The following is a 57671-nucleotide window of genomic DNA, read 5'->3' on the forward strand; positions in this document are numbered from 1 at the left end:
GGCAGCGCGGCGACCTCAGCGGCCAGTGCGTCAAGCTCTGCAAGCGGAATACCTGACTTACTGTTCTCATCGCTGATATTAATCTGAATCAACACATTGAGCGGCGGCAGTTCCGCCGGGCGCTGTTCGCTCAGACGGGCAGCGATACGCAGACGATCAATCGTATGGCACCAGTCAAAATGTTCAGCTACCAGACGACTTTTGTTCGACTGCAGCGGGCCGATAAAGTGCCACTGCAGATCGTTAACGCCTTTTTCCTGAAAGTAGCGGATCTTATCCACCCCTTCCTGGACATAGTTTTCACCGAAGGCACGCTGCCCTGCGGTCATGGCTTCTTCGATGGCGCTCGCAGGTTTGGTTTTGCTGACTGCAAGCAACATAACTTCTTCTGAAGACCGCCCGCAACGCGTCGCGGCGGCTGAGATTTTGTCCCGGACATGTGCCAGGTTATGCGCGATATCGTTCATTTTCCGAGGATGTTCATATGAATATGGAAGAAATAGTGGCCCTTAGTGTAAAGCATAACGTGTCGGATCTACACCTGTGCAATGCATGGCCTGCGCGCTGGCGCATAGGTGGAAAAGTCGAAACCGCACCATTTACTACGCCTGGTAAGGCTGCAGATAGGCTGAGTATAAAAATGTGAGTCTGTAGGAGGACGTAAACAGATTTAACTGACAGGATTTCAATTCGTTTTATTCAGCTCCAGTTTGCCCCAGTGTAAATATTCTACAGTTATAAAATTTGGGATGATATTTATTTCTAATAAAGCAAAAAATTAGATATTTGGTAAGGTAAATATTATAACCTCATTTGTTATTAAGCGGAAATACACATCGGAAATACAGCTTGCGGGCATATTTGTGATGTCAATAAATAGAGTTGGAAGCATTTAATGTTCAAGGTGATGGTTCGCTTTGTGATATTTCATACTCTTCGTTTATAAATGAGGTTTTGCAAATGTGGAATAAAGAAGCCGCTATAAATTTTGTTAGGAATAATGCTCATGCGCACGCTACAGGTTATTGTGCCAGGGCAGTAACAGCAGCAATCGAACATGGTGTGTATCCCGGACCTGGTTATCGTAAAAATCAGCCCTCGTATAAACTCTATAGGCATAACTGATGAAACGATTGATATTATTTACTTTTCTATTCTCATCGTTTGCTATGGCAGGAATAATACCTGCTGATACTCAGGCATTAAAATTCAATGCCTGGTATATCAAGCAGATTGCTCATAATATCATCCCAGTTGCAGATGAACCGACGGCATTAGAGCCTTATGTTATTATTGATACATTGAATAAATTAAAGCAAGCTTATAGAAGCAATGAGCTTGAAGAGGATTATTTTCTAAAAGTTCAGGATTTTGCCGATAAAGACTGGAGTAAGCATATTAGTATTGATCTAATTATAGCTGATCCTATTTGTACCAATGTCTATTTGACATTTGGAACAGGTGAGTCATCTCAAAAAGTTATTGACTGCATGGTAGAAGAAAAAGGTGTATGGAAAATCAAGAGCGTGACTACTCGCTATTAGTCGTTGTTTTCACCAATTGAAAATAATCCTGCGACGATGGCTTCTTCGATGGCGCTCGCAGGTTTGGTTTTGCTGACTGCAAGCAATATCACTTCTTCTGAAGACCGCCCGCAACGCGTCGCGGCGGCTGAGATTTTGTCCCGGACATGTGCCAGGTTATGCGCGATATCGTTCATTTTCCGAGGATGTTCATATGAATATGGAAGAAATAGTGGCCCTTAGTGTAAAGCATAACGTGTCGGATCTACACCTGTGCAATGCATGGCCGGCGCGCTGGCGCATACGTGGAAAAGTCGAAATAGCACCATTTACTCCCCCTGACGTGGAGAATCTGCTGATGTGCTGGCTCAGTGAGCAACAACAGGTACAGTGGCGGGAACAGGGGCAGATTGATTTTGCCCTTACGCTGGCGGACTCCCGGCGTCTACGCGCCAGCGCATTTGCTCATCAGCAGGGCACCTCGCTGGCGCTAAGATTGCTACCGCTTGAATGTCCTCGTTTAGACGATCTTCAGACTCCGGAGGCCATACCTGAACTGCTGCACGGTGAAAATGGATTAGTTCTGGTCACTGGAGCCACCGGCAGCGGTAAATCAACCACCCTGGCGGCGATGGTGGAGTACCTTAATCAACATATTGCGGGGCATATTCTGACGCTGGAAGATCCGATTGAATATCGCTACACCAGCCAGCGTTGTCTTATTCAACAGCGGGAGGTGGGCGTACACTGCGCTTCTTTTGCTGCCGGTTTGCGCGGCGCGTTACGCGAAGATCCCGACGTCATTTTGCTGGGCGAGCTGCGCGACGTGGAAACTATTCGTTTGGCCTTAACGGCAGCGGAGACCGGGCATCTGGTGTTGGCAACCTTACATACGCGAGGGGCGGCGCAGGCCATCGCGCGGCTGGTGGACACCTTTCCCGCACAGGAGAAAGATCCGGTGCGTAACCAGCTGGCAGACAGCCTGCGGGCGGTACTTTCGCAAAAGCTGGAGGAAGATAAGCAGGGAGGACGCGTGGCGCTATTTGAACTGCTCGTCAACACGCCCGCCGTGGGCAATTTGATCCGCGAAGGGAAAACGCATCAGCTACCCGGTGTGATTCAAACCGGGCAGCAGACAGGTATGCAGACGTTTGCACAAAGTCAGCAGCAGCGCCAGGCGCAGGGGCGACTTTAGTAGCCCTGCTCGAAATAGCTTTCAAGGATAATAACGGCAGAAGCGGAATCTACTTTGCCTTTATTTAACGCCCGGTATCCGCCTTGCTCAAACAGGCCTGAGCGGGCTTCGACGGTGCTCAAACGTTCATCGTGCAGCGTTACGGTTACGCCAAAGCGACCGTGAATGCGGTTAGCGAATTTGCGCGCGCGCGCAGTAAGGGGTTGTTCGGTGCCATCCATATTGAGCGGCAGGCCGACAATGATTTCGTCCGGCTGCCACTCTTTTAGCAGGCGTTCAATCAAACTCCAGTCTGGCGTGCCGTCCTGTGCTTTGATGGCGGGCAAGGGTCTCGCCGTACCGGTAATGCGTTGACCAACCGCGACGCCGATACTTTTCGTACCAAAATCAAAAGAGAGTAATGTTCCGCTCATCAGGCGTGTCCCGCCACGCCAGGCATGGTCTGAATATCAATCCCGATAAGCTTCGCCGCATCGCGCCAGCGGTCGGCAATCGGCGTTTTAAATAAGATGTTGAGGTCTGCGGGAGCAGTGAGCCAGGCGTTATCCAGTAGCTCTTGTTCCAGTTGACCTTTTTCCCATGATGAATAGCCCAGCGCAACCAGCACTTCGGATGGCTGCTCCTGTGTACCCAGGGTTTCAAGTACATCGCGGGAGGTCGTGATGATAGTGTTATCTGAAATGCGAATACTGGAGGCAAAGCGTGACGGCGGGGTGTGTAGAATAAATCCACGGTCTTCCGCCAGCGGGCCGCCGAGCATCACCGGTTTGTCCAGACGAATGGCAGGATCGCGTGCTTCTGGAGTAATCTTTAGCTTTTCCAGAATCCCTTCAATTTGTAAGTTTTCCAGAGGCTTATTGACGATAATCCCCATTGCTCCGTTCTCATTGTGTTCACAGATATACACCACGGAACGGCGGAAAATCGGATCCTGGAGAGCAGGCATGGCAATTAGAAAGTGATGCTGTAAATTCATTGTCAGAGGTTCTGTTTCCTGGTTCAAAAAAGCAACAGAGCCCAGTATGTGGGCAAAGCGCGAAGATGTCACCCTCTGAAGATAGCTTTGCCGGATGGCGGCTTCGCCTTATCCGGCCTACGGGGTGCGAATGTAGGCCGGATAAGACGCGAAGGCATCGCCATCCGGCAACTTATTTATTTCTGCAAACGTGCCTCGATGGCGTCCATCAGCATACCGGTAATCGAAACCGGGAACTCCGCTTCAATTTCACGAATACAGGTTGGGCTGGTGACGTTAATTTCCGTCAGACGGTCGCCAATGATATCCAGACCGACAAAAATCAAACCTTTTGCTTTCAGCGTTGGCCCAATGCGACGTGCAATTTCCCAGTCGCTGTCGGTTAATGGACGCGGCTCGCCACGACCGCCGGCTGCCAGGTTGCCACGGGTTTCGCCGCCTTGTGGAATACGCGCCAGGCAGTACGGAACGGGTTCGCCATCGACCACCAGCACGCGTTTATCACCGTCTTTAATTGCCGGTAGATAGTTCTGCGCCATGCAATAACGGGTACCGTGCTCGGTCAGCGTTTCGGCAATAACGCCAAGGTTCGGATCGCCTTCCTTCACGCGGAAAATAGATGCACCGCCCATGCCGTCCAGCGGTTTGAGAATGATGTCGCTGTGTTTTTGCCAGAAGGCTTTCAGCTGCGCTTTGTTACGCGTGACCAGTGTTTCCGGCGTCAGGTCGGCAAACCATGCGGTGAACAGCTTCTCGTTACAATCGCGCAGGCTCTGCGGTTTGTTGACGATTAGCGTCCCTTTCTCCTCTGCACGTTCCAGAATATAGGTTGCGTAGATGAACTCGGTATCAAACGGCGGATCCTTACGCATCAGAATGACGTCCAGATCTGCCAGCGGGAGATCCTGCTCGCTATTGAACTCATACCATTTGTCGTAGTTCTGCTCTACGCTCAGGGTACGCGTACGGGCGCGGGCTTCACCGTTGATCAGATAGAGATCGGCCATTTCCATATAATGAATTTCGTAACCGCGACGTTGCGCTTCCAGCAGCATAGCGAAGCTGGAATCTTTCTTGATGTTGATGCTTGCGATGGGATCCATCACGATGCCGAGCTTGATCATTGTTCTTCTCCGTTAGCCCAGATCGCCAAAACGCACCTGTAGCGCGGTGATGGCGGTGAGCGCAGTTGTCTCAGTACGCAGAACGCGAGGTCCTAACAGAATATCAGTAAATTGATATCGTGCGGTCATGGCAATTTCATCTGCCGACAGCCCACCTTCGGGGCCAATCAGCAAGCGGATGCGTTCCACCGGGAGCGGCAGCGTATTGATGCTGGCGCTGGCGCGGGGATGCAGGTTCAGTTTCAGACCTTCATCCTGTTCGGCGCACCACGCTTCCAGATCCATCGCCGGGCGAATTTCAGGCACCCGATTACGACCGCACTGTTCGCAGGCGGCAATGGCGATTTTCTGCCACTGCTGAAGCTTCTTGTTAAGGCGTTCGCTGTCCAGTTTAACGCCGCAGCGCTCAGAAAAAAGTGGCGTAATGAGGCTTACACCCAGTTCAATCGATTTTTGGATAGTAAATTCCATTTTTTCACCCCGCGACATCACCTGGCCCAGGTGGATGTGTAGCGGCGATTCTCGATCGTCGAGTTCAGCGTTAAGCACCTTCACGTCCACGCTTTTCTTACTGGCGTGGGTGATTTCGGCGTCGAATACCTGATTGCTGCCATCAAACAGCTGTAGCGCCTGGCCTGGTCCCATACGCAGCACGCGGCCGATATGGTTGGCTGCATCTTCACACAGTGAAATTTGGCTGCCGGAAGTGAGTGGCTCAGGGTGATAAATGCGAGGAATGCGCATAGTTAAACATCCGCGTCATGGCCCTGGGCTGCAAAAGGCCAGGGCATGGTTAAAAAATATTGCTGCTAGTGTAGGTTAGCTCTTTTGCGCCTGGCAAGCGTGTTGCACATAGGGGTTATGGTTCCCCTGAACCTTCGCAATGCGTTCGTCGCGCTCACACTCCCAATCGGTGACCGGATACTGCTTATTCCAGGCATTAAAAAGCTGAGTTTGCTGGCGGGAGAGCGTCAGGTTGTATTGGTCGCGCATGTAAAAATAGGTACGCGCGATGGCGCCACGGGCGCGGGCTGGCGGCTCGGCAACTTTCTCTTTGAAGTCAACCTTCATGGTGCATTGTCCATATTGGCCTTCACCACCGTTCCACTGGCTGTACATAAAGTTTGCGCGATCGCCATTGACCTCACCCACCGCGGGCTGCAGGTTATGCATATCGCTTTCCATTTTGCGATAGACCGGATCTTTAGCGCAGTTTTTACGCCCTCCGTCCTGCCAGCACTGGCGCTGATGACCAAATTGCCAGGCGGAGACAACGTGTTCCCATTCAATTCGACTGGCGCGGTTTTCATTTTTTCGCACTTTATAGCCGCAGGATTCGAGGTCAACGACCCCTTTTTTTCCTTGCCAATTAATTTTACATCCGCAATAGAAATCGCCTGGCGCATCGGCGTTAACTTTAACGCCCGCTGCTTTTGCCTGAGAAAAACTGTTGATGCCTTCGGCTAAAACCGAGCCTGAAAACGCAGCGGCTAACAGGGCCGCAGCAAAAGAAAGATTACGGTACATCACGAACTCCGTGTCAAAACGAGCCCGCAACGTAGCGAAAGTCATTCCTGTATGCAATCAGTTAGATCAGAAAAGTTCCTGATAATTCTGAAGATTATTCTGCAACCAGCGGTTCACCGCAGTGAACGCAGCGGTAGGTGGCTTCGCCGCGTACAACGCGGTTATGGCGGCGGACGGTCAGTTGGTGCTCCTGACACTTACAGCGGTATGTAAAGGTCTTACGCTGCACGGATTGCAGCTCAAACTGATGCGTGCGCCGGGCCGGTACGCCCAGCACGCTCTCCATCATCCATTTCCACTCTTTCCCGTGCGGCGGTACGCGGCCAAAGTGTTTCCACACCAGTAGATGCGCCAGTTCATGGGGCACCACTTCGTTAACGAACGCGTCAACATTCTCCATCAGCAAAACTGGGTTAAGACGAATTTCGTAGGTTTGTAGCCACGCGGTACCCGCGGCGGTTCCGCGCTGTTGGTAAACCAGCTTTGGTTCCGGGTATTGGCGTTCGAGCTTGAGATTGGCCTGAGCGAGTTTTTCCCGCAGGCTGCGCATAACGGCTTGCTGGATGGCGATCGGGAGACGGGAGGTTTTCATAACGCCAGAGGATAGTGCGACAGGGAAGGGACTGCAAGAGGAAGGCTCCCTCCCACGGGGGAGGAAGCCTAACGAGATTAGTCGTGTGCGCCAATTTCGCGCAGTTTACGACCTTTCATCAGGTTACGTTCAATGTGTTCCAGAGAGACGTTTTTAGTTTCAGGGATCAGCCACAGGGTCAGGAAGATGAACAGTACGTTCAGGCCACCGTAGACCCAGAAGGTGTTGGCGCTGCCCAGCGAGTTCAGCATCGTCAGGAAGGTTGCGCCGACAATCATGTTGGCAATCCAGTTAGTTGCGGTAGAGCAGGTGATGCCGAAATCGCGGCCTTTCAGCGGCTGGATTTCAGAGCACAGTACCCAAATCAGCGGACCGGCGCTCATCGCAAAGCCAACGATAAACATTAGCAGCATCAGCACTGCGAAGTATTGTGCGGCTGGCGAGTGAATACCCACGTGCATCATTGTACCCAGCACGCCCATACCGACGGCCATGACGATAAAGCCGAGGATCAGCGTAGGTTTACGGCCCCAGCGGTCAACCAGGCCAATGGCGATAAAGGTTGCCAGCACGTTGGTCAGACCTACAATAACGGTCCCCCACATCTGTTCGGTGGTGTTGGTGTAACCCGCCAGCTCAAAGATTTTTGGCGCGTAATACATAATGACGTTCATCCCGGTGAACTGCTGCATCACCTGTAACAGAACGCCAAGGAAAACTGCGCGGCGGAAGTTGCTGTTTTCTTTAAACAGCGCCCAGCCGCTCTGCTTCACTTGCAGGCTTTCACGAATTTCATCCAGCTCGCGTTTGGCTTCAGCGCTGGTGTCACGCAGACGCAACAGAACGCGTTCGGCATCGACAAAACGACGTTTAGCCGCAAACCAACGCGGGCTGTCCGGCAGGAAGATGACGCCAACCAGCAGTAACAGGGCAGGGATGATGATCACGCCCAGCATCCAGCGCCATGCGCCGCTGTAGCTAAATGCCGTATCGGAAAGATACGCACCTAAAATACCGATGGTGATCATTAACTGATACATAGAAATCATGCTGCCGCGAATTTTTTCCGGGGCGATTTCGGACAAGTACAACGGTGCGGTATAAGACGCAACGCCGACTGCCAGGCCGAGCAGCACGCGGGAAACCAGCAGCACTTCAACGTTTGGCGCTGCGGCGGAGAACAGCGAACCGGCAACAAACAGGATTGCGCCGATCATCAGGCTTTTTTTACGCCCCAGCTTAAAGGAGAGCCAACCGCTGCCGACGGCGCCCACTGCCGCACCAAACATCATGGAACTCACCACCCATTCCTGAGTGTGTGGGGTAATTTGGAACTCGTCGGTGATGAATGGTAAAGCACCGGCAATAACACCGATATCCAGGCCAAAAAGTAATCCAGCCAGGGCTGCCAGGAAGCAGACAAAAAATGTCATGGCTTTGTTGGAATGCCCCGTTTTTTTATTGTCAGGCATGATGCCCTCCGTTGGGTAGCTAGTTTTGTTGATGTTAAGGGTAGGTGAGTACGGGGTAAAAAAATGCGAATCACATCACATTAGTGTAATCGGTTACACTGGCATTCATGTGGATTATTGTTTAATGAGTTGAAAGTTAACATTATTTATTATTATAGAATAAAGTTGATTGGCTGATTTTAAGACATTGCTGAAATATGATGTAACAGTGATGCAATGCTGGTAACGAAGAGATGTGAATTCAAGGTAGATAGAAATACTGTGCTATGTAATCGCTTTCATTTGTTATTGAAGCAAATGAAATTAGCGTGGTTATAGCGATGGGGGATGGGAGAGCAAATGACATAAAAAAGACCAGCATGAGGCTGGTCTTCATAAGCATTGAGCCGTCGGGGAATTACTTCAGACCGGCAGCTTCACGCAGCAGGGCGGCTTTGTCGGTTTTTTCCCATGGGAAATGTTCGCGACCAAAGTGACCGTAAGCGGCGGTTTCTTTGTAAATTGGGTGCAGCAGATCCAGCATCTGAATCAGGCCATACGGGCGCAGGTCGAAGAACTCACGCACCAGCAGGGTCAGCTGTTCTGAAGGCACTTTTTCAGTACCGAACGTTTCCACCATGATAGAGGTCGGTTCAGCCACGCCGATTGCGTAGGAAACCTGAATCTCACAACGGTCAGCCAGGCCAGCGGCAACGATGTTTTTCGCTACGTAGCGGGCTGCATAAGCTGCGGAACGGTCAACTTTAGACGGATCCTTACCAGAGAATGCGCCGCCGCCGTGACGGGCCATGCCGCCGTAGGTATCAACGATGATTTTACGACCCGTCAGACCGCAGTCACCCATTGGACCGCCGATAACGAAACGACCAGTTGGGTTGATGAAGAACTTGGTTGAAGCTGTCAGCCATTCAGTCGGCAGTACCGGCTTGATGATCTCTTCCATAACGGCTTCTTGCAGCGATTTCTGATCGATATCTTCAGAGTGCTGAGTCGACAGAACAACCGCATCGATACCGACGATTTTACCGTCGTCATACTGGAAGGTTACCTGGCTTTTTGCATCCGGGCGCAGCCAGGATAAGGTGCCGTTTTTACGCACTTCAGCCTGACGCTGCACCAGACGGTGAGCATAGGTAATCGGGGCTGGCATCAGCACGTCGGTTTCGTTGGTTGCATAACCAAACATCAGACCCTGGTCGCCTGCGCCCTGTTCCAGCGGATCCGCACGGTCAACACCCTGGTTGATGTCCGGAGACTGTTTACCAATCGCGCTCAGTACCGCACAAGAGTTGGCATCAAAGCCCATGTCGGAATGCACATAGCCAATTTCGCGAACCGTGTTACGGGTGATCTCTTCGATATCAACCCATGCGCTGGTGGTGATCTCACCGCCAACTAAAACCATACCGGTTTTGACGTAGGTTTCGCAGGCAACGCGTGCTTTCGGATCCTGCTCCAGGATTGCATCCAGCACGGCATCAGAGATTTGGTCAGCGATTTTGTCAGGATGCCCTTCTGATACGGACTCGGACGTAAAAAGGTGTTTTGCCATATTTAATTTCACCTAAGGAGAATGTAGTTAGCTCAAACTGTCGAGTGGAATAGCCATGTGTAGAAGATTCTACCATGAGTCTGCAGATGACGGACACTGGCAGTCTGAGTGTTAATCGGTATAGATGGATTAACATCTGGACGGCTATTTTAAGGCGGTTCTGCGCCTGATTTCCAGCTTTTTTTGATTGAGCTCGCATTGTACTGAAAATGTAACTGGAAATTTTTCCTGACGGTGCTGGCAATGCGCGTATTTATCTTTTGCTTTTTCGTACTGTTGTCGGTATAAAACGCGGCGCGCGGCTCATATCCGTCATACTTCAAGTTGCATGTGCGTTGGCAATACTCGCCCAGTCACTTACTCCTGTAAGCGCCCGGGGATTCACTGCGTTGCCGCCTTCCCGCAACTCGATTTATTGAGGATAGACAAAAAAGCACACGACGTTTTCATCGTGTTGCCACTTCCAGCCGGGTTAAAACTTTAGCTTTGGCTTGTGGGTTCGTTCCGTCAGGAGCAACCGTGGAGGTGATACGAGATAATGAACCGTTGTATTCTGCTGAATCTGTCGCACCGTTCTGGTGTACATATGTCCCCCGCAATCTGCATCTTGCATACCTGCCGATGTTATACCCATCTCGGCGCTTCTCAGGACTCCAGGGCCGGCAACGGTCACTAAGAACTGAACAAGGGCGCTCTTGGTAAACAAGAGTTTTCTCGTGGTTTCGCCGAACCGTCAGCATTAAGTTCGGTTACGTGTTTACATTGATATGAAAAAGAAACCGGTCGCACAGTCGGAGCGTCAGCACTATCTGCTGGAAATTCTGCCTGTATTTGGGTTGTTATCGCGTCTTCGGATTGCGATAGTAGTCAACTGTTTTACACTTGTTAATAAAATTTGAGGTTCGCTATGTCTGACGACATTTCTTTGGGTTCGCCTTCGTCAGCAGGCGAACACGGTGTACTACGCTCCATGCAGGAGGTTGCAATGAGTTCCCAGGAAGCCAGCAAGATGCTGCGTACTTACAATATTGCCTGGTGGGGTAATAACTACTATGACGTCAATGAACTGGGCCACATCAGCGTGTGCCCGGATCCCGACGTACCAGAAGCGCGCGTTGACCTTGCTGAGTTGGTGAAAGCCCGTGAAGCGCAGGGCCAGCGTTTGCCTGCATTGTTCTGCTTCCCGCAGATCCTGCAACACCGTCTGCGTTCGATTAACGCCGCGTTTAAGCGCGCCCGTGAGTCTTACGGCTACAACGGTGACTATTTCCTCGTTTACCCGATCAAGGTTAACCAGCACCGTCGCGTGATTGAATCGCTGATCCACTCCGGCGAACCGCTGGGGCTGGAAGCCGGTTCTAAAGCTGAACTGATGGCCGTTCTGGCTCATGCCGGAATGACCCGCAGCGTGATCGTGTGTAACGGCTATAAAGACCGCGAATACATCCGCCTGGCGCTAATTGGCGAAAAGATGGGCCATAAGATCTATCTGGTCATCGAGAAGATGTCTGAAATCGCTATCGTGCTGGATGAAGCTGAACGACTGAATGTTGTTCCGCGTCTGGGCGTGCGTGCGCGTCTGGCGTCGCAGGGTTCCGGCAAATGGCAGTCCTCCGGCGGAGAGAAATCGAAATTTGGCCTGGCGGCAAACCAGGTGCTGCAACTGGTAGAAATGCTGCGCGAGCGCGGTCGTCTGGACAGTATTCAGTTGCTGCACTTCCACCTCGGCTCACAGATGGCGAACATTCGTGATATTGCCACCGGCGTACGTGAGTCGGCGCGTTTCTACGTTGAGCTGCACAAGCTTGGCGTAAATATCCAGTGCTTCGACGTGGGCGGTGGCCTGGGCGTGGACTACGAAGGTACCCGTTCGCAGTCTGACTGCTCCGTAAACTACGGCCTGAACGAATACGCGAACAACATCATCTGGGCCATTGGCGACGCCTGTGAAGAGCACGGTCTGCCGCACCCGACGGTAATTACCGAATCCGGTCGCGCTGTTACCGCGCATCATACCGTGCTGGTGTCTAATATTATCGGCGTTGAGCGTAGCGAGCATACCGAAGCAACGCCTCCGGCTGACGATGCGCCGCGTGCCCTGCAAAGCATGTGGGAAACCTGGCAAGAGATGCATGAGCCGGGAACCCGTCGTTCGCTGCGTGAATGGCTGCACGACAGCCAGATGGATCTGCACGATATTCACGTTGGGTACTCTTCAGGCACCTTTAGCCTGCAGGAACGCGCGTGGGCAGAACAGCTCTATCTGAACATGTGTCACGATGTGCAAAAACAACTCGACCCGAGCAACCGCGCGCACCGTCCGATTATCGACGAGTTGCAGGAGCGTATGGCGGATAAGATTTACGTCAACTTCTCACTGTTCCAGTCGATGCCGGATGCGTGGGGGATCGATCAGCTGTTCCCGGTGATGCCGCTGGAAGGGCTGAACAAGGCTCCTGAGCGCCGTGCGGTGCTGCTGGATATCACCTGTGACTCTGATGGCGCTATCGACCACTATGTTGATGGTGACGGCATTGCGACCACCATGCCGATGCCGGAATACGACCCGGAGAATCCGCCGATGCTGGGCTTCTTTATGGTGGGTGCGTACCAGGAGATCCTTGGTAACATGCACAACCTGTTCGGTGATACCGAAGCGGTTGACGTGTTCGTCTTCCCTGACGGCAGCGTGGAAGTTGAGCTGTCTGACGAAGGGGATACCGTGGCGGATATGCTGCAATACGTGCAGTTGGATCCGAACACCCTGCTAACTCAGTTCCGTGACCAGGTGAAAAACACCGATCTGGATACCGAGTTGCAGCAGCAGTTCCTCGAAGAGTTTGAGGCAGGACTGTACGGATATACCTATCTCGAAGACGAGTAATGCTGTTGGGGTTCGCTTGAACCTGAGCAAATTAACGGCGATAATTCGCCTATACAAGTAGTCACGTAAATCAATCCCTTCCTCGTCGGGCTTAACGACGCGGAGGGGATTTTTTTTCACCGATTTTAAAAGAGGTCAGTACATGAGCACCTTAGGTCATCAATACGACAACTCCCTGGTTTCTAACGCCTTTGGTTTTTTGCGTCTGCCGATGAACTTCATGCCGTATGACAGCGACGCCGATTGGGTGATCACCGGCGTACCGTTTGATATGGCAACGTCTGGCCGCGCGGGCGGTCGTCATGGTCCGGCTGCGATCCGTCAGGTTTCCACTAACCTGGCGTGGGAACACAATCGCTTCCCGTGGGACTTCGATATGCGCGAGCGTCTGAACGTGGTGGACTGCGGCGATCTGGTTTATGCGTTCGGTGATGCCCGTGAAATGAGTGAAAAACTGCAGGCGCATGCTGAGAAGTTGCTTTCTGCCGGTAAGCGCATGCTCTCTTTCGGCGGTGACCACTTCGTCACGCTGCCCCTCCTGCGCGCGCACGCTAAACACTTTGGTAAAATGGCGCTGGTGCACTTTGATGCCCACACCGACACCTACGCTAACGGCTGTGAATTCGACCACGGTACCATGTTCTACACTGCGCCGAATGAAGGTCTGATCGATCCGAATCACTCTGTGCAGATCGGTATTCGTACAGAGTTCGACAAAGATAACGGCTTTACCGTGCTGGATGCTTGCCAGGTGAACGATCGCGGCGTAGATGACATCATCGCCCAGGTTAAGCAGATTGTTGGTGATATGCCGGTGTATCTGACCTTTGATATCGACTGCCTCGATCCGGCGTTTGCTCCAGGAACCGGTACGCCCGTGATTGGCGGTCTGACTTCCGATCGCGCGATCAAGCTGGTACGTGGTCTGAAAGATCTGAATATCGTCGGGATGGATGTGGTGGAAGTGGCTCCGGCCTACGATCAGTCAGAGATCACCGCGCTGGCGGCGGCTACGCTGGCACTGGAAATGCTGTATATCCAGGCGGCGAAGAAAGGCGAATAACGGGTTTCGGACTATTTTGCCGGATGTCGCTGACGCTAGTCCGGCCTACATTATTGCTGAATTTGTAGGCCGGATAAGGCGTTCACGCCGCCATCCGGCACTGTTCGAGGATTATTTTATCCCGTCTGCGCTCATGCGATCGCGAATGTGTTGCGCACGTTCTGCAGATGCCGGGTGATCGTCAAACATTGAGCTTTGGCGTCCTGTTTCCAGTTTAGCCAGTTTCTCAAAGCTGGTGGCCAGTCCTGCCGGATTGATCCCACGTTTGCGCAACAAATCATACGAGTAATCATCCGCTTCGGATTCCTGACGCTGGGAGAACTGCGAGTTCACCAGTTTCTCGCCAAGATCGCCCAATTGCGACTGCGACAGGCTGCCGACAATGCCGCCAGCGGAAGCCGCTGCTGCACGTACGGCGTTAGTGCCCAGCGCGACCTGCATGCCTTTTTTCACATGACCTAGCGCGACGTGGCCCATTTCGTGGCCGATCACCGCTTCGACTTCGTTATCGGTCATCATATCCATCAGGCCGCTGTACACGCGGATACAACCGTTCGCCATGGCAAAGGCATTCACATCTTTCGCCATATAGACTTTGTAGTTCACCGGCTGGCCGTTAATGTTGTCGCCAAGCGCGGCGGCGATTTTGCCAAGACGCGTTGCGTACTCGCTGCTGGCAGGGGCGATAGTAGCCTTGCTGTCCATATCTTTACAGGCCTGATCGCTCAGCGCTTTTACCTGAGTATCGCTCAGACTATAGGCCTGAAAAGCCTCTGCGCCAGAAGAAAGCAGTCCGTTTGAGTCCATGTTCTGGCAGCCGGTCAATGCCGCCGCCATGCTCGTAGCAAGCAGTAAAGCGCGAATTTTCATTTTTTCTCTTCCGCACAAAGTCAGGATTTTTCTAAAAAATGCGTCGCTTGCAGGTAAACCGACGCTCGGCCTTAGTATAAAGAAAAGAACATTCAGCGGGCGAGAAGATTGCGCAACTTGCGCGCATGATCCAGAGATTTCTGAAGCGGTAAAAGGATGCTCCATGTACATGACACGCGGCTTGGGTTACATTGTTGGCACTTTTTTCCGGCGTAGCCCAAAACGCGCTGTCGTCAAGTCGTTAAGGGCTCAGCCTTCATTATCCGATCTGGAGTCAAAATGTCCTCACGTAAAGAGCTTGCCAATGCTATTCGTGCGCTGAGCATGGACGCAGTACAGAAAGCCAAATCCGGTCACCCGGGTGCCCCGATGGGTATGGCTGACATTGCCGAAGTCCTGTGGCGTGATTTCCTGAACCACAACCCGACTAACCCGTCCTGGGCTGACCGTGACCGCTTCGTGCTGTCCAACGGTCACGGCTCCATGCTGATTTACAGCCTGCTGCACCTCACCGGCTACGATCTGCCGATGTCCGAGCTGCAGAACTTCCGTCAGCTGCATTCCAAAACGCCGGGTCACCCGGAAGTGGGTTACACCGCGGGTGTTGAAACCACTACCGGTCCTCTGGGTCAGGGCATTGCGAATGCTGTGGGTATGGCTATCGCCGAAAAAACGCTGGCGGCGCAGTTTAACCGTCCTGGTCACGACATCGTTGACCACTTCACCTATGCTTTCATGGGAGACGGCTGCATGATGGAAGGTATCTCTCACGAGGTATGTTCCCTGGCCGGTACGCTGAAGCTGGGTAAACTGGTAGCGTTCTACGATGACAACGGCATCTCTATCGATGGCCACGTTGAAGGCTGGTTCACCGATGACACCGCTAAGCGTTTCGAAGCTTACGGCTGGCACGTGGTTCGTGGCGTTGATGGTCACGATGCTGACGCGATTAAGCGCGCAGTTGAAGAAGCTCGCGCTGTGACCGACAAACCGTCCCTGCTGATGTGCAAAACCATCATCGGTTTCGGTTCCCCGAATAAAGCCGGTACCCACGACTCTCACGGCGCTCCGCTGGGTGATGCAGAAATCGCACTGACCCGCGAACAGCTGGGCTGGAAATACGCGCCGTTTGAAATTCCGTCTGAAATCTACGCGCAGTGGGATGCGAAAGAAGCAGGCCAGGCAAAAGAAGCTGCATGGAACGAGAAGTTCGCTGCTTATGCGAAAGCCTTCCCGCAGGAAGCCGCTGAATTCACCCGTCGTATGAAAGGTGAAATGCCGTCTGACTTCGATGCAAAAGCGAACGAGTTCATTGCTAAGCTGCAGGCTAACCCGGCGAAAATCGCCAGCCGCAAAGCGTCTCAGAACGCGATTGAAGCGTTTGGTCCTCTGCTGCCTGAATTCCTCGGCGGCTCCGCTGACCTGGCACCAAGTAACCTGACTCTGTGGTCTGGTTCTAAAGCTATCAACGAAGATACTGCCGGTAACTACATCCATTACGGTGTACGTGAATTCGGTATGACCGCTATCGCTAACGGTATCTCTCTGCACGGCGGTTTCCTACCGTACACCTCCACCTTCCTGATGTTTGTGGAATATGCCCGTAACGCGGTGCGTATGGCTGCGCTGATGAAACAGCGTCAGGTGATGGTCTATACCCACGACTCCATCGGTCTGGGCGAAGATGGCCCGACTCACCAGCCGGTAGAGCAGGTAGCTTCGCTGCGTGTGACCCCGAACATGAGCACCTGGCGTCCGTGTGACCAGGTTGAATCTGCCGTTGCATGGAAATACGGTGTAGAGCGTCAGGACGGTCCGACCGCGCTGATCCTCTCCCGCCAGAACCTGGCACAGCAGGAACGTACCGAAGAGCAGCTGGCGAACATCGCGCGCGGTGGTTACGTGCTGAAAGATTGCGCCGGTCAGCCGGAACTGATCTTCATCGCGACCGGTTCTGAAGTTGAGCTGGCTGTGGCTGCCTGGGACAAACTGACCGCTGAAGGCGTTAAAGCGCGCGTGGTTTCCATGCCGTCTACCGACGCGTTCGACAAACAGGATGCCGCTTATCGCGAGTCCGTACTGCCGAAAGCTGTTTCCGCACGTGTTGCAGTGGAAGCGGGTATCGCAGACTACTGGTTCAAATACGTGGGCCTGAACGGCGCTATCGTTGGTATGACTACCTTTGGTGAGTCTGCACCGGCTGAGCTGCTGTTTGAAGAGTTTGGCTTCACTGTCGACAACGTTGTCGCGAAAGCAAAAGAACTGCTGTAATTTTGATTACAGGTGAAAACGGGTCGCTTATGCGGCCCGTTTTTTTAAAGTAATTAAATTTATTTGGTCGTGTGCAACCCGAAAATGTAGATTTGCATCACAAATATGATATTTAGCGATGTTTTATATTTGTAACTTGAATCACATTATTTCTGTTGACTTTTATATTTCCTTTCTCAATTCATTGTTTTTAAAGGCATCACCAAAAAACATTCTGCGCTGTATGTAGTTTTCTCCTCGATTGATTTCATTTCGCCGTGCGCGTATTTTATTTTTAACGCTAACTCGTACCCTAAAAATAAAATAAGGAAAATGTATGCGGCTGATTGATTACTTTCCCGAATCATCTATCTCAATAAAAAATTCAGCAAAGAACTGGCAGGAGGCGGTAATGACTCCAACTTACTGATAGTGTTTTATGTTCAGATAATGCCCGATGACTTTGTCATGCAGCTCCACCGATTTTGAGAACGACAGTGACTTCCTGCCCAGCCTTGCCAGATGCTGCCTCAGATTCAGGTTATGCCGCTCAATGCGCTGCGTATATCGCTTGCTGATAACGTGCAGTTCTCCCTTCAGGCGTGATTCATAAAGCGGCCAGCCATCCGTCATCCATACCACGACCTCAAAGGCCGACAGCAGGCCAAGAAGACGCTCCAGCGTGGCCAACGTGCGTTCACCGAATACGTGCGCCACAACCGTCCTCCGTATCCTGTCATACGCGTAAAACAACCAGCGCTGGCGTGATTTAGCGCCGACGTAACCCCACTGTTCGTCCATTTCCGCGCAAACAATGACGTCACTGCCCGGTTGTATGCGTGAGTTTACCGACTGCGGCCTGAGTTTTTTAAGTGTCGTAAAATCGTGTTGAGGCCAACGCCCATAATGCGTGCACTGGCGCGACATCCGACGCCATTCATGGCCATATCAATAATTTTCTGGTGTGTACCGGGCTGAGAGGCGGTGTAAGTGAACTGTAGCTGCCATGTTTTACGGCAGTGAGAGCAGAGATAGCGCTGATGTCCGGCAGTGCTTTTACCGTTACGCACCACGCCTTCAGTAGCTGAACAGGAGGGACAGCTGATAGAAACAGAAGCCACTGGAGCACCTCAAAAACACCATCATACACTAAATCAGTAAGTTGGCACCATTACCCAGGAGGCAATTGACTTTTCTATGTCATCCTTACTTGCCAATCATTATGTCAATTCAGATTATATTCAGGCCATTAAAGACTCAACGATTAACAATGGTCCTTATTATATTTTAGCGCCAGGCGTCGCCATGCCGCACGCTCGACCGGAGTGTGGTGCGTTAAAAACCGGTATGTCATTAACGCTTCTCAAACAGGAAGTGAAATTTTCCGAAGACGATGAAGGTATCAGATTATTAATCGGATTGTCGGCGGCTAATGCTGATTCACACATTGGCGCTATTCAGGCCTTAAGCGAATTATTATGTGAAGAGGAAGCACTAACCGCTTTGTTAGCGGCTAAATCAGAAAAACAATTGGCGGATATTATCGCTCAAGCATAATTAACGGTTTCCTTTCAGGACATTATTATGGAAAACAAGTCTGCTCGTGCCAAAGTCCAGGCTTTTGGTGGGTTTTTGACTGCAATGGTCATTCCCAACATCGGCGCATTTATTGCCTGGGGTTTTATTACCGCATTATTTATTCCTACTGGTTGGATGCCGAATGAGCATTTCGCTAAAATTGTCGGTCCGATGATTACCTATTTACTGCCCGTCATGATTGGCTCCACAGGGGGACATCTGGTTGGCGGGAAACGCGGTGCGGTAATGGGGGGCATTGGTTCTATTGGCGTTATTGTGGGCGCGGATATCCCGATGTTCCTTGGCGCGATGGTAATGGGGCCGCTTGGCGGTTGGGTGATTAAGCATATCGACCGTCTGCTGGAAAAACGCATTCCTGCAGGCTTCGAGATGGTTATCAATAATTTCTCTCTTGGTATTGCGGGAATGCTCTTATGCTTGCTGGGGTTTGAAGTTATCGGCCCGGCGGTTCTCATTGCCAATAATTTCGTGAAGGAGTGTATTGAAGCGTTGGTTCATGCGGGCTATCTGCCGTTGCTATCCGTAATCAATGAGCCGGCAAAAATCCTCTTTCTGAACAATGCCATCGATCAGGGGGTGTATTATCCGCTGGGGATGCAGCAAGCTTCTGAAACGGGAAAATCAATTTTCTTCATGGTGGCATCTAACCCAGGGCCGGGATTAGGTTTGTTACTCGGCTTTGCTATCTTTGGCAAAGGGATGAGTAAAAAGTCTGCGCCAGGCGCCATGATTATCCACTTCCTCGGTGGTATTCATGAACTGTATTTCCCGTATGTGCTGATGAAGCCTCTGACCCTGATCGCGATGATTGCCGGGGGAATGACCGGGACGTGGGTATTCCACCTGCTGGACGGTGGGTTAGTTGCGGGGCCAAGCCCAGGATCTATATTCGCCTATCTGGCATTAACGCCGAAAGGTTCTTTCCTCGCGACCATTGCAGGAGTCACTGCGGGAACCGTTGTTACTTTTGTTATTACCTCTGTCATCCTGAAAATGGAAAAGAACGTTGAAACAGAAAGTGAAGATGACTTTGCTGAATCAGCCAGAGCCGTCAAAGCGATGAAGCAGGAAGGGAAATTCTCTTATAAAAACATTAAACGCGTCGCTTTTGTCTGTGATGCAGGAATGGGTTCCAGTGCTATGGGGGCAACCACGTTTCGTAAGCGTCTGGAGAAAGCGGGATTGAATATTACTGTGACGCATTATGCTATCGAAAACGTTCCGCAAGATGCCGATATTATTGTCACCCATGCCAGTCTTGAAGGTCGTGTTAAACGTGTAAGTGAAAAGCCATTAGTGCTGATTAAGAACTATATTGGTGACCCATTGTTGGATGATTTATTTAAACGCATTACTGCGAACTAGCCTTCTTCTATTTTTGGAGTGAATATGAAAACGAAAGTTGCTGCCATATATGGCAAGCAGGATATTCGTATCCGCGAGTTTGAACTGCCTGCAATTACAGATAATGAATTGTTAGTAAGCGTAATATCCGATAGCGTTTGTTTGTCTACCTGGAAAGCAGCAGCATTGGGGAGCGATCATAAACGCGTACCGGACGATCTGGAAAATCATCCGGTTATTACCGGACATGAATGTGCAGGTATCATTGTTGAGGTGGGAAAAAACCTGACGGATAAATATAAGAAAGGTCAGCGTTTTGTGTTGCAACCCGCGATGGGATTGCCAAGTGGATATTCAGCGGGATACAGCTACGAATATTTTGGCGGCAATGCGACATATATGATTATCCCGGAAGTGGCGATTAACCTCGGATGCGTTTTGCCTTATCACGGCTCTTATTTTGCTGCCGCCTCATTGGCAGAACCGATGTGCTGCATTATTGGCGCGTATAACGCGAATTTTCACACCACGCCTTACGTTTATGAGCATCGCATGGGGATTAAGCCAGGGGGGAACATTGCGCTTCTGGCCTGCGCCGGGCCGATGGGTATTGGTGCAATAGATTATGCCATTAACGGGAATATTCAGCCGTCGCGGGTGGTGGTGGTCGACATTGACGAAGCACGACTGGCTCAGGCTAAAAAACTGTTGCCCGTTGAGCTGGCGGCTGAAAAGGGGATTGAGCTCATCTATGTGAATACTACTGGCATGGATTCTCCGACAGCGATGCTGCGAGCGTTAACTCATGACGCAGGTTTTGATGATGTCTTTGTGTATGCGGCAGTGCCTGCAGTTGTTGAGATGGCTGATGATTTACTCGCGGAAGATGGTTGCCTGAATTTTTTTGCCGGTCCTACGGACAGTAACTTCAAAGTGCCGTTTAATTTTTATAACGTGCACTACAACAGCACTCACGTTGTCGGGACATCCGGTGGTTCAACGGATGATATGAAAGAGGCCATTGCGCTCAGTGCAACTGGCCAACTGCAACCGTCGTTTATGGTGACGCACATTGGCGGCCTTGATGCAGTTCCGGAAACTGTTTTGAATTTACCGGCGATCCCTGGCGGTAAGAAGCTGATATATAACGGCGTTACCATGCCACTAACCGCCATTGCTGATTTTGCCGAGAAAGGGAAAACTGACCCATTATTCAAAGAACTGGCGCTACTGGTGGAGGAGACGCACGGTATCTGGAATGAAAAGGCAGAAAAATACCTTTTGGCACACTTTGGCGTTGATATCGGGGAGGCGGCGATATGATGTCGCTGGCATGGCCGCTATTTCGTATCACGGAGCAGGCTGCACTGGCAGCCTGGCCGCAAACCGGGTGCGGCGATAAAAACAAGATTGATGGTCTGGCTGTGACGGCAATGCGGGAAGCATTGAACAGTATTGCCATTCGCGGACGCATCGTTATTGGCGAAGGGGAGATTGATCAAGCCCCGATGCTGTGGATTGGTGAGGAAGTGGGAACCGGCACCGGACCTGAGGTAGATATCGCCGTTGATCCTATCGAAGGAACCCGAATGGTGGCTATGGGGCAAAGCAATGCGCTGGCCGTCATGGCGTTTGCCCCTCGCGGTAGTTTGTTACACGCCCCTGATATGTACATGAAAAAACTGGTTGTTAATCGGTTTGCGAAAGGGGCGATTAATCTGGCGCTGCCGTTGGCAGATAATCTGCGTAATGTGGCAGAGGCGTTGGGTAAACCGCTGGAGCGACTGCGGATGGTGACGCTGGATAAACCGCGCCTTCAACCAGCGATTGCCGAGGCGACACGGCTTGGCGTCAAGGTCTTTGCTCTACCCGACGGCGACGTGGCCGCCAGCGTGCTGGCCTGTATGCAGGAGAATCCTTATGATCTGATGTATACCATTGGCGGCGCGCCTGAGGGGGTTATTTCAGCCTGTGCGGTTAAAGCGCTGGGGGGCGATATGCAGGCTGAACTGATTGATTTTTGTGAAGCGAAAGGAAATAACGCAGATAATCGTCTGATTGCGGCACAGGAACATCAGCGCTGCGCGGAAATGGGCGTTGCGATCAACCGGCTCTACGCGCTGGACGAACTGGTAGGGGGAAATAAGATCCTCTTCAGCGCGACAGGAGTCACGGGTGGCGATCTTGTGAAAGGGATCCAACAGGTTGCGAATGGTGTGCGCACGCAAACTTTACTGATCGGCGGCGCGGATCGAACGTGTAATATAATAGACTCTCTGCATTCATGGTGATTTATCGAGAAACGAATGACGACGCTGACAGAAGACGATGTGCTTGAGCAACTGGATGCTCAAAATAATTTACTCTCGTTTATGACGACGGCACATAACATTTTGCTCCAGGGCATTAAGCGCTTTCTACCGTCGCTGTTCGTTAATAACGATGAAGAGATCGTGGAATATGCAGTGAAGCCGTTACTCGCCCAGAGTGGACCGCTTGACGATATCGACGTTGCGTTACGTCTGATTTATGCGTTGGGAAAAATGGATAAATGGCTTTATGCCGACATCACCCATTTCTCTCAGTTTTATAAGTACCTGAACGAGCAGGATAATATCCCCGGTTTTGCCGATGACATTACCTGGGATTTTGTCAGCAACGTGAACAGTATCACCCGTAACGCAACGCTCTACGGTGCGCTGGAGTCGATGAAATTTGCCGACTTTGCTGCGTGGTCCGAAGTGCGCTTTAGCGCAATGGTCAAGACGGCAATGACACTGGCAGTGACGGCGATTTTAAAGGAATTAACGCCGTGAAAATCAAACTAACGGTGAATGGGCTACAGGTTGAAGCACATTACCGTGATGATGAGATAGAGAACGTCCACAAACCGTTATTACAACAACTGGCAAAAATACACGCCACTCACCCGCAGCGACGAACTATCGTTTTTCTCAGCGCACCGCCTGGTACGGGTAAATCGACGCTGACCACCTTCTGGGAATATCTCTCCCGTCAGGATCCTGGCCTGCCGGAGATCCAGACGCTGCCGATGGATGGCTTCCATCACTACAACACCTGGCTGGATGCTCATAACCTGCGAGCATACAAAGGTGCGCCGGAAACCTTTGATGTGGATAAACTTGCACAGAATCTACGTCTGATAAGGGAAGGGGAGGGCACCTGGCCACAGTACGACCGGCAAAAACACGATCCGGTAGAAGCGGCCATAACAGTGACCGCGCCGATTGTGATTGTGGAAGGAAACTGGTTATTACGCGATGATGAAAGGTGGCGGGCGTTAGCTGAGTTTTGTGATTACTCGCTGTTTATTCGTGCTCCTGCCAACGCGCTCCATACACGACTGGTAGGTCGTAAACTGGCGGGCGGACTATCACAAGCTGACGCTGAGGCGTTTTATGAGCGTACCGACGGACCGAATGTTCATCGGGTACTGGAAGCGAGTCTGCCTGGTGACCTGACGCTGGAGATGCTGGAATCTGGTGAATATCGGATTGCGTGAAGGCCAATTATTCCTGTTAAGCCGTAATGATTATTACGGTTTACTGGAATAATTTCCCCCGGTCTTAGCGGGAAAAATGTGATGTACGTCAGATAACTGTTTTCTTTGGCTGGACAATCATTCCTTTTATTCCGCGTTTCGCTTATTCTAGCTGAAGCGTTTCAGTCGATTAAATGTTCGACAATTAACCAATTAGTCGCAGTTTGCGACAGGTAAGGTTTCCCTGAGCGATTTGCTGCATTACTCTGTCTGCCACATCGTTTCTGAGAAATCCTTGCAGGAGACCTATGACCGTACGCGTAGCGATTAATGGTTTCGGTCGCATCGGACGCAACGTGGTTCGTGCTTTGTATGAATCCGGGCGTCGGGCGGAAATCACCGTGGTGGCAATCAACGAACTGGCGGATGCTGCAGGCATGGCGCATTTGTTGAAATATGACACCAGCCATGGACGTTTTGCCTGGGATGTTCGTCAGGAACGTGACCAGCTCATCGTTGGCGATGACGCGATCCGCATTCTGCATGAGCGAACGCTCGATGCGCTTCCCTGGCGCGAACTGAGTGTCGACGTTGTTCTGGACTGTACGGGGGTTTTCGGCAACCGCGAACACGGCGAGGCGCATATTGCCGCAGGTGCAAAAAAAGTGCTCTTTTCACATCCTGGTAGTCACGACATCGACGCAACCGTTGTGTATGGCGTTAATCAGGATCAGCTGCGCGCTGAACACCGGATCGTTTCCAACGCCTCCTGCACCACGAATTGCATAATACCCGTCATTAAATTGCTGGATGATGCTTACGGCATTGAGTCTGGTACCGTCACCACGATCCACTCCGCGATGCACGATCAGCAGGTTATTGATGCCTATCATCCTGACCTGCGTCGCACGCGAGCGGCCAGCCAGTCTATTATTCCGGTTGATACCAAACTGGCGGCGGGCATCACGCGAATTTTCCCGCAGTTTAACGATCGTTTTGAAGCGATTGCGGTGCGTGTACCGACCATAAATGTGACGGCGATCGACTTAAGCGTGACGGTGAAAAAACCAGTAAAAGCCAGTGAAGTCAACCAGTTGCTGCAAAAAGCAGCACAAGGTGCATTTCATGGTATAGTTGACTATACGGAATTACCGTTGGTCTCTGTAGATTTTAACCACGACCCGCACAGCGCCATCGTTGATGGTACGCAAACGCGCGTGAGTGGCGCTCACCTGATCAAAACGCTGGTCTGGTGTGATAATGAATGGGGCTTTGCTAACCGTATGCTCGACACAACGTTAGCGATGGCTGCTATTGGTTTCAGGCTCGACGCTTGAGCGTCGACAAAACTTTATGAATCAACGAGAGGATTCACCATGTCTGTAATTAAGATGACCGATCTGGATCTGGCTGGTAAACGCGTTTTTATCCGTGCGGACCTGAACGTACCAGTTAAAGAAGGGAAAGTAACCAGCGATGCGCGTATCCGTGCTTCCCTGCCGACCATCGAACTGGCCCTGAAACAGGGTGCTAAAGTGATGGTAACTTCCCACCTGGGTCGTCCTACCGAAGGCGAGTACAACGAAGAATTCTCTCTGCTGCCGGTTGTTAACTACCTGAAAGACAAACTGTCTGCTCCGGTTCGCCTGGTAAAAGATTACCTGGACGGCGTTGAAGTCGCTGCCGGTGAACTGGTTGTTCTGGAAAACGTTCGCTTCAACAAAGGCGAGAAGAAAGACGACGAAGCACTGTCCAAAAAATACGCTGCGCTGTGCGACGTATTCGTAATGGACGCTTTCGGTACTGCTCACCGTGCGCAGGCTTCTACCCACGGTATCGGTAAATTCGCCGACGTAGCTTGCGCTGGTCCGCTGCTGGCTGCTGAGCTGGATGCGCTGGGTAAAGCGCTGAAAGAACCTGCTCGTCCGATGGTGGCTATCGTTGGTGGTTCTAAAGTTTCTACCAAACTGACCGTTCTGGACTCTCTGTCAAAAATCGCTGACCAGCTGATCGTTGGTGGTGGTATCGCGAACACCTTCGTTGCTGCTCAAGGCCACAACGTCGGCAAATCCCTGTACGAAGCTGACCTGGTTGATGAAGCTAAGCGTCTGTTGACGACTTGCGATATCCCGGTCCCGACTGACGTTCGCGTAGCGACTGAATTCTCTGAAACTGCACCGGCTACGCTTAAATCCGTTAGCGATGTAAAAGAAGACGAGCAGATCCTGGATATCGGCGACGCTTCTGCACAGCAGCTGGCTGACATTCTGAAGAATGCGAAAACCATTCTGTGGAACGGCCCGGTTGGCGTGTTCGAATTCCCGAACTTCCGCAAAGGTACTGAAATCGTTGCTAATGCTATCGCAGACAGCGAAGCATTCTCTATCGCAGGCGGCGGTGACACCCTGGCAGCAATCGACCTGTTCGGCATTGCTGACAAAATCTCCTACATCTCTACTGGCGGCGGCGCATTCCTCGAATTCGTGGAAGGCAAAGTACTGCCAGCAGTAGCCATGCTCGAAGAGCGTGCTAAAAAGTAAGACATTGATGGGCAGGGAAACCTGCCCAATTATTAGCGCGCTGTCGAGCGCGCCCCCTTTCCAAGGCCGAAGATACAGGACTCGCAACATGTCTAAAATTTTTGATTTCGTAAAACCAGGCGTAATCACTGGTGATGACGTACAGAAAGTTTTCCAGGTAGCTAAAGAAAACAACTTTGCTCTGCCAGCTGTTAACTGCGTTGGTACCGACTCCATCAACGCCGTTCTGGAAACCGCTGCAAAAGTTAAAGCGCCGGTCATCGTCCAGTTCTCCAACGGTGGTGCTTCTTTCATCGCGGGTAAAGGCGTGAAGTCTGACGTTCCTCAGGGCGCTGCAATCCTGGGTGCTATCTCTGGTGCGCATCACGTTCACCAGATGGCTGAACACTATGGTGTTCCGGTTATCCTGCACACTGACCACTGCGCGAAGAAACTGCTGCCGTGGATCGACGGTCTGCTGGACGCGGGTGAAAAACACTTCGCAGCAACTGGCAAACCGCTGTTCTCTTCTCACATGATCGACCTGTCTGAAGAGTCTCTGGAAGAGAACATCGAAATCTGCTCCAAATACCTGGCGCGCATGTCCAAAATGGGCATGACTCTGGAAATCGAACTGGGTTGCACCGGTGGTGAAGAAGACGGCGTGGACAACAGCCACATGGACGCTTCTGCACTGTACACCCAACCGGAAGACGTTGACTACGCATACACCGAGCTGAGCAAAATCAGCCCGCGTTTCACCATCGCAGCGTCCTTCGGTAACGTACACGGCGTTTACAAGCCGGGTAACGTAGTTCTGACCCCGACCATCCTGCGCGACTCTCAGGACTATGTTTCTAAGAAACATAACCTGCCGCATAACAGCCTGAACTTCGTCTTCCACGGTGGTTCCGGTTCTACTGCTCAGGAAATCAAAGACTCCGTAAGCTACGGCGTAGTGAAAATGAACATCGACACCGATACCCAATGGGCTACCTGGGAAGGCGTTCTGAACTACTACAAAGCAAACGAAGCTTACTTGCAGGGTCAGTTGGGTAACCCGAAAGGCGAAGATCAGCCGAACAAGAAATACTACGATCCGCGCGTATGGCTGCGTGCTGGTCAGGCAACTATGATCACCCGTCTGGAACAGGCTTTCAAAGAACTGAACGCGGTTGACGTTCTGTAATTCCGTCTGCGGACAGTAAAAATGGCTTCCTTTGGGAAGCCATTTTTTTTACTGCATAACGCAGGTTCCTTTTTCACCCGCCAGGACCTGCGGCGCATCCTTCAGGGCGCCGATAAATGCTGCGTTTCCGGTCTGTTTGACAAACTGTATCACCGCCGCCGCTTTCGGGCCCATTGCACCGTCAGGCGCGGCAAACGGCGCCAGCTCTTCTGGTGTGACATGTCGTAGCGCACGCGCCTGGGGGGTTCCCCAGTTTTCATACACGGCATCGGCGTCCGTCAGGATCAGCAGGTGGTCAGCGTTAATGGATTGCGCCAGCACGGCAGCGGTCAAATCCTTATCAATGACGGCTTCGGTTCCCTGATAGCCATCGCCTTGCGCAATGACCGGAATACCACCACCGCCACAGCAAATCACCATGTGTCCCGCATCCATCAACGTGCAGATGGCATCACTGTCGAGAATTTTTAGCGGTGTCGGGGAGGGAACCACGCGGCGAATATATTGCCCATCCGCTTTCATCTGCCAGCCATAGCGTTCTTCCAGCTCTGTCTGTTGATCCGGCTGGTAGACGGGGCCGATATATTTACTGGGGGTTGAGAAAGCGTCATCCTGCGGATCGACCTCAACGCGGGTCATCAGCGTCGTCACGGGCGCGTTACCCGTGGATGACGCCAGCGCCTGGGCAATGGCAAAACCGATCATCCCCTGACTTTCCGCAACCAGAATGTCCAGCGGCCAGGCCGGGGACTCTTTGTAAGCCGCGTTCTGTAGCGCCAGCAGACCAACCTGAGGACCGTTGCCATGAACAATGACCAGTTGATAATCACGGGCTAATTCGGATGCCATTTCGGCAAATACCTGAATACTACGCTGCTGGTTTTCTGCACTCAAAATTTCTCCGCGCTGTAATAAGGCATTGCCGCCAAGCGCAATGACAATCTTCTTTTTCATTAATGACCTCATTGTGAAAAATATCTCGTGGTCAACATAGCGTTTTATCGCTTTTATTATGTGATAAGGTCGACAACTCAAATACCTGTAAAAATATCTCGATAATTAATGATGTTTTCTGTCTCTTTATTTAAATTGCTTTGAAAGTGATTATTAGACTTTTTTTAATAATGTTGCGGCCAGTTCCCAGAAATTTATAACAATGGATTTTGTGTGATTTTGTTCAAATGAAATGAATTTTTACCCCGATATGGTAGACGCAGTTAAAACATCAAACCTCACGTATTCTGTCAGATAACATGAGGTATTCAGCGGTAATGATTACCGGGAGATTAATTATGTCTGGTTCATATGAAGTGGCTGAGGCCACAAAGAAAAGAGGAATACCGGCCTGGTGGGTCACCGTTTTTCTGTTCTGGCTGGGATGGATTTTTATGTATGCCGACCGCACGGTGCTCAATCCGGTGATGGGCGAATTAGAAAAAGAATTTGGCTTAAGCGGCACACAATTGGGTATTCTTAATTCTGTGTTCTATTTTTCTTACGCATTACTTCAGGTACCTGCCGGAATTCTGGGTGACAAAATTGGTAAGAAAAAGGTGCTGGTTCCGGGGTTTATTCTTTTTGGTGTTTTCACCGCGGTAACCGGCTGGGCAAAAAGTTGGTACACCCTGCTGTTTGCCCGCGTGGTGACGGGGGCGGGTGAAGGAACCTATTATGGTCCGCAATACGGTCTTTCCTCTGAGCAGATCCCGAAGAAGTACCGCTCTCTTGGCAGCGCAATCATCAACAGCGGTATGGCTTTTGGTATTGCGCTGGGGCTGATGACCTCAAGCTGGCTGGTATACGATCAGGGATATTCATGGCGGATGCCATTCTATGCGATGGCGGTTCCATCCGTGCTGGTTGGGGTGGCTATCTGGCTATTTGTGAAAGAGAAGAAACGTACTGCCGACGCCGATGGCGCGCCGGTTAAAAAGGGTAAATTCAGCGATCTGCTGAAAAACCGTAATTTAATTATCACCTATATTATGGTGTTCTGTAGCCTGTTCGGTTTCTTCGTTATCCTGACCTGGCTTCCCTATTATCTGCAAAATGAACGGGGTATCGCTGGCAGCGAAACCGGATTTATCTCTTCGCTGGTGGCCTGGATTTCCATTCCTGGGGCGCTGCTATTCTCCAGCCTGTCTGACAAATTAGGCAAGCGTAAACCTTTAATTATGTTCCTGGTGCCGGTCGCGATTATCAACATGTTGTCAATTATTTGGATGCCGAATATGACAGGTGTTATCACTGCGCTGTGTGTCTATGGTCTGGTGGGTAAACTGGCGCTGGATCCGGTACTGGTTGCCCTGGTAGCCGATAGCGTGGATGAAAATAATTACAGCACCGCATTTGGCTTATTTAATTTTATCGGCATGAGTTCATCCATTCTGGCACCGATTATTGCCGGGGCTGCGCGTGATATGACCGGAAGCCTGGCTTCCAGTTTCTATGTTTCAGCCGTACTGCTGGCTATTGGTTTATTCGCAATGCTGTTTTTAAAAGAACAACGCACATAAAGAGGTAGTGGTAATGATTTACGCCTTTATTAAAAAGGGAAGTTTTCAGGATTCCGTCAGCCTGATGATCATTTCCCGAAAACTCAGTGAGCGCCCGGAAGTTGATCAGGTTTCGGTCATGATGGGAACACCAGCCAATAAATCGATGCTGGATTCCACAGGGTTCTGGCACGACGACTTTGCCGATGCCACGCCAAATGATATTTGTGTGGCGGTCAGAACCGAAGGTGAGCGGCCTGAGATCCTGGATTTGATTCGTGAGCAACTGGAGAAAGAGCTAAGCGCGATCGCCAACGCGTCGGGGAGTTCACATCAACTGGTGAAAGCTCGCCGCTTCGAAAGCGCGTGCCAGAAATTACCTCAGGCCAATCTTCTGCTGGTCTCCGTCGCCGGAGAATATGCCGCATCTGTTGCCAGAGAGGGGTTGCAGGCCAATAAAAACGTCATGTTGTTTTCCGATAACGTATCGCTGGAGCAGGAAGTTGAGCTGAAAACCATGGCACGCGAGCGCGGGCTGATCGTCATGGGGCCAGACTGCGGAACGGCGATGATTGCCGGAAGCCCGTTAGCTTTTGCCAACGTCCTGCCTGAAGGCGGGATTGGCGTGATTGGCGCGTCAGGCACCGGTATTCAGGAAATTACCTCGCAGATTGCGCTGCATCAGCAGGGCATTAGCCATGCGATTGGCCTGGGGGGACGTGACCTGAGCGCTGACGTGGGCGGTATCAGCGCATTGACCGCGCTGGAGATGCTGGCTGCGGATGATGCCACGCGGGTAATGGCTTTTGTCTCCAAGCCGCCGTCTCCGCAGGTGCGAACCCGCATTATTGCTGCGATGCAAAAGGTGGGGAAACCGGTTGTCGCGCTGTTTCTGGGCAGCAAGCCGGAGCAGCGTCGCGAAGGAAACGTCTGGCTGGCGAATTCACTTTCTGATGCCGCGCGGCTGGCGGTGCTGCTGATGCGCGTGGCGCAGCAGAGACGGGCTCAGCCGGAAGTGGCAGGCAAAGGGATTTACGGCCTGTATGCCGGGGGGACGCTGGCCGCGGAAGCCGCCATGCTGCTCTCAGCGGGGCTGGGGGTTCCCGTGAGTGAAAGCCACGACCAGGGCGTGATGCTGGACGCCGGTGGTCATCGTATTGTCGACCTCGGGGACGACAGCTACACCCTGGGCAGACCGCATCCGATGATTGACCCAACCACCCGCAGCATTGAAATCGAAAAACTGGCCGCGTTTCCGGATGTCGGGGTACTGCTGCTGGATGTCGTACTGGGCTATGGCGCCTGCGCCGATCCAGCGGGGGCGGTTGTTGAGGCGGTAGATCAAGTGCGCGCCAAACGCACTGCGCCGCTGGTGGTGATTGCTACTCTGACCGGAACCGAGGGCGATCCGCAGGGCCGCAGCGAGCAGGAAGAGAAACTCCGTGAAGCCGGGGTTGCCGTGGTAGAAACCCTCGAAGAGGCGGTACTGCTCGCCGTTAGCCTGACGCATCACCAGAATCACAATATTCCACAGACGCATAGCGCGCTTCTTGCGGGCGTACAGGTTATCAACGCCGGATTGCGCAGCTTCGCGCTGGATCTGCAAAGTAGCGGTACGCCGGTTGTGCATTATCAGTGGGCGCCTGTTGCCGGTGGCAACGCCCGTCTTGCCAACTTACTCAAACAGTTACATTAAGTTCAGAGGTACGGATATGTATTCATCTATTGCACAGGCCAACGAAGCCATTATCGAACGAATTAAAGCTGCACGCCCCCACTGGGTTGCCGTGCGTCCTGCAAAAGAAGCGGTGGCCGAATTATCTTCTGGACGCAAATTACTGCACGCTGGTCCGCCGATTGCCTGGGGAGAGATGACAGGCCCAATGCGCGGAGCCTGTATTGGCGCATCGCTGTTTGAAGGCTGGGCGGTCACGGAGGAAGATGCCCTGCGGATGCTGGAGCAGGGAGAGGTCGAGTTTATTCCTTGCCACCACGTTGGCGCGGTCGGTCCGATGGGTGGTATTACGTCCGCCAATATGCCGGTGCTGGTCGTGCGTGATATCGTCCACGGCAATCAGGCCTGCTGCAACCTCAATGAGGGGATCGGCAAAGTGATGCGCTTTGGCGCTTACGGCGATGACGTGCAGAAACGTCTGCGCTGGATGCGTGATACGCTGGCGCCGGTATTGCAGGAAGCGCTCTCGCAGATGGAAAACGGCGTCGATCTGACGGCACTGATGGCGCAGGCTATCACGATGGGCGATGAGTTCCACCAACGTAATATTGCGGCCTCTTCTCTGCTGCTACGCACGCTTTCTCCGGTGATTGCCGGACTGGCGCGTCCGAAGGCGGAAATCATTGAGGTGTTGCAATTCCTGAGCGTCACCGACCAGTTCTTCCTTAACCTGGCAATGGCCTACAGTAAAGCCGTTATGGATGCGTCGGCGGAAATTAAAGCAGGTTCTGTGGTGACCGCCATGACGCGTAACGGCCGTGATTTCGGTATTCGCGTGAGCGGCACAGGCGATCGTTGGTTTACCGCGCCGGTGAACACGCCGCAGGGGCTGTTCTTTACCGGCTATAGCCAGACTGATGCCAATCCGGATATCGGCGACAGTGCCATCACGGAAACGCTGGGGATTGGCGGTGCTGCGATGATCGCCGCACCGGGCGTAACGCGCTTCGTTGGCGCGGGTGGCATGGGGGCTGCGCTGGAGACATCGGAAGAGATGGCGGAGATCTATCTTGCCAACAATCCGCTGTTCCAGATCCCGTCATGGGATTTCAAAGGGGCATGTCTGGGGCTGGATATCCGTCGCGTCGTGGAAACGGGGATTACGCCGCTGATTAACACCGGTATTGCTCACAAGGATGCGGGGATCGGCCAGGTGGGGGCGGGCACCGTTCGCGCACCGCTGCTCTGTTTTGAAAAAGCGCTTGAAGCGCTGGCGGAACTGCATCACATCACGGCATAACAACGTTGCCGGAAGGCGACGCAGTTGCGTTTTATCCGGCCTGCGAATGAGTTCATTCCGTAGGCCGGCTCGGGCGCTCTCCCTGCCATCCAGTGTCCTGGAGTGTATCGATGGTGACGATTAAGGCATTAGCCAGCGCGGGTTTTTATCGACTTCCCGATGGCGAATGGAGGTTGCACAGCCGCTTCTCGCAGGCGATTAATTTTTGCCGTCCTGACGGCGAGCTGTTGACGCTGTTTCGCTACGGAAAGGGGATGGGACCGACGGGCATGCTGCTGAGCACCACACAGTTTTCCCGCGTGGCGCATATTGAACGACTTATCAAACAGGGGAGCATCCTGCGGGGACAGGGTATAGCGCTTTGCTCGCGTCGCACACTCCGGATGTCGCTGGATCCTGCCGTACTTGCCCCTGTCGATCTCTCTTTTTGCACTCAACACAGTGGTCTTTCCGGAGCGCTGAATCAGCCACTCAATACGATGTTGCACTACCCTGAAATCATTGAGCAACTTGAGTGCTGGCATCGTGGCGTGACGCCTGACTGGCGCTGGCTGATCGGATACGGCCCAGGACTGACGCCCAGCGGCGATGATATGCTGACGGGGATGCTGGCTGTGCTGTATGCTGCGGGGCTTTCTGCCAAATTGCGCTATTTTTTACCCCCGACGGAGCAACTTGTGCCGCTCACCACGTCAGTAAGCTGTAGCTATCTGAACAGCGCCAGAGTGGGCGAATTTTCAACGCCGCTACAGAAGGTGATACGTGGTTTACAGTCCGGACGCGATCCGCATTCTGCAATCAGACGCCTGCTTGCTGTCGGGCACTCCTCGGGGGCGGACATATTGCTGGGAATCGCGATAGCGCAACGGTGGTTACAGGTGGTCGACTCAAGGGGAACGCATGCTCGATCAGGAAACAATACGCACTTTTATTCGGGTTGCACAGACGGAGAGTTTTTCCCGCGCGGCCAGCTCCCTGCATAAAACGCCCGCGGCGATTAGCTATCGCATTAAAACGCTGGAAGAGCAGGTGGGGACGCAGCTCTTTTTACGTACAACCCGCTCCGTCAGTCTGACGCTAGCCGGACAACATCTGCTTGAGCATTGTCGACAGTGGCTTAACTGGCTGGATGCAATGCCGGACGAGCTTCAGCAGATCAACGCGGGCGTTGAACGGCAGGTGAACATCGTTATCAACAATCTGCTGTACCAGCCGCAGACCACGGCAGATTTACTGACCTGGCTGCACCAACAATTTCCCTTCACCCGATTTCAAATTTCCCGACAGGTCTATATGGGCGTGTGGGATTCGCTACTGTATGACGATTTCCAATTGGCGATTGGCGTCACCGGATCGGAATCGCTCTCCAATAATATCTCTCTGTTGCCGCTGGGAGATATCAGTTGGCGGTTTGTGGTAGCGCAAAATCACCCGCTGGCCAGCCATCCAGTGCCGGTACTGTCAGACGATATGCTGCGCCGCTATCCGGCTATCAATATTGAAGATACCTCGCGTACGCTTACGCGCCGCGTCGCCTGGCTGCTTAGCGGACAAAAGGAGATCAAAGTGCCGGATCTCAGCACTAAGCTGGCCTGTCATTTAAGCGGGCTTGGCGTCGGTTTTTTACCCGAGCGGATGTGTCGTCCTTATGTTGAATCCGGGGCACTGGTTGCCCGTGAGGTGATTAATCCGCGCCAGCCATCGCCGCTCTCGATTGCCTGGAAGAATGCGGGCAGCGGAAAGGTGGTCAGTGAAATTGCGGACATTTTTAAGCAAAAAGATTCTCTGGTGAGCGGGTTCCTGCGGATGGTCGATCGACCGGCGGAGAACTGAGTTTACGGCGGTTTTTTAAGGGATCATGTTGAAAAAATGGCAGATTCGGTCTTTTTTGTTTACCTTTAATAGGGTGTTTTCGTGAGATTGATCTCGTAATTTTTTTGACATGCTCAAGGACTATTGAATGGAAGATTTGAATGTTGTCGACAGCATAAACGGTGCGGGCACCTGGCTGGTCCGCAATCAGGAGCTACTGTTGAGCTATGCCGTCAACATCGTTGCGGCCATCGCGATTGTCATTATCGGTATGATCGTGGCGCGCATCGTATCCAACACCGTTAATCGCCTGATGCTGGCGCGTAAAATTGATGCCACCGTTGCCGACTTTCTTTCTGCACTGGTGCGCTACGGTATTATCGCTTTCACGCTGATTGCCGCGCTGGGTCGCGTTGGGGTGCAAACTGCCTCCGTGATCGCCGTTCTCGGTGCCGCGGGTTTGGCTGTCGGTCTGGCGCTGCAAGGGTCGCTGTCCAACCTCGCCGCAGGCGTGCTTCTGGTGATGTTCCGTCCGTTCCGCGCGGGTGAATATGTAGACCTTGGCGGCGTTGCGGGAACCGTGCTTAACGTGCAGATTTTCTCCACAACTATGCGTACCGTAGACGGTAAGATTGTGGTGATCCCAAACGGTAAAATCATTGCCGGGAACATCATTAACTTCTCTCGCGAGCCGGTCCGTCGTAACGAATTTATTATCGGCGTGGCCTACGACTCCGATATCGATCAGGTGAAAAAAATCCTCACTGATATCATCCAGTCTGAAGATCGCATCCTAAAAGACCGTGAAATGACGGTACGCCTGAATGAGTTGGGCGCTTCCTCGATTAATTTCGTCGTACGTGTCTGGAGTAACAGCAGCGATCTGCAAAGCGTCTACTGGGATGTACTGGAGCGTATTAAGCGCGAGTTTGACGCCAACGGTATCAGCTTCCCGTACCCGCAGATGGATGTGAACTTTAAACGCGTGAAAGAGAACGCGACCGAGTAACTTCAGCTAAAAACGCCCGCCAGAGAGAGGCGGGCATTGATTTATCTCGTCTTGTTAAGAATTGCGCTGACACCCTGCATCAGCTCGCCAACATCGTTTATTCCTTTACTTTCCTGTTGGGCAATCCATTCGGCCTGAACGTGCTGATACCCGGTAGCGGCTTGCCACGCATTCAGCTCGCTGTTGGTCAGGTAGTGAACGTGTGCGCCCTCTTTTGCCATCTTTTGCGCCATTGCGGTCAGGCTTGCGTCCTGCACTGCGCCAATACGCTTTTGCGTCATGGCGGCGGCCCGATTGATGGCTGCGCGATCTTTCACGTCCAGGCTATCCCAGACGTCTTTATTCATCACCAGAAGATAAACGTGTCCGAGCCAGAGCGAAGGGGAGAGCTGAATATAGGGGGCCGCCCGCTGGGCATGGATATCATCTCCGCTGTCGAGGTTAACCATCAGGCCGTCAAGCTGTCCGGTCTGAAGCGCATCGGTAATTTTTTCATTCCATGGCATGCTGACCGGCACGCCGCCCGCGTTGCGTAAAAATGATTGATGCCAAAAGCTGGCGGTCCGCCATTGGCTTGCATTCAGCTGTGCCAAATCGACGTTCGGCCTGGTCGTAAAAAATCCAACCGGATAGCCGAGGAAAAACTGAAGATTCACCAGATTGTTGTTTTCCAGCTCGCGACCAAACTGGCGATACTCGCGGAAAATCCGCTGAAAGGCGTTAACCTGCGCTTCACCACGACCCGGTCCGAGGGGAAAGCTCTTAAAAATCTGGTGTCGCGGCAGTTGTTCGGGCGTGTACTCAGGGACCACGATCCCCATATCCGCCACGCTGCCCTGGCCGATCGTTTTTAAGGCGTCATAGCTGGTGGACAGCTCGCCGTTCCAGTGAGCGTCGATTTTCAAACGTCCAAGCGACTCTTGTTCGATCGCGCGAAAAAAAGTCTCTTTTATGAGCCGGGTACGCATGTTGCCATATGGCTCGTGATCGGTATAGCGCAGCGTTCTGTCTGCGCTGGCGACAGTGGGCCACAAACTGGTAACTATCAGCGAGGCACAGAAGAGAAAAATGTTCGCGTTATGCTTCATACCCATTCCTTTGGTATAGACAGATTTATCTTTCAGCATACCTCGGGTAACGCACAATCGCTATTGTCAGAGACTGAATATGGAGGGGAGTGTGCGCGGTATTATTAATAATGCTAATTACTGATTAATATTATCCATTTCCTCTAATGAATCCCGCGCAGTATAGTCTGCCCACAAGACAATTATGTGAGATGTTTTACATGTTATCCTACTATTTTCAAGGGCTTGCGCTTGGTGCAGCCATGATACTTCCGCTTGGTCCACAAAATGCCTTCGTGATGAATCAGGGGATCCGTCGTCAGTATCACATCATGATTGCTTTACTCTGCGCTATCAGTGATTTAGTGCTGATTTGCGCGGGTATCTTCGGCGGTAGCGCCTTGCTGATGCAGTCGCCATGGCTGATGGCGCTGGTCACCTGGGGCGGGGTCGCATTTTTACTCTGGTACGGATTCGGTGCGCTAAAAACGGCGATGAGCAGTAATCTGGAACTGGCCAGCGCCGAAGTGATGAAGCAGGGGCGCTGGAAAATCATCGCCACTATGCTGGCGGTGACATGGCTCAACCCACATGTTTACCTGGATACTTTTGTGGTGCTCGGGAGTCTGGGGGGACAACTGGACGTTGAGCCTAAACGCTGGTTTGCACTGGGAACCGTCAGCGCTTCGTTCCTGTGGTTCTTCGGTCTGGCATTGCTGGCGGCCTGGCTGGCACCGCGTCTGCGAACTGCGAAAGCACAGCGCATCATCAATACGCTGGTAGGATTAGTGATGTGGTTTATCGCTTTTCAGCTGGCAAAAGAAGGTGTTGCGCACGTTCAAGCGCTGTTCAACTAAGTGTTGTCTGATGGACAACGCAGCGAGATCGGCTAAGCTTGCCTGCATGTGCCCTGAGTTTTGGGGTAATTAATGAAACATGGAGGAACGACCGTGAAGTTCAAAATAATGGCCCTGGCGGCATTAGTCGGATTCAGCGCACTATCGGTACAGGCAAATGAGTTGCCAAATGGACCGCACATCGTGACTTCCGGAACGGCAAGCGTAGATGCAACACCAGACATCGCCACCCTGGCGATTGAAGTGAACGTTGCTGCAAAGGATGCGGCTTCCGCGAAGAAGCAGGCCGATGAGCGCGTGGCGCAATATCTGTCTTTCCTTGAACAGAACCAGATAGCGAAGAAAGACATTAGCGCTGCAAACTTGCGTACGCAGCCGGACTACGACTACCAGAACGGCAAAAGCATCCTCAAAGGTTATCGTGCAGTGCGCACCGTTGAAGTCACGCTGCGTCAGTTGGACAAACTCAACGCTCTGCTTGATGGCGCGCTGAAGGCCGGTCTGAATGAGATTCGTTCGGTATCGCTGGGCGTTGCCCAGCCGGATGCTTACAAAGACAAAGCGCGTAAAGCGGCGATTGATGATGCTGTTCATCAGGCTGAACAGCTGGCCGCGGGCTTTAATAGCAAACTGGGTCCCGTTTACAGTGTGCGTTACCACGTTTCCAATTATCAACCGAGCCCGATGGTACGGATGATGAAAGCAGATGCAGCGCCTGCAACCTCCGCTCAGGAAACCTACGAACAGCCGGTTATTCAGTTTGACGATCAGGTTGATGTCGTCTTCCAGATTGAGCCTACAGTAACCAATAAGTAGTCTTGATATAGGCGTAAGTCGCCATCCGGCAAGTTTTTAGCCTGATGGCGATGCTTACGCGTCTCATCAGGCCGACAAAATATTCCAGCCGGTTTTTCTGTGAGCAACTGTAAAAATGAGACCTCACATTCAGTCTTTTTTTTCGTGGTAATGAGGATAGGCCATAGCGATTTTTAAGGGGACGCTATGGATATTTTTATCTCGAAAAAGATGCGTAATTTCATTCTGCTGGCGCAAACCAATAACATCGCCAGAGCGGCAGAAAAAATACATATGACCGCATCGCCTTTCGGTAAAAGCATTGCTGCACTGGAAGATCAAATCGGCTATACGCTGTTTACCCGTAAAGATAACAACATCAGCCTGAATAAAGCCGGACAGGAGCTGTATCAGAAGCTGTTTCCCGTCTACCAGCGCCTCTCTGCCATTGATAATGAAATCTATAACGCCTCTTGTCGCTCGCGGGAAATCGTCATCGGTATCGATAATACTTATCCAACGATTATTTTTGACCAGTTGATTAGCCTTGGCGATAAATATGACGGCGTTACGGCCCAGGCCGTTGAATTCAGTGAGAATGGGGTGATTGATAATCTGTTCGACCGCAAACTTGATTTCATTATCTCGCCGCAGCACGTTTCTCCCCGCGTACAGGAGTTGGAAAATCTGGCGATCAGCGAACTGCCTCCGCTACGTCTGGGATTTCTCGTTTCCCGGCGCTACGAAGAGAAACAGCCGCAGGATCTGCTGCGCGAGCTGCCCTGGCTGCAAATGCGCTTCCAGAATCGCGCCAACTTTGAGGCGATGCTGGATGCTTATATGCGGCCCTGTGGGATCAATCCGACGATTATCTACCGTCCGTACAGCTTTATGGCCAAGATTAGCGCGGTGGAGCGCGGGCAGTTTTTGACGGTGATCCCTCATTTTGCCTGGCGGCTTGTGAATCCGTCGACGCTAAAGTATTTCGACGCGCCCGGCAGCCCCATGTATATGCAGGAGTTTCTCTATTCGCTGAAAAATCATCGCTATACCGGCACCATGCTCCAGCATATTGCTGAAGATCGTGACGGTACGGCAAGTTAACCGAGCATCGATCCTGTCTCGAGAAGGTTGCGATGCAGATCGAACGCATGGCTGAGATCGTGATGGATATGCCCGCCGGGCGCTTTTTCCAGATAGCGGTGCAGGTAGTCCCGGTAAAGGGGATGCGCACAGTTATCGATAATCGTGTGCGCCCGCTGCATCGGAGATAACCCACGCAGATCGGCAATCCCTTGTTCGGTCACGATCACTTTAACGCTATGTTCGCTGTGGTCGACATGGCTGCACATCGGCACGATGGTTGAGATTTTCCCGCCTTTGGCAATCGACGGCGCCATAAAGATAGACAGATAGGCGTTGCGCTCGAAATCCCCGCTGCCGCCGATACCGTTCATCAGGTTCACGCCCGCAACGTGCGTGGAATTGGCATGGCCGTAGATATCAAACTCAAGCCCAACGTTGAGTGCAATGACCCCCAGCCGACGGATGATTTCTGGGTTATTGGAGATCTCCTGCGGGCGCAGCACAATTCGGCTGGCGAAGAAGTCCATGTTGTCGTAAATCTTCTGTAGCGACGGGGCTGAGATGGTCAGGCTGGAGGCGCTGGCACCGGTGATCTTGCCCGTTTCCAGCAGATGCACCACCGATTCCTGTAACACCTCTGAATACATCATAAAGGGCGGGATATCCGGATTCTCTCCCAGTCTCGCCATTACCGCGTTATTGATATTGCCCACGCCGCTTTGTAAGGGCAGAAACTCTGCTGGAATGCGTTTGTGCGCCATTTCTGCCAGTAGGAAAGTGACGACGTTATCGGCAATTTGTTGGCTGACCGGATTGGTTTTATCCGACACATTCCCGGCATCGGGCAGCTCGGTATCCACCACCGCGACCACTTTCCTGGGGTCTATCTGCACGCACTGACTGCCCACGCGATCCATGGTATGAAATATGGGCACGCTGTTACGCCGCGGCGGTGCGCCGGGTATTACGATGTCGGCAAACTCAGCCACGCGCGGATTATGGTAATGATTCAGCTCGATAATCACCTTTTTCGCCCGCAGCAGCCAGGTAGGCGCATTGCCAATACCGCTGGAAAGCCAAATCCGGCCATCCGGCGCAATGGCGGAAGCTTCAATGACGGCAACATCGATTTCGCCAAAAAAGCCGTAATTAACCATCTGCGCGACCTCGCTCAAATGGAGATCGACAAACCTTACCTGGCCCTGGTTAATTTTCTCGCGCAGGCCAGATGAGGTTTGATAAGGCGCACGCCAGGAAACGGCATCCGCCGCGGATAGTGCATCATCAGCGGCGGCGCCAATTGACGCCCCGGTCAACAGGCGGATCTGAAAAGGCTGCCCGTCCTGATGCCGTTCGCAGGCGCGTTGGGCAATTGCGGTGGGTAACGCTTTTGGCGAACCCGCGGGGGTAAAGCCGCTGAACGCCACCATATCATCGTGCTGGATAATTTCTGCCGCCTGTTCGGCGCTCATCCGTTTCATGGCCGTCTCCTTCGTCGGACTTGATTAATGGCCAACAAAATTAGGTTTACGTTTTTCCATAAACGCGTTCATCCCTTCCTGATAATCCTCGCTGTCATACACCGCGCGGCGCATGCCCTGAATGCGCTCGAATTCGTCAGAGTTCATGGTGTGTGCTTCGCCCAACACGCGCAGTTCTTCTTTGATGACGGCGATTGCCAGCGGTGCTTTTTCCGAGATGTGATGCGCCATTTGCAGGGTGAAATCTTCCAGTTCCTCGGTTGGAACGACATGGTTGAGGATTCCGACCGCCATAGCGCGTTGAGCGGTGATGGGCGAGGCGGTAAAAATCAGCTCCTTAACGATGTGAAAACCAGCGTCACGGGTCAGGTTGTGGATGCCCACCAGGTTATAGGGCACGCCGAGGTTGACCGGGGTCATGGAGAAGGTAGACGTACTGGCTGCGATGATCAGATCGGAACTCATGATCATCTCAAACGCGCCGCCCCAGACGCTGCCTTCAACCATGGAGATCACCGGCTTCGGATATTTTTGGATCATGCGAGTTATCTGACGCAGCGGATCGTCATAAGAGAGCGGATCGCGACGTCCGGTGGGGAGCTCATGAATATCATGCCCGGCAGAGAACACTTTGGCCCCGCTCGGGGCGCGCAGAATGATGCAGCGAATGTCCGGACGATTGAGGTCGCTCAGCGCCTGCATCAGATCGTCAATAAACACTTTGCTCAGGGCATTGAGCTTGCGGGCGTAATTGAACTCAATGACCGCGACTTTCTGGATGATGACCACGTTGACGTATTGATAAGACATAATGTTCTCTTTATTGAAAGTAATGATGCTGAATAAATTCGCTGATGTGCCGCAGGCCGGTGCGCGGCGAAAGATCATTGTTTTTGACGGCCAGCAGCGTCTGCTGGAAATACTGGTCGAAATCAGCCCGGGCAAACAGCAGATGCAAGGCTTCTTCTTCAGCCTGATTGTGTAGCCATTCCACCGCCTGCTGCTGGCGGGCTTTTTCCAGGCGACCGCTGGCGGTAAGGCACGTTTTAAAGTCGGTTATCGCCTGCCAAACCTCCTCAATGCCGCGTTTTTCCAGGGCGCTACAGGTCAGAACCTGCGGCTGCCACTCGTCATATTTGCGGCGCAGGATATGCAGGGCGGATTCGTACATATGGCGGGCGATGGCAACGCTGGTACGGTTATCACCGTCGTCCTTGTTGATGACGACCAGATCCGCCATCTCCATCAGGCCTTTTTTGATGCCCTGCAAATCGTCGCCACCGCCGGCGATTTGCAGTGAGAGAAAGCAATCCACCATGCCTGCGACTTCGGTTTCTGACTGCCCAACGCCGACGGTTTCCACAATCACCACGTTGAAGCCAGCCGCCTCGCACAGCAGCATTAATTCGCGGGCGCGCTGGCTGGCGCCGCCTAAATGACCGCTGGAAGGAACCGGACGTATAAACGCAGATTCTGCGCGAGCCAGTTCCGTCATGCGGGTTTTATCACCCAGAATGCTGCCGCCGCTGACCGGGCTGCTGGGATCGACGGCGATCACCGCTACCCGTAACCCGCGGCGAATTAACAGCATGCCGAATGCTTCCAGAAAGGTGCTTTTACCCGCGCCCGGCGTGCCGGTGATCCCCAGACGCAGGGCGTTACCGGTGAACGGCATAATCGCGTCCAGCAATTGCGTACTCAGCGGCTGGTGGCGCGGGTGATTGCTTTCGACCAGCGTCATCGCCTGGGCGAGCGTAGCCCGTTCACCGAGTCGCAAGCGGCGGACGGTATCCTCAAGCGTGGCGGCGTTAATCATGATGCTGACTGATACGGGTTAACACATCGCGGACGCAGTCGAGCATTGGCGTGCCTGGGCCATAAATGGCAGCCACGCCATGTTCGTGTAGAAAAGCGTAATCCTGTGGCGGAATAACCCCGCCGGCGACGACGCAAATGTCTTCGCGTCCCCAGCCTTTGAGCGCGGTGACCAGCTCCGGGATCAATGTCTTATGACCTGCCGCCAGCGATGATGCGCCAATGACATGCACATCGTTTTCTACCGCCAGACGGGCAATTTCCTCCGGTGTGGAGAACATCGGGCTGAGATCGACATCGAAGCCGAGATCGGAGTAGGCGCTGGCGATCACTTTTGCGCCGCGATCGTGGCCGTCCTGACCCATCTTGGCGATCAGAATACGCGGGCGGCGGCCATTTTCTGCGAGGAACTGTTCAGTTTGCGCAACAATGGCATCGAACTCATCGGCGGATTTGTCGGACTGGTGATAGCTTTGCGCAATCACCCCAGTAACACACTGGCTGGGAACCAGATAACGGTCAAAGGCGGCCTCGAGCGCATCGGAGATTTCGCCGAGCGTGGCGCGAACGCGGGCGGCGTTGACGGCGGCTGCCAGCAGATTTTCATTCTGTTGCGCGGCGTGGGTCAGCGCGGATAGCGCGGCTTTAACCGCATCATTGTCGCGGGTGGCGCGGATATGCTGCAGTGAGGCAATCTGCTCGTTGCGCACCTTCACGTTGTCGATCTCCAGCACCGACGTGTCGTCTTCTTTATCCAGCTTGTATTTGTTCACCCCGACGATAACGCGCTTACCCTGGTCGATCAGCGACTGTTCGCGCGCGGACGCTTCTTCGATCATCCGTTTAGGAAGTCCGGCTTCAATCGCCTTCGCCATGCCGCCTGCCTCATCAATCTGCTTGATGATCGTGCGCGCCTGCTTCACGATTTGATCGGTGAGTGATTCGACGTAATACGATCCGGCCAGCGGATCGACGGTGCGGCAGATCTCTGATTCTTCCTGAATGATGATCTGCGTATTACGCGCAATACGGGCGGAGAAATCGGTGGGCAGACCGAGCGCTTCATCAAAAGCGTTGGTATGCAGAGACTGGGTGCCGCCAAGCGTAGCGCCGAGCGCCTCAATGGTGGTTCGTACCACGTTGTTGTACGGGTCCTGCTCGGTCAGGCTCCAGCCTGAGGTCTGGCAGTGGGTACGCAGAGCGAGAGATTTCGGGTTGGTCGCGCCAAAACTGCTGACCGCTTCGCTCCACAGATACCGTGCAGCGCGCAGCATGGCGACGTTCATAAACAGATCCATGCCGATGCCGAAGAAGAATGACAGGCGCGGGGCGAAGTCATCAATTTTCAGTCCGGCGGAAAGCGCGGCCTTGATGTATTCAATACCGTCTGCCAGCGTAAACGCCACCTGCTGTACGCAGTTTGCCCCGGCTTCACCCATGTGATAGCCGCTGATGCTGATGGTGTTAAAGCGCGGCATGTTGCCTGAGCACCAGGCGATGATGTCGGCGATAATGCGCATGGAGGGTTTTGGCGGATAAATGTAGGTGTTGCGGCACAAGTACTCTTTCAGAATATCGTTCTGAATGGTCCCTGTGAGCTGTTCCGGCGTCACGCCTTGCTCCTGCGCCGCGACGATATAAAACGCCAGTACCGGCAGCACCGCGCCGTTCATGGTCATCGATACCGACATCTTATCCAGCGGGATCTGGTCGAACAGCACCTTCATATCTTCGACGGTATCGATCGCCACGCCGGCTTTGCCGACGTCGCCCGCTACGCGCGGGTTGTCTGAGTCATAGCCACGATGAGTGGCAAGGTCAAAGGCGACGGAAAGCCCTTTTTGCCCAGCGGCGAGGTTACGGCGGTAAAAGGCGTTGGACTCTTTGGCGGTAGAGAAACCGGCGTATTGGCGAATCGTCCACGGCTGCGCGGTATACATAGTGGCGCGCGGGCCACGCACGTAAGGCGGCAGACCGGGCAGGGTGCCCGTGACTTCCAGATTATCGAGATCCGCTTCGGTGTACAGCGGCTTGATGGCAATCCCTTCCGCCGTCTGTCTTTCCAGCGACTCAACGGTTTTTTCCCGTCGACTGAGTTCTTTATTGGCGAGTGTTTGCCACTCCTGCACGTTTGCCATTTTTTGCTCCGTATTACGCAATAAGTTGAATCTTTGCGAATACGGTGTGCTTTTTCATTTGGCTTGTCGCCAGCAAAAAATAGCCAACAGGACGTCGTTTTTTGCCGTGTGGCGTGTTTTATTTTGTGATGTATTTCAAAGACGTGGCGGGAATAGCATGAAATGAGGGGCAAGGCTTGCAGGCCGGATGAGGCTTTACGCCGCTATCCGGCCTCTGTTCGAGGAATTAATCCTGACGCAGTACGTTGTGGCCATAGGCCAGCAGCGCGTCGGTGACGTTGCGCATCATGCGGCTTTCTGGTGCAAAGCGGTGCCAGTACAGCATCCGACGCTGGAACAGGCCTGGCGTTAAGTCGATAAGCTCACCGCTTTCCAGCTCTTTCTCAATCTGTAAGTGTGGGATCATGCAACAGGTTGTTCCCTGACGGGCCAACTGGACGAAGGCTTCAGACGAGTTAACGATATGGCACGGTACGCTGCCCGGCGGCAGGTCGAAGTTTTGTTGCAAGAACGCCTGGTGCATATCATCAAGATGGTCAAACGCGACCGCCGGGGCTTTCAGCAGGGCGGAACGGGTGACGCCGTTTGGGAAATAACGCTCGGCGAAAGGTTTAGAGCCAACAAACAGGTAGTCCAGCGCGCCCAGTTTATCCACCAGACAGCTTGGCAGCGCCTGATGTTGAATACTCACCGCACCGACTACTTCACCACGACGCAGACGTTCCTGGGTTCGGGTTTCATCTTCAACCTGCAGGTTCAGTCGAATCGGTGAATTAGCCAGTACCGGGGCCAGCGCCGGAAGTAACCAGGTCGCCAGACTGTCGGCGTTCACCGCCAGCGAAAGCAGAAGCGGCGTCGAGCCGGTTTGTTCATCGCCCAGCCACTCGTCTTCCAGCAGTTCAACCTGGCGCAGAAGCGCCAGTAGTTTCTGTCCCTGTTCCGTTGGGCGCGGCGGTACGGTACGCACCAGCAGCGGTTGTCCGAACATATTCTCAAGCTGTTTTATGCGCTGTGAAACCGCGGATTGCGTGATGCACAGCTTTTGCGCCGCGCGCTCAAATCCTCGTTCACGAATAACCGCATCCAGTGCTTGTAGTGTTCTGTAGTCCGGACGTTTCATTGCTTTGACGCACTCCTGAAATTTTTGCTTGTTCTGCACTATGACACAATTTTTGATTGGGTAAAGACGAAATCCGCCGCTTGCGAGCGGGTGTGGGGACATTTTTCTGCACAATGTTCTATAATGCGCGTGAATTTTCCCACCATATTCACACCACAGGCGAAACGATCATGACGCAGGATGAACTGAAAAAAGCAGTAGGATGGGCGGCACTTCAGTATGTACAGCCCGGCACCATTGTGGGCGTAGGTACAGGTTCAACAGCCGCACACTTTATTGATGCGCTGGGCACAATGAAAGGTCAGATTGAAGGTGCGGTATCCAGTTCGGACGCATCGACTGAAAAACTCAAAAGCCTTGGCATCCACGTGTTCGATCTTAACGAAGTGGATAGCCTCGGCGTATACGTTGACGGCGCGGATGAAATCAACGGTCACATGCAGATGATCAAGGGCGGCGGCGCAGCGTTGACCCGTGAAAAAATCATTGCTTCCGTGGCGAAGAAATTTATTTGCATCGCGGATGCGTCTAAAGAAGTCGATATTCTCGGCAACTTCCCGCTGCCGGTCGAAGTGATCCCAATGGCGCGCAGCGCTGTGGCTCGCCAGTTGGTGAAGCTGGGCGGTCGTCCTGAATACCGTCAGGGCGTCGTGACGGACAACGGCAACGTGATCCTCGATGTGCACGGTCTGGAGATCCTCGACGCCATCGCGCTGGAAAATGCCATCAATGCGATTCCAGGTGTGGTAACCGTCGGCCTGTTTGCCAACCGTGGCGCGGATGTCGCGCTGATCGGTACGCCTGACGGCGTGAAAACTATCGTAAAATGATCTGACGGGAGCGTCTTCTCCCGTTAAAAAAATTTTGGCAGGGCAAATTTGGTGACTTGTGTCACGTTTATAATATTGTCCTGCCGATCTCTCCAAAGAAAAAGTTATCGCCAGTATTTTCCTCTGACATTTCCCGTTGAATGACATTTCTTCAGCACGGCGACGCAAACGTTCATATTGCCGCAATATTATTTTTTGATATGTTGAAGAGACGGATGAAAATCCCACACACAACACATCAGTTTGAACAAAAAAAGACAGGGTCGGGGAAATGGCAAAGGTATCACTGGAGAAAGATAAGATTAAATTTCTGCTGGTTGAAGGCGTGCACCAAAAAGCACTCGAAAGCCTTCGTGCAGCAGGTTATACCAACATCGAGTTTCACAAAGGTGCTCTGGACACTGAACAACTGAAAGAGTCCATCCGTGATGCCCACTTCATTGGCCTGCGATCCCGTACCCATCTGACTGAAGATGTGATTGACGCCGCAGAGAAACTGGTCGCGATTGGCTGCTTCTGCATTGGCACCAACCAGGTTGATCTAAGTGCAGCGGCAAAGCGCGGGATCCCTGTGTTTAACGCACCATTCTCTAACACTCGTTCCGTTGCTGAGCTGGTGATTGGCGAACTGCTGCTACTGCTACGTGGCGTACCCGAAGCGAACGCCAAAGCGCACCGCGGCGTGTGGAATAAACTGGCTACCGGCTCTTTTGAAGCGCGTGGGAAAAAACTGGGGATCATCGGCTACGGCCACATTGGTACTCAGTTGGGCATTCTGGCGGAATCGCTCGGGATGCATGTCTTTTTCTATGATATTGAAAATAAACTCCCGCTTGGCAATGCCACGCAGGTACAGCATCTTTCCGACCTGCTCAATATGAGCGACGTGGTGAGTCTGCACGTACCGGAAAATGCCTCCACCAAAAACCTGATGGGCGCGCGTGAAATTTCGCTGATGAAGCCGGGGGCGCTGCTGATTAACGCCGCACGCGGTACGGTTGTTGATATTCCTGCGTTGTGCGACGCATTAGCGACTAAACATCTGGCGGGGGCTGCAATCGACGTATTCCCAACCGAGCCGGCAACTAACAGCGATCCTTTCACTTCGCCGCTGTGTGATTTCGATAACGTGATCCTGACGCCGCACATTGGTGGTTCAACGCTGGAAGCGCAGGAAAACATCGGTCTGGAAGTGGCTGGGAAACTGACCAAGTATTCCGACAACGGCTCTACGCTGTCTGCGGTAAACTTCCCGGAAGTTTCGCTGCCGCTGCACGGTGGTCGTCGTCTGATGCACATTCACGAAAACCGTCCGGGCGTACTGACTGCACTGAACCAGATTTTTGCCGAGCAGGGCGTCAACATTGCCGCGCAGTATCTGCAAACTTCCGCGCAGGTAGGTTATGTGGTTATCGATATTGAAGCGGATGAAGATGTGGCGGAGAAAGCGCTGCTGGCGATGAAAGCCCTTCCGGGAACCATTCGCGCTCGTCTGCTGTACTGATTTCCTCTACATGGGCAGGCGGTTGACCTGCCCATCTTTCCTCTGATTTCCCTGCCTCAAAATCTCTTTCTGTAACGCATACATTCTGTTTTCGAGCTTTGCCGCAGTTGGCAACTAAAGGCAGCGTTGCGTGTTGTACAGCAATAAAAGGAATTTACGATAGGGGCGCAGCATAGCGCTGAAACGGGAAAGCCCCTACCGAAGCAGGGGCTCTAAAAAGGAAAGGGACGATGATGAGATACGTCATCATGCTGCTGATCCTGTTAATCATCGCTTGGCCAGCATATTAACAGAGAGTACGCAGGAGGGAGGTTCGCCTCCCTCACCCTTCACCGAGGAATTTAGGTCAAAAAAACGGCGCTGTCAATCGGCAAAAAACGGCTACCACTCCCAGATTTTGGACGGCGTCACCACCGCTGGCAGCGGGATATCCCACTCTTCAACCGGCAATTTTTCTACTACCTGGCAGTCATGCGCGTAGCCCACGGGTTGGATCTTATGCTGCTGCCAGTTTTGTAGCGTGCGGTCGTAAAATCCACCGCCCATGCCCAGGCGTTGCCCGTCCTCATCAAATGCCACTAACGGCGTAATCAGTACGTCCAGCTTTGACAGTGGCAATACGTCGCGTACATCAAGCCGTGGTTCCTGGATCTTTAAGCGATTGGTCACCAGGTCGCTGCGCGGATGATAGTGCAGGAACAGTAAATTACCGGGACTGAAGGGATGAAGAACCGGAAGGTAAACGCGCTTGCCCGCTCGCCACAGTTGATCTATCAGCGGCTGGGTATCGAGTTCGCCATCGAACGAGAGAAATACCGCCACAGTATGCGCGAGTACAACAGGGGGAAAACTGAGCATTCGGGTCGCGGCTTGCTGACCGTATTGTCGTTGCTGTTCAGAGGTCAACGCGCGACGACGCTGTCGAATCAGTTGACGAATTTCTTGCCGGGATAAAGAGAGTTCAGAAAGTAGTGTCATGGCTGTTGCCAGGTAGAAGGGAATCTCCGAGATGCCGCCGCAGGCTGTAACCCTTGAACCCTTGGTTCAAGGTGAATGCGTCGTCACAGTTTTAAGGCTTCTCGGACGGGCCGAGCATGCTCACCAACCATGGAGCGCCACATTCTTGTGGTATGAAATATCGGCTCAGGGGACTGGCCCGCTTGCAAACATCTCAGAGAAATTTTGTCTTCACGGTCACTCTACCACAGTAAACCGAAAAGTGTTATTCAAAGTTTTGGCCCGTTTTTTCGGTTATGCGACCCTGATCAAGCAACGCCTGTTCGATGGTCTGTTGTAGCATCCGAATACGTTGTTCCATGCTCGCCGCGTACTCACGCGTCTTCGCTTTTTCCTGAGTTAATTCATAGCTGATGTTCAACGCGGCGATGAAAACCAACTGCTCAGTATTTGTGACTCTAGTGCGAACTTTCAGATCTTGCAATCGCTGATTAAGATCGTCCGCAGCCTGATTCAACGCATCCCTTTGTTCAGGCGGGCAATTCACTCGCAGTGAACGGCCAAATATTTGGATATCGACGGGTTGTGCAGACATGCCACCTTCCTGCTGATTGACTGCGCTGCCTTCGTCTCCAGACCTTGGGTCCGCGAAGGGGCGACACTATAGCTACCCTGGTATCAAGATACAAGCCCTTTTCTGGTCCACCAGGGTCCAAAGTGGTAGCATACCATGAATATTCCTCCCTTTGATGACGAATGCTTATGTCTATACAGAACGAAATGCCTGGCTACAACGACGTTAGCCAGTTTTTGAACCAACAAGGGGCTGGATTAACCCCGGCCGAAATGCACGGCTTGATCAGCGGGATGATTTGCGGCGGCAACAACGACAGCTCATGGCAGCCGCTGCTGCACGACCTGACGAACGAAGGTTTGGCCTTCGGTCACGAGCTGGCTCAGGCACTGATGAAAATGCACTCTGCCACCAGCGATGCCCTCGAGGACGACGGCTTCCTTTTTCAGCTTTATCTGCCTGAAGGCGACGACGTTAGCGTGTTTGATCGTGCCGATGCGCTGGCGGGGTGGGTAAACCACTTTTTGCTGGGCCTTGGCGTTACGCAGCCAAAGCTCGACAAAGTGACCGGTGAAACCGGTGAAGCGATTGACGACCTGCGCAATATCGCTCAGTTGGGATATGACGAAGACGAAGATCAGGAAGAGCTGGAAATGTCGCTCGAAGAGATTATCGAATACGTGCGCGTAGCCGCCTTGCTGTGTCATGACACGTTTACGCGTCAGCAGCCGACCGCGCCGGAAGTCCGTAAACCGACTCTGCACTAAGAACGAAACGCAAAGGAGAGTGTGATGAGCGAGATATCTCAGCAAGAATTCCAGCGTCGTCGCCAGGCTTTACTGGCACAAATGCAGCCTGGCAGCGCCGCGCTGATTTTTGCCGCGCCTGAAGCGACGCGCAGCGCGGACAGTGAATACCCGTACCGCCAAAGCAGTGATTTCTGGTACTTCACCGGTTTTAACGAACCGGAAGCCGTGCTGGTGCTGATTAAAAGTGATGACACTCATAACCACAGCGTTTTGTTTAATCGGGTTCGCGATCTGACGGCTGAGATCTGGTTTGGCCGCCGTCTGGGCCAGGATGCCGCACCGGCAAAACTCGGCGTTGACCGGGCGCTGGCCTTCAGTGAAATCAACCAACAGCTGCACCTGTTGCTCAATGGCCTGGACGCGGTGTACCACGCGCAGGGCGAATATGCCTGGGCAGACGAGATTGTGTGCACGGCGTTGGATAAACTGCGTAAAGGCTCCAGACAAAATCTGCACGCACCCGCCGCGATCATCGACTGGCGTCCAATGGTCCATGAAATGCGCTTGTTCAAATCAGCAGAAGAAATTGCGGTCATGCGCCGTGCTGGAGAGATCAGTGCGCTGGCGCATACCCGCGCGATGGAAAAATGCCGTCCGGGAATGTTTGAATACCAGTTGGAAGGGGAGATTCACCACGAGTTTACTCGCCATGGTGCGCGTTACCCATCCTATAACACGATTGTCGGCAGCGGCGAAAACGGCTGTATTCTCCATTACACCGAAAATGAAAGTGAAATGCGCGATGGCGATCTGGTGTTAATTGACGCCGGGTGTGAATACAAAGGTTATGCGGGCGACATTACACGTACCTTCCCGGTAAACGGCAAATTTTCCCCTGCTCAGCGTGAAATCTACGACATCGTACTGGAGTCATTAGAGACCAGCCTGCGCCTGTATCGCCCGGGGACGTCCATCCAGGAAGTCACCGGCGAAGTGGTGCGCATCATGATTACGGGTCTGGTGAAGCTTGGCATTTTGCACGGCGAGATCGACCAACTGATTACCGAAAATGCGCATCGCCCATTCTTTATGCATGGTCTTAGCCATTGGCTGGGACTGGATGTGCACGACGTTGGCGTTTATGGTCAGGACCGCTCACGTACTCTCGAGCCAGGAATGGTGCTCACTGTCGAACCGGGGCTGTATATCGCGCCGGACGCCGATGTGCCGCCTGCTTATCGTGGTATCGGCATTCGTATTGAAGATGACATCCTCATCACCGAGGACGGCAATGAGAACCTGACCGCCAGCGTGGTGAAGAAAGCGGATGACATTGAAGCCTTAATGGCTGCGGCGCGGCTGCAATGAGCGTGATTATCGTTGGTGGTGGTATGGTCGGTGCGACGCTGGCGCTGGCCATTTCTCAGCTCAGCCACGGGACTCTGCCTGTTCACCTGATAGAAGCGAGCGAACCTGAAACTGACCGCCATCCGGGGTTTGACGCCCGGGCGATCGCGCTGGCGGCAGGGACCTGCCAACAGCTGGCGCGAATTGGCGTATGGCAGGCGATTGCCGATTGCGCAACGGCGATCAAAACGGTTCACGTCAGCGATCGCGGCCATGCCGGATTTGTGACGCTGGATGCGCAGGAATACCGTATTCCGGCGTTGGGCCAGGTGGTAGAACTGCACGATGTCGGGCTGCGTTTGTTTGCGCTGCTGCGTAAAGCGCCGGGCATCACGCTGCACTGCCCCGACCGTGTAGCCAGCGTGTCACGCACGCAGGAACGCGTTGAGGTTACGCTGGAAAATGGCGAGATGATCAATGGTCGCCTGTTGGTGGCCGCCGATGGCACGCGTTCCGCGCTGGCTACCGCCTGCGGCGTTGACTGGCAGCAACAACCCTATGAACAACTGGCGGTGATTGCCAACGTCACGACCTCCGTTGCGCATGACGGGCGAGCGTTTGAACGTTTCACACAATATGGTCCGCTGGCAATGCTACCGATGTCTGATGGTCGCTGCTCGCTGGTATGGTGCCATCCGCTGGAGCGGCGGGATGAGATTATGGCCTGGTCCGACGAACAATTTTGCCGCGAACTGCAAACTGCGTTTGGCTGGCGGTTGGGGCGTATTACCCAGGCCGGTAAACGCAACGCTTATCCGCTTTCATTAACCTCGGCGCAAAAAGCCATTACCCATCGTACTGTGCTGGTGGGGAACGCAGCACAGACGCTGCATCCCATTGCCGGACAAGGTTTCAACCTTGGTCTGCGCGACGTGATGAGCCTGGCTGAGACGTTGACGCAGGCGCAAAATTGCGCGGAAGATATCGGTGATTATGCGGTGCTGGCACACTATCAGCAGCGCCGCGAACGCGATCGCGAAACGACGATTGGTGTGACCAACAATTTGGTGTATTTGTTTGCCAATCGCTGGGCCCCGCTGGTCGTTGGGCGTAATGTCGGGCTGATGGCGATGGAATTATTCACGCCTGCGCGCGATGCGTTGGCGGAGCGGACCCTCGGTTGGGTTGCGCGATAGATATAACCTGTAGGCCGAATTAAAAAAGCAGGCCTGATTAGCGCAGCGCCATCAGGCAATGTCGCGGAAGTAATGTCGGATGGCGGCTTTGCCTTATCCGGCCTACGGTTTTTGATTGTCCTATTTTCAGGAGCAAACAGTGCAAAGTGTTGATGTAGCAATTGTTGGTGGCGGCATGGTGGGACTGGCGGTTGCCTGCGGCTTGCAGGGCAGCGGGTTGCGCGTTGCGGTGTTAGAACAACATGTTCCGCAGCCTTTGGCGGCGGATGCACCTCCCCAGCTTCGCGTATCGGCCATTAATGCCGCCAGTGAAAAACTGCTTAGCCGACTGGGCGTCTGGTCCGACATTGTTGCCCGTCGCGCTTGTTGCTACCACGGCATGGAAGTCTGGGACAAAGACAGCTTTGGGCGTATTGCGTTTGATGACCAGAGCATGGGCTACAGCCATTTAGGCCACATCGTTGAAAACTCAGAGATCCATTACGCACTCTGGCAAAAAGCGCAGCGTTCAGCGGACATTACGCTGATGGCGCCCGCTGAGTTACAGCAGGTAGCCTGGGGTGAGAATGAGGCATTTCTGTCCCTGAAAGATGGCGCAATGCTGACAGCTCGCCTGGTAGTCGGCGCCGATGGCGCTAACTCCTGGCTGCGCAACAAAGCGGATATTCCGCTCACTTTCTGGGATTACCGTCATCATGCGCTGGTGGCGACTATCCGTACGCAGGAAGCTCACGGCGCGGTTGCGCGGCAGGCGTTTCACGGTGAGGGGATCCTGGCGTTCCTGCCGCTCAGTGACCCGCACCTGTGCTCTATCGTCTGGTCGCTCTCGCCGCAGGAAGCAGAACGCATGCAGCAGGCAAGCGTTGACGAGTTTAATCAGGCGCTGAATATCGCTTTTGATAATCGCCTGGGGCTGTGCAGCCTTGAAAGCGAGCGTCAGGCGTTTCCGCTGACGGGACGCTATGCCCGTCAGTTCGCTGCTCATCGTCTGGCGCTGGTGGGGGATGCGGCGCATACCATCCACCCGCTGGCGGGTCAGGGGGTTAACCTTGGCTTTATGGATGCGGCGGAGCTGATCGATGAGCTGAAGCGGCTACAGCGTCAGGGCAAAGATATTGGTCAGTATCTCTATTTGCGCCGCTACGAGCGCAGCCGTAAGCACAGCGCAGCGATGATGCTGGCCGGTATGCAGGGCTTTCGTGAACTGTTTGCAGGCGAGAATCCGGCGAAAAAACTGCTGCGTGATATTGGTCTGAAACTGGCCGATACCCTGCCAGGCGTAAAACCACAGCTCATCCGCCAGGCGATGGGACTGAACGATCTTCCTGAGTGGTTACGCTAGCGTCCGTAAGGACAATCTTAAGAGTTTGAGACCTGTCACACTTTCCACTCCCGGCCTGCGCGCCGGGGTGCTTCTCTCATTTGAAATAATCTAATTCCACGCCTTTTTTCGCATTAGTTTTTTTAATATTACGTTTTTTTCATAACGCCATTTTTGACAATTTTTCCACATTTAATGTTGGTTGGTGCTGTTAATTCCAGCTTGTATTTATTTTTTATTCTGATTATTTGCCGTATGGATGGGGTTTTGTTCTGCCGGTGATTTTGCTGTTTTTAGCCATAAGCTAATGTGATGGTTAATTTTGCCTTATGGTTTAGCGTCTGTTTCGGTGGTAAGTTCAGGACAAAGAGAACGTTTGCGTCGTGGCCCCTGGAGCGGCTGCGGTGCTGGGTTTCGTGGCGAAAATTTCACCGCGAAAGAGTTGGTAGCCCCGCTTATTCAACGAGGAAAAGATGGCTCAACAGACTCCTTTGTACGAACAACACACGCTATGTGGCGCGCGCATGGTAGATTTCCATGGCTGGATGATGCCACTGCATTACGGTTCTCAGCTTGATGAACACCATGCTGTTCGCACCGATGCCGGAATGTTTGATGTGTCACATATGACCATCGTCGACCTGCGCGGTAGCCGCACCCGGGAGTTCTTGCGTTATCTGCTGGCAAACGACGTCGCGAAACTAACGAAGACGGGTAAAGCCCTCTATTCCGGTATGCTCAACGCGTCGGGCGGCGTGATAGATGACCTGATTGTCTACTACTTCACTGAAGATTTCTTCCGCCTCGTTGTAAACTCCGCCACCCGCGAAAAAGACCTCTCCTGGATTACCCAACACGCTGAACCCTACGCCATCGACATCACCGTTCGAGACGATCTGTCGCTGATTGCGGTGCAGGGCCCAAACGCGCAGGCAAAAGCAGCCACATTGTTTACTGACGAGCAGCGTCAGGCGGTAGAAGGCATGAAGCCGTTCTTCGGCGTTCAGGCGGGTGATTTGTTTATCGCAACCACCGGTTATACCGGCGAAGCAGGCTATGAAATTGCTATGCCGAGTGAAAAGGCGGCAGACTTCTGGCGTGCGCTGGTACAAGCAGGTGTCAAACCTTGCGGTCTTGGCGCGCGCGACACGCTGCGTCTGGAAGCCGGCATGAACCTGTACGGTCAGGAGATGGACGAAGGCATTTCCCCGCTGGCGGCCAACATGGGCTGGACCATCGCGTGGGAACCGACTGACCGCGACTTTATCGGTCGGGAAGCGCTGGAAATGCAGCGTGAAAAAGGCCACGAACAGTTGGTCGGACTGGTGATGACCGAGAAAGGCGTACTGCGTAATGAACTGCCGGTGCGTTTCACCGATGCTTCCGGCAATCAGCAGGAGGGCATTATCACCAGCGGGACATTCTCCCCAACCCTGGGTTACAGCATCGCGCTGGCGCGTGTCCCTGCGGGTATTGGTGAGAACGCGATCGTACAGATCCGTAACCGCGAAATGCCGGTAAAAGTGACTAAACCTGTTTTTGTGCGTAACGGCAAAGCCGTCGCGTAATTCATCCTTTTTTGGAGATTGATTGATGAGCAACGTACCTGCAGAACTGAAATACAGCAAAGAACACGAATGGCTGCGCAAAGAAGCTGACGGCTCTTACACCGTTGGGATCACCGAACATGCTCAGGAGCTGTTAGGTGACATGGTTTTCGTTGACCTGCCCGAAGTTGGCGCAACCGTCAGCGCGGGCGATGACTGCGCCGTTGCGGAATCCGTAAAAGCGGCATCCGATATTTATGCGCCAGTAGGCGGTGAGATTGTTGCGGTTAACGACGCGCTTAGCGACTCCCCGGAACTGGTCAACAGCGAGCCGTATGCAGGGGGCTGGATCTTCAAAATCAAAGCCAGCGATGAAAGCGAAATTGAATCGCTGCTGGATGCGACTGCATATGAAGCTTTGTTAGAAGACGAATAAATACGCTTCATTCTTCACGTTGCAGGTGTGTTGGCTTTCTTGCACACCTCAGTCACTTACTGATGTAAGCTCCTGGGGATGTGCTGCGTCGCCGCCTTCCTGCAACGCGAATTTTTCGCGTATTCAGGTAAGTAGAGACACCTACGATTCACTGCACGTTTCAGGAACCATCGCCCATGACACAGACGTTAAGCCAGCTTGAAAATAGCGGCGCTTTCATTGAACGCCACATCGGACCGGACGCCGCGCAGCAGCAAGAGATGCTGAATGCGGTTGGCGCCGAGTCGTTAAACGCGCTGATCGGCCAGATTGTGCCGAAAGACATTCAGCTCGCAACCCCGCCACAGGTGGGCGAGGCGGCGACCGAATACGCTGCGCTGGCTGAATTAAAAGCCATCGCCGGGCGTAACAAGCGCTTCACGTCCTACATTGGCATGGGCTACACCGCCGTGCAGCTGCCACCGGTTATCCTGCGTAACATGCTGGAAAACCCGGGTTGGTACACCGCCTACACCCCGTATCAACCGGAAGTCTCCCAGGGCCGTCTGGAAGCATTGCTGAACTTCCAGCAGGTGACGCTGGACCTGACCGGCCTGGACATGGCTTCCGCTTCTCTGCTGGATGAAGCTACTGCTGCAGCTGAAGCCATGGCGATGGCCAAACGCGTCAGCAAACTGAAAAACGCCAACCGTTTCTTTGTGGCGGCTGATGTTCATCCGCAAACGCTGGACGTAGTGCGTACTCGCGCGCAAACTTTTGGTTTTGACGTCATTGTTGATGACGCGGCAAAAGCATTGGATCATCAGGATGTGTTCGGCGTGCTGTTGCAGCAGGTTGGCACCACCGGTGAAGTGCACGACTACAGTGCCCTGATGGCTGAGCTGAAATCCCGTAAAATAGTGGTCAGCGTCGCTGCCGACTTTATGGCGCTGGTGCTGCTGACTGCACCGGGCAAACAGGGCGCGGATATCGTTTTCGGCTCTGCGCAACGCTTCGGCGTACCGATGGGCTACGGCGGCCCGCACGCGGCATTCTTTGCCGCTAAAGATGAATTCAAACGCTCCATGCCAGGCCGTATTATCGGCGTCTCCAAAGATGCAGCGGGTAATACCGCCCTGCGCATGGCGATGCAGACTCGCGAACAGCATATCCGCCGCGAGAAAGCGAACTCCAACATTTGTACCTCGCAGGTTCTGCTGGCCAACATCGCCAGCCTGTATGCCGTTTATCATGGCCCGGTTGGCCTGAAACGCATCGCTAATCGCATCCATCGTCTGACCGATATTCTGGCAGCCGGTCTGCAACAGAAAGGATTGAAGCTGCGTCATGCGCACTACTTTGACACTTTGTGTGTTGAAGTGGCCGATAAGGCTGCGGTA

54 protein-coding genes, 1 other RNA gene and 2 pseudogenes (2 of these 57 cut by a window edge) are annotated in these 57671 nt (G+C 53.0%); 35 read left to right on the plus strand and 22 right to left on the minus strand.

Annotated elements, in window-relative coordinates; genetic code table 11:
• A protein-coding gene (locus HV037_RS04500; protein WP_016154400.1) for a YggS family pyridoxal phosphate-dependent enzyme crosses the window boundary here: on the minus strand, positions 1 to 467 show its 5' portion. Its footprint begins 238 nt before the window's first position; the window shows 467 of its 705 coding nt (coding positions 1-467); it begins with the start codon at positions 465 to 467; the stop codon falls past the left edge of the window.
• Between HV037_RS04500 and HV037_RS04505 the strand changes: the two are divergent.
• Together HV037_RS04505 and HV037_RS04510 are read left to right on the plus strand one after the other, a co-directional pair.
• Positions 440 to 610, plus strand: a pseudogene (locus tag HV037_RS04505) (type IV pili twitching motility protein PilT); the annotation flags it as partial. The gene HV037_RS04500 and the pseudogene HV037_RS04505 overlap by 28 nt on opposite strands.
• A gap of 514 nt (positions 611 to 1124) precedes the next feature.
• Positions 1125 to 1544: a DUF3828 domain-containing protein gene (locus HV037_RS04510; protein WP_016157440.1), complete on the plus strand. Its 420-nt coding sequence runs from the start codon at positions 1125 to 1127 to the stop codon at positions 1542 to 1544.
• 5 nt (positions 1545 to 1549) lie between these two features.
• On the opposite strand, the pseudogene HV037_RS04515 reads toward HV037_RS04510, so the two are convergent.
• Positions 1550 to 1720: pseudogene (locus HV037_RS04515) on the minus strand (YggS family pyridoxal phosphate enzyme); the annotation flags it as partial.
• Positions 1721 to 1737: 17 nt separating this feature from the next.
• On the opposite strand from HV037_RS04515, the gene HV037_RS04520 reads away from it, so the two are divergent.
• Positions 1738 to 2718 (plus strand): type IV pilus twitching motility protein PilT, encoded by a 981-nt coding sequence (locus tag HV037_RS04520; RefSeq protein WP_016154397.1) that lies wholly within the window; start codon positions 1738 to 1740, stop codon positions 2716 to 2718.
• Here HV037_RS04520 and ruvX read toward each other — a convergent pair.
• The 8 genes from ruvX to metK form a co-directional block, all read right to left on the minus strand.
• Complete coding sequence (gene ruvX / locus HV037_RS04525; RefSeq protein ID WP_003825428.1) at positions 2715 to 3131, minus strand: Holliday junction resolvase RuvX; 417 nt, start codon at positions 3129 to 3131, stop codon at positions 2715 to 2717. The two genes, HV037_RS04520 and ruvX, sit on opposite strands and share 4 nt — an antisense overlap.
• Positions 3131 to 3694: a YqgE/AlgH family protein gene (locus HV037_RS04530; protein WP_016154395.1), complete on the minus strand. Its 564-nt coding sequence runs from the start codon at positions 3692 to 3694 to the stop codon at positions 3131 to 3133. Before HV037_RS04530 ends, ruvX begins: the two co-directional genes overlap by 1 nt.
• 176 nt (positions 3695 to 3870) lie before the next feature.
• Positions 3871 to 4818 (minus strand): glutathione synthase, encoded by a 948-nt coding sequence (gshB, locus tag HV037_RS04535; protein ID WP_016154394.1) that lies wholly within the window; start codon positions 4816 to 4818, stop codon positions 3871 to 3873.
• 12 nt (positions 4819 to 4830) lie between these two features.
• Complete coding sequence (gene rsmE / locus HV037_RS04540) at positions 4831 to 5562, minus strand: 16S rRNA (uracil(1498)-N(3))-methyltransferase (protein WP_016154393.1); 732 nt, start codon at positions 5560 to 5562, stop codon at positions 4831 to 4833.
• A gap of 75 nt (positions 5563 to 5637) precedes the next feature.
• A complete protein-coding gene (gene endA / locus HV037_RS04545; protein ID WP_103284208.1) occupies positions 5638 to 6345 on the minus strand; it encodes a deoxyribonuclease I in 708 nt (235 codons plus the stop codon).
• A 94-nt stretch (positions 6346 to 6439) separates the two neighbouring features.
• Complete coding sequence (locus tag HV037_RS04550) at positions 6440 to 6937, minus strand: SprT family zinc-dependent metalloprotease (protein WP_016157438.1); 498 nt, start codon at positions 6935 to 6937, stop codon at positions 6440 to 6442.
• A 77-nt stretch (positions 6938 to 7014) separates the two neighbouring features.
• Complete coding sequence (gene galP / locus HV037_RS04555; RefSeq protein WP_016154390.1) at positions 7015 to 8409, minus strand: galactose/proton symporter; 1395 nt, start codon at positions 8407 to 8409, stop codon at positions 7015 to 7017.
• Positions 8410 to 8806: 397 nt separating this feature from the next.
• Positions 8807 to 9961: a methionine adenosyltransferase gene (metK, locus tag HV037_RS04560; RefSeq protein ID WP_003027071.1), complete on the minus strand. Its 1155-nt coding sequence runs from the start codon at positions 9959 to 9961 to the stop codon at positions 8807 to 8809.
• A gap of 538 nt (positions 9962 to 10499) precedes the next feature.
• On the opposite strand from metK, the gene HV037_RS24775 reads away from it, so the two are divergent.
• The 4 genes from HV037_RS24775 (at position 10500) to speB (ending at position 13908) form a co-directional block, all read left to right on the plus strand.
• Positions 10500 to 10637 (plus strand): hypothetical protein, encoded by a 138-nt coding sequence (locus HV037_RS24775; protein ID WP_269149342.1) that lies wholly within the window; start codon positions 10500 to 10502, stop codon positions 10635 to 10637.
• 91 nt (positions 10638 to 10728) lie between these two features.
• On the plus strand, positions 10729 to 10860 hold the full coding sequence (yqgB, locus tag HV037_RS04570; RefSeq protein ID WP_049041971.1) for an acid stress response protein YqgB: 132 nt from the start codon (positions 10729 to 10731) through the stop codon (positions 10858 to 10860).
• A gap of 8 nt (positions 10861 to 10868) precedes the next feature.
• Positions 10869 to 12845 (plus strand): biosynthetic arginine decarboxylase, encoded by a 1977-nt coding sequence (gene speA / locus HV037_RS04575; RefSeq protein ID WP_016154389.1) that lies wholly within the window; start codon positions 10869 to 10871, stop codon positions 12843 to 12845.
• 142 nt (positions 12846 to 12987) lie between these two features.
• A complete protein-coding gene (speB, locus tag HV037_RS04580) occupies positions 12988 to 13908 on the plus strand; it encodes an agmatinase (protein ID WP_016154388.1) in 921 nt (306 codons plus the stop codon).
• Positions 13909 to 14019: 111 nt separating this feature from the next.
• Here speB and HV037_RS04585 read toward each other — a convergent pair whose 3' ends face one another.
• Entirely contained in the window at positions 14020 to 14778 is a 759-nt protein-coding gene (locus HV037_RS04585) for a M48 family metallopeptidase (protein WP_103284207.1), read from the minus strand.
• A gap of 279 nt (positions 14779 to 15057) precedes the next feature.
• On the opposite strand from HV037_RS04585, the gene tkt reads away from it, so the two are divergent.
• The gene (gene tkt, locus HV037_RS04590; protein WP_016154386.1) at positions 15058 to 17049 is read left to right on the plus strand and encodes a transketolase; all 1992 of its coding nucleotides are present in this window, start codon (positions 15058 to 15060) and stop codon (positions 17047 to 17049) included.
• Between the two features lie 402 nt (positions 17050 to 17451).
• Here tkt and HV037_RS04595 read toward each other — a convergent pair.
• Positions 17452 to 18149 (minus strand): IS1 family transposase gene (locus HV037_RS04595; RefSeq protein WP_223274117.1). Its coding sequence is split into 2 segments (ribosomal slippage): positions 17452 to 17900 and positions 17900 to 18149, totalling 699 coding nucleotides; the frame shifts between segments, so codons are not numbered across the junction.
• A gap of 76 nt (positions 18150 to 18225) precedes the next feature.
• Between HV037_RS04595 and cmtB the strand changes: the two genes are divergently transcribed.
• The 9 genes from cmtB to fbaA all read left to right on the plus strand — a co-directional run bounded on the left by cmtB (position 18226) and on the right by fbaA (position 27181).
• Positions 18226 to 18585, plus strand: coding sequence for a PTS mannitol transporter subunit IIA (gene cmtB / locus HV037_RS04600; RefSeq protein WP_103284206.1), 360 nt, complete (start codon positions 18226 to 18228; stop codon positions 18583 to 18585).
• 27 nt (positions 18586 to 18612) lie between these two features.
• Complete coding sequence (locus HV037_RS04605; RefSeq protein ID WP_016157435.1) at positions 18613 to 19992, plus strand: PTS mannitol transporter subunit IICB; 1380 nt, start codon at positions 18613 to 18615, stop codon at positions 19990 to 19992.
• Between the two features lie 24 nt (positions 19993 to 20016).
• Positions 20017 to 21294, plus strand: a complete 1278-nt coding sequence (locus HV037_RS04610; protein WP_016154383.1) for a zinc-binding dehydrogenase — start codon at positions 20017 to 20019, stop codon at positions 21292 to 21294.
• Positions 21291 to 22262, plus strand: coding sequence for a class II fructose-bisphosphatase (glpX, locus tag HV037_RS04615; protein ID WP_103284205.1), 972 nt, complete (start codon positions 21291 to 21293; stop codon positions 22260 to 22262). The genes HV037_RS04610 and glpX overlap by 4 nt, the downstream gene beginning before the upstream one ends.
• A gap of 15 nt (positions 22263 to 22277) precedes the next feature.
• Positions 22278 to 22787 (plus strand): MltR family transcriptional regulator, encoded by a 510-nt coding sequence (locus HV037_RS04620; protein ID WP_103284204.1) that lies wholly within the window; start codon positions 22278 to 22280, stop codon positions 22785 to 22787.
• Positions 22784 to 23494, plus strand: coding sequence for a nucleoside/nucleotide kinase family protein (locus HV037_RS04625; RefSeq protein ID WP_103284203.1), 711 nt, complete (start codon positions 22784 to 22786; stop codon positions 23492 to 23494). The genes HV037_RS04620 and HV037_RS04625 overlap by 4 nt, the downstream gene beginning before the upstream one ends.
• Before the next feature lie 287 nt (positions 23495 to 23781).
• A complete protein-coding gene (gene epd, locus HV037_RS04630) occupies positions 23782 to 24810 on the plus strand; it encodes an erythrose-4-phosphate dehydrogenase (RefSeq protein WP_016154379.1) in 1029 nt (342 codons plus the stop codon).
• 39 nt (positions 24811 to 24849) lie between these two features.
• Positions 24850 to 26013, plus strand: coding sequence for a phosphoglycerate kinase (gene pgk / locus HV037_RS04635; protein ID WP_003027032.1), 1164 nt, complete (start codon positions 24850 to 24852; stop codon positions 26011 to 26013).
• Positions 26014 to 26101: 88 nt separating this feature from the next.
• Entirely contained in the window at positions 26102 to 27181 is a 1080-nt protein-coding gene (fbaA, locus tag HV037_RS04640) for a class II fructose-bisphosphate aldolase (protein WP_003027029.1), read from the plus strand.
• Positions 27182 to 27229: 48 nt separating this feature from the next.
• On the opposite strand, the gene HV037_RS04645 is transcribed toward fbaA, so the two are convergent.
• On the minus strand, positions 27230 to 28135 hold the full coding sequence (locus tag HV037_RS04645) for a carbamate kinase (RefSeq protein WP_103284202.1): 906 nt from the start codon (positions 28133 to 28135) through the stop codon (positions 27230 to 27232).
• A gap of 338 nt (positions 28136 to 28473) precedes the next feature.
• On the opposite strand from HV037_RS04645, the gene HV037_RS04650 reads away from it, so the two are divergent.
• The 6 genes from HV037_RS04650 (at position 28474) to HV037_RS04675 (ending at position 35472) form a co-directional block, all read left to right on the plus strand.
• Complete coding sequence (locus tag HV037_RS04650) at positions 28474 to 29697, plus strand: MFS transporter (protein WP_103284201.1); 1224 nt, start codon at positions 28474 to 28476, stop codon at positions 29695 to 29697.
• 13 nt (positions 29698 to 29710) lie between these two features.
• Positions 29711 to 31372: an acyl-CoA synthetase FdrA gene (locus tag HV037_RS04655; RefSeq protein WP_103284200.1), complete on the plus strand. Its 1662-nt coding sequence runs from the start codon at positions 29711 to 29713 to the stop codon at positions 31370 to 31372.
• A gap of 16 nt (positions 31373 to 31388) precedes the next feature.
• Positions 31389 to 32651, plus strand: a complete 1263-nt coding sequence (locus HV037_RS04660) for a DUF1116 domain-containing protein (protein WP_046274943.1) — start codon at positions 31389 to 31391, stop codon at positions 32649 to 32651.
• 110 nt (positions 32652 to 32761) lie between these two features.
• Positions 32762 to 33634 (plus strand): DUF2877 domain-containing protein, encoded by an 873-nt coding sequence (locus tag HV037_RS04665; RefSeq protein ID WP_016154374.1) that lies wholly within the window; start codon positions 32762 to 32764, stop codon positions 33632 to 33634.
• Positions 33552 to 34484 carry an HTH-type transcriptional activator AllS gene (gene allS, locus HV037_RS04670; protein ID WP_032931810.1) on the plus strand — a complete coding sequence of 311 codons (933 nt, stop codon included), beginning with the start codon at positions 33552 to 33554 and terminating at the stop codon, positions 34482 to 34484. Before HV037_RS04665 ends, allS begins: the two co-directional genes overlap by 83 nt.
• A 127-nt stretch (positions 34485 to 34611) precedes the next feature.
• Entirely contained in the window at positions 34612 to 35472 is an 861-nt protein-coding gene (locus HV037_RS04675) for a small-conductance mechanosensitive channel MscS (protein ID WP_016154372.1), read from the plus strand.
• 41 nt (positions 35473 to 35513) lie between these two features.
• On the opposite strand, the gene dctP is transcribed toward HV037_RS04675, so the two are convergent.
• On the minus strand, positions 35514 to 36560 hold the full coding sequence (dctP, locus tag HV037_RS04680) for a TRAP transporter substrate-binding protein DctP (RefSeq protein WP_016157427.1): 1047 nt from the start codon (positions 36558 to 36560) through the stop codon (positions 35514 to 35516).
• 200 nt (positions 36561 to 36760) lie between these two features.
• Here dctP and argO point away from each other — a divergent pair, with 200 nt between their 5' ends.
• The 3 genes from argO (at position 36761) to HV037_RS04695 (ending at position 39295) form a co-directional block, all read left to right on the plus strand.
• The gene (gene argO / locus HV037_RS04685; RefSeq protein ID WP_016157426.1) at positions 36761 to 37396 is read left to right on the plus strand and encodes an arginine exporter ArgO; all 636 of its coding nucleotides are present in this window, start codon (positions 36761 to 36763) and stop codon (positions 37394 to 37396) included.
• A 93-nt stretch (positions 37397 to 37489) separates the two neighbouring features.
• Entirely contained in the window at positions 37490 to 38212 is a 723-nt protein-coding gene (locus tag HV037_RS04690) for an oxidative stress defense protein (RefSeq protein WP_029139653.1), read from the plus strand.
• A gap of 186 nt (positions 38213 to 38398) precedes the next feature.
• Complete coding sequence (locus HV037_RS04695; RefSeq protein WP_103284199.1) at positions 38399 to 39295, plus strand: LysR family transcriptional regulator; 897 nt, start codon at positions 38399 to 38401, stop codon at positions 39293 to 39295.
• Here HV037_RS04695 and HV037_RS04700 read toward each other — a convergent pair.
• From HV037_RS04700 to argP, 5 genes are all read right to left on the minus strand, one after another.
• On the minus strand, positions 39292 to 40758 hold the full coding sequence (locus HV037_RS04700) for an acetyl-CoA hydrolase/transferase family protein (protein WP_103284198.1): 1467 nt from the start codon (positions 40756 to 40758) through the stop codon (positions 39292 to 39294). The two genes, HV037_RS04695 and HV037_RS04700, sit on opposite strands and share 4 nt — an antisense overlap.
• Before the next feature lie 24 nt (positions 40759 to 40782).
• On the minus strand, positions 40783 to 41568 hold the full coding sequence (gene scpB / locus HV037_RS04705) for a methylmalonyl-CoA decarboxylase (RefSeq protein WP_049041966.1): 786 nt from the start codon (positions 41566 to 41568) through the stop codon (positions 40783 to 40785).
• 10 nt (positions 41569 to 41578) lie between these two features.
• Positions 41579 to 42574, minus strand: coding sequence for a methylmalonyl Co-A mutase-associated GTPase MeaB (gene meaB / locus HV037_RS04710; RefSeq protein ID WP_103284197.1), 996 nt, complete (start codon positions 42572 to 42574; stop codon positions 41579 to 41581).
• Positions 42567 to 44711: a methylmalonyl-CoA mutase gene (gene scpA / locus HV037_RS04715; protein WP_103284196.1), complete on the minus strand. Its 2145-nt coding sequence runs from the start codon at positions 44709 to 44711 to the stop codon at positions 42567 to 42569. The genes meaB and scpA overlap by 8 nt, the downstream gene beginning before the upstream one ends.
• Before the next feature lie 226 nt (positions 44712 to 44937).
• Entirely contained in the window at positions 44938 to 45831 is an 894-nt protein-coding gene (gene argP, locus HV037_RS04720; RefSeq protein WP_003825477.1) for a DNA-binding transcriptional regulator ArgP, read from the minus strand.
• 170 nt (positions 45832 to 46001) lie between these two features.
• Here argP and rpiA point away from each other — a divergent pair, with 170 nt between their 5' ends.
• Together rpiA and serA are read left to right on the plus strand one after the other, a co-directional pair.
• On the plus strand, positions 46002 to 46661 hold the full coding sequence (rpiA, locus tag HV037_RS04725; protein WP_016154364.1) for a ribose-5-phosphate isomerase RpiA: 660 nt from the start codon (positions 46002 to 46004) through the stop codon (positions 46659 to 46661).
• A 271-nt stretch (positions 46662 to 46932) separates the two neighbouring features.
• Positions 46933 to 48165, plus strand: coding sequence for a phosphoglycerate dehydrogenase (serA, locus tag HV037_RS04730; protein WP_016154363.1), 1233 nt, complete (start codon positions 46933 to 46935; stop codon positions 48163 to 48165).
• Between the two features lie 381 nt (positions 48166 to 48546).
• On the opposite strand, the gene HV037_RS04735 is transcribed toward serA, so the two are convergent.
• The 3 genes from HV037_RS04735 to zapA all read right to left on the minus strand — a co-directional run bounded on the left by HV037_RS04735 (position 48547) and on the right by zapA (position 49717).
• A complete protein-coding gene (locus HV037_RS04735; RefSeq protein WP_103284195.1) occupies positions 48547 to 49143 on the minus strand; it encodes a 5-formyltetrahydrofolate cyclo-ligase in 597 nt (198 codons plus the stop codon).
• A gap of 19 nt (positions 49144 to 49162) precedes the next feature.
• Positions 49163 to 49346, minus strand: a non-coding RNA gene (gene ssrS / locus HV037_RS04740) — 6S RNA.
• A gap of 41 nt (positions 49347 to 49387) precedes the next feature.
• Positions 49388 to 49717 carry a cell division protein ZapA gene (gene zapA, locus HV037_RS04745; RefSeq protein WP_003026980.1) on the minus strand — a complete coding sequence of 110 codons (330 nt, stop codon included), beginning with the start codon at positions 49715 to 49717 and terminating at the stop codon, positions 49388 to 49390.
• 167 nt (positions 49718 to 49884) lie between these two features.
• Between zapA and HV037_RS04750 the strand changes: the two genes are divergently transcribed.
• The 7 genes from HV037_RS04750 to gcvP all read left to right on the plus strand — a co-directional run.
• Positions 49885 to 50463 (plus strand): YecA family protein, encoded by a 579-nt coding sequence (locus tag HV037_RS04750; protein ID WP_016157420.1) that lies wholly within the window; start codon positions 49885 to 49887, stop codon positions 50461 to 50463.
• A gap of 24 nt (positions 50464 to 50487) precedes the next feature.
• Positions 50488 to 51813 (plus strand): Xaa-Pro aminopeptidase, encoded by a 1326-nt coding sequence (gene pepP, locus HV037_RS04755; protein ID WP_049041960.1) that lies wholly within the window; start codon positions 50488 to 50490, stop codon positions 51811 to 51813.
• Positions 51810 to 52988 (plus strand): 2-octaprenyl-6-methoxyphenyl hydroxylase, encoded by a 1179-nt coding sequence (ubiH, locus tag HV037_RS04760; RefSeq protein ID WP_019077635.1) that lies wholly within the window; start codon positions 51810 to 51812, stop codon positions 52986 to 52988. Before pepP ends, ubiH begins: the two co-directional genes overlap by 4 nt.
• Positions 52989 to 53127: 139 nt before the next feature.
• Complete coding sequence (ubiI, locus tag HV037_RS04765) at positions 53128 to 54330, plus strand: FAD-dependent 2-octaprenylphenol hydroxylase (RefSeq protein WP_016154357.1); 1203 nt, start codon at positions 53128 to 53130, stop codon at positions 54328 to 54330.
• Between the two features lie 452 nt (positions 54331 to 54782).
• Positions 54783 to 55877, plus strand: coding sequence for a glycine cleavage system aminomethyltransferase GcvT (gene gcvT / locus HV037_RS04770; RefSeq protein ID WP_103284194.1), 1095 nt, complete (start codon positions 54783 to 54785; stop codon positions 55875 to 55877).
• Between the two features lie 25 nt (positions 55878 to 55902).
• Positions 55903 to 56292 (plus strand): glycine cleavage system protein GcvH, encoded by a 390-nt coding sequence (gcvH, locus tag HV037_RS04775; RefSeq protein WP_003026965.1) that lies wholly within the window; start codon positions 55903 to 55905, stop codon positions 56290 to 56292.
• A gap of 176 nt (positions 56293 to 56468) precedes the next feature.
• Positions 56469 to 57671, plus strand: the beginning of a protein-coding gene (gcvP, locus tag HV037_RS04780) for an aminomethyl-transferring glycine dehydrogenase (RefSeq protein ID WP_103284193.1). 1671 nt of this gene lie beyond the right edge of the window; only the first 1203 of its 2874 coding nucleotides appear in the window; its start codon is at positions 56469 to 56471; its stop codon lies off the right edge, out of view.

It is taken from the genome of Citrobacter sp. RHBSTW-00017, from assembly GCF_013797615.1.
Classification (GTDB): Bacteria; Pseudomonadota; Gammaproteobacteria; order Enterobacterales; family Enterobacteriaceae; genus Citrobacter; species Citrobacter braakii.

Bases quoted from the DNA above. Each gene is read 5' to 3' on its own strand.
- HV037_RS04510 (WP_016157440.1), top strand. From the start codon at position 1,125: ATGAAACGATTGATATTATTTACTTTTCTATTCTCATCGTTTGCTATG.
- HV037_RS04520 (WP_016154397.1), top strand. From the start codon at position 1,738: ATGAATATGGAAGAAATAGTGGCCCTTAGTGTAAAGCATAACGTGTCG.
- ruvX (WP_003825428.1), bottom strand. From the start codon at position 3,131: ATGAGCGGAACATTACTCTCTTTTGATTTTGGTACGAAAAGTATCGGC.
- HV037_RS04530 (WP_016154395.1), bottom strand. From the start codon at position 3,694: ATGAATTTACAGCATCACTTTCTAATTGCCATGCCTGCTCTCCAGGAT.
- gshB (WP_016154394.1), bottom strand. From the start codon at position 4,818: ATGATCAAGCTCGGCATCGTGATGGATCCCATCGCAAGCATCAACATC.
- rsmE (WP_016154393.1), bottom strand. From the start codon at position 5,562: ATGCGCATTCCTCGCATTTATCACCCTGAGCCACTCACTTCCGGCAGC.
- endA (WP_103284208.1), bottom strand. From the start codon at position 6,345: ATGTACCGTAATCTTTCTTTTGCTGCGGCCCTGTTAGCCGCTGCGTTT.
- HV037_RS04550 (WP_016157438.1), bottom strand. From the start codon at position 6,937: ATGAAAACCTCCCGTCTCCCGATCGCCATCCAGCAAGCCGTTATGCGC.
- galP (WP_016154390.1), bottom strand. From the start codon at position 8,409: ATGCCTGACAATAAAAAAACGGGGCATTCCAACAAAGCCATGACATTT.
- metK (WP_003027071.1), bottom strand. From the start codon at position 9,961: ATGGCAAAACACCTTTTTACGTCCGAGTCCGTATCAGAAGGGCATCCT.
- HV037_RS24775 (WP_269149342.1), top strand. From the start codon at position 10,500: ATGAACCGTTGTATTCTGCTGAATCTGTCGCACCGTTCTGGTGTACAT.
- yqgB (WP_049041971.1), top strand. From the start codon at position 10,729: ATGAAAAAGAAACCGGTCGCACAGTCGGAGCGTCAGCACTATCTGCTG.
- speA (WP_016154389.1), top strand. From the start codon at position 10,869: ATGTCTGACGACATTTCTTTGGGTTCGCCTTCGTCAGCAGGCGAACAC.
- speB (WP_016154388.1), top strand. From the start codon at position 12,988: ATGAGCACCTTAGGTCATCAATACGACAACTCCCTGGTTTCTAACGCC.
- HV037_RS04585 (WP_103284207.1), bottom strand. From the start codon at position 14,778: ATGAAAATTCGCGCTTTACTGCTTGCTACGAGCATGGCGGCGGCATTG.
- tkt (WP_016154386.1), top strand. From the start codon at position 15,058: ATGTCCTCACGTAAAGAGCTTGCCAATGCTATTCGTGCGCTGAGCATG.
- cmtB (WP_103284206.1), top strand. From the start codon at position 18,226: ATGTCATCCTTACTTGCCAATCATTATGTCAATTCAGATTATATTCAG.
- HV037_RS04605 (WP_016157435.1), top strand. From the start codon at position 18,613: ATGGAAAACAAGTCTGCTCGTGCCAAAGTCCAGGCTTTTGGTGGGTTT.
- HV037_RS04610 (WP_016154383.1), top strand. From the start codon at position 20,017: ATGAAAACGAAAGTTGCTGCCATATATGGCAAGCAGGATATTCGTATC.
- glpX (WP_103284205.1), top strand. From the start codon at position 21,291: ATGATGTCGCTGGCATGGCCGCTATTTCGTATCACGGAGCAGGCTGCA.
- HV037_RS04620 (WP_103284204.1), top strand. From the start codon at position 22,278: ATGACGACGCTGACAGAAGACGATGTGCTTGAGCAACTGGATGCTCAA.
- epd (WP_016154379.1), top strand. From the start codon at position 23,782: ATGACCGTACGCGTAGCGATTAATGGTTTCGGTCGCATCGGACGCAAC.
- pgk (WP_003027032.1), top strand. From the start codon at position 24,850: ATGTCTGTAATTAAGATGACCGATCTGGATCTGGCTGGTAAACGCGTT.
- fbaA (WP_003027029.1), top strand. From the start codon at position 26,102: ATGTCTAAAATTTTTGATTTCGTAAAACCAGGCGTAATCACTGGTGAT.
- HV037_RS04645 (WP_103284202.1), bottom strand. From the start codon at position 28,135: ATGAAAAAGAAGATTGTCATTGCGCTTGGCGGCAATGCCTTATTACAG.
- HV037_RS04650 (WP_103284201.1), top strand. From the start codon at position 28,474: ATGTCTGGTTCATATGAAGTGGCTGAGGCCACAAAGAAAAGAGGAATA.
- HV037_RS04655 (WP_103284200.1), top strand. From the start codon at position 29,711: ATGATTTACGCCTTTATTAAAAAGGGAAGTTTTCAGGATTCCGTCAGC.
- HV037_RS04660 (WP_046274943.1), top strand. From the start codon at position 31,389: ATGTATTCATCTATTGCACAGGCCAACGAAGCCATTATCGAACGAATT.
- HV037_RS04665 (WP_016154374.1), top strand. From the start codon at position 32,762: ATGGTGACGATTAAGGCATTAGCCAGCGCGGGTTTTTATCGACTTCCC.
- allS (WP_032931810.1), top strand. From the start codon at position 33,552: ATGCTCGATCAGGAAACAATACGCACTTTTATTCGGGTTGCACAGACG.
- HV037_RS04675 (WP_016154372.1), top strand. From the start codon at position 34,612: ATGGAAGATTTGAATGTTGTCGACAGCATAAACGGTGCGGGCACCTGG.
- dctP (WP_016157427.1), bottom strand. From the start codon at position 36,560: ATGAAGCATAACGCGAACATTTTTCTCTTCTGTGCCTCGCTGATAGTT.
- argO (WP_016157426.1), top strand. From the start codon at position 36,761: ATGTTATCCTACTATTTTCAAGGGCTTGCGCTTGGTGCAGCCATGATA.
- HV037_RS04695 (WP_103284199.1), top strand. From the start codon at position 38,399: ATGGATATTTTTATCTCGAAAAAGATGCGTAATTTCATTCTGCTGGCG.
- HV037_RS04700 (WP_103284198.1), bottom strand. From the start codon at position 40,758: ATGAAACGGATGAGCGCCGAACAGGCGGCAGAAATTATCCAGCACGAT.
- scpB (WP_049041966.1), bottom strand. From the start codon at position 41,568: ATGTCTTATCAATACGTCAACGTGGTCATCATCCAGAAAGTCGCGGTC.
- meaB (WP_103284197.1), bottom strand. From the start codon at position 42,574: ATGATTAACGCCGCCACGCTTGAGGATACCGTCCGCCGCTTGCGACTC.
- scpA (WP_103284196.1), bottom strand. From the start codon at position 44,711: ATGGCAAACGTGCAGGAGTGGCAAACACTCGCCAATAAAGAACTCAGT.
- argP (WP_003825477.1), bottom strand. From the start codon at position 45,831: ATGAAACGTCCGGACTACAGAACACTACAAGCACTGGATGCGGTTATT.
- rpiA (WP_016154364.1), top strand. From the start codon at position 46,002: ATGACGCAGGATGAACTGAAAAAAGCAGTAGGATGGGCGGCACTTCAG.
- serA (WP_016154363.1), top strand. From the start codon at position 46,933: ATGGCAAAGGTATCACTGGAGAAAGATAAGATTAAATTTCTGCTGGTT.
- HV037_RS04735 (WP_103284195.1), bottom strand. From the start codon at position 49,143: ATGACACTACTTTCTGAACTCTCTTTATCCCGGCAAGAAATTCGTCAA.
- zapA (WP_003026980.1), bottom strand. From the start codon at position 49,717: ATGTCTGCACAACCCGTCGATATCCAAATATTTGGCCGTTCACTGCGA.
- HV037_RS04750 (WP_016157420.1), top strand. From the start codon at position 49,885: ATGTCTATACAGAACGAAATGCCTGGCTACAACGACGTTAGCCAGTTT.
- pepP (WP_049041960.1), top strand. From the start codon at position 50,488: ATGAGCGAGATATCTCAGCAAGAATTCCAGCGTCGTCGCCAGGCTTTA.
- ubiH (WP_019077635.1), top strand. From the start codon at position 51,810: ATGAGCGTGATTATCGTTGGTGGTGGTATGGTCGGTGCGACGCTGGCG.
- gcvT (WP_103284194.1), top strand. From the start codon at position 54,783: ATGGCTCAACAGACTCCTTTGTACGAACAACACACGCTATGTGGCGCG.
- gcvH (WP_003026965.1), top strand. From the start codon at position 55,903: ATGAGCAACGTACCTGCAGAACTGAAATACAGCAAAGAACACGAATGG.